The following is a 57,082-nucleotide window of genomic DNA, read 5'->3' as shown; positions in this document are numbered from 1 at the left end:
CTGTAACCCGCTTCGTTTAAACGCTGGAGGAGCGATCGCACAGCTTGGGAATTTCCGGTACTGTCTTGGATTGCAATGCGCACATCCCCAGGGGAGAGAAAGTCTAAATTGCTGGCGTAATCGGTCTGGATGTCAAAATGCTGGGCCATCACCCGACTAATGCGGCTGCGATGGGGTAACCAATAGCTTGTGCTGCCGTTTCTGCCGTCGCCGCTAAATTCCCCTGGGAGCATCACCATCTGAATATTACTGCGCTCGATCTGAGAACCAAAGCCAGCGAGGGCAATCAGTTCTTGCACGCTCATGTTCGTATCAATATGGGATTGAATAATCGACATGACCTGGGGAAATTTCACCAAGTTACTGGGAGTTAAACCTTGCTCTAGAACAGCACGGATTAGGGTCTGTTGGCGCTGAACACGGCCAATATCGCCATATTCGTCATAGCGGAACCGCAAAAATTGGAGGGCTTCGTCGCCATTGAGGTGCTGTTCTCCTTCCTTGAGGTTGATGTAGAGACGCTGGCTATCGTCCTGGTATTTCATGTCCTTCGGGACGTAGACTGTGACCCCACCGAGGGCATCAATGAGTTTGCCAATGCCCTGGACGTTGACGCGGATGTAGCGGTCAATTTCGACGCCACCCAGAAGATCCCCAACGGTTTTGGCGGAAAGGACTGCACCACCGTAGGCATTGGCATGGTTAATTTTCGAGAGACCATAGCCTTCGATGTTGGCCTGGGTGTCCCGGGGAATGGAGAGAATTGATATTTGTTTGTCGGCGGGGTCAAAGCGCAATAGCAACATCGTATCGGCCAGCCCTTCAAAGGAATTCACGAGGGCGTGGTAACCGAGGTCTTCATTGGTGCCATCATCCACTTCGGAGGTGAGCACTTTTGTCCCCAACAGCAGAATATTTACGGGGCGCGTCAGTTCTGGTAAACGGAGAGATTGTTTGGCGATCGCCTCATCCTGGGAGAAGACGCTGAGTTCTTCCGGGGCGAGGGGCGTTTGGCGCAGGGGGGTTGAGGAGAGGGACACTGCCAATAAAGCACCCGCCGTAGCAGACACAATCGAAACGCCCGTCAAACCACACCAAATCATTAACCAGTGCCAAGTCGAAAGGGGCCGCCGTTTTTTCGACGACGACTTCTGAAAAGGGTTAGCTTTAGCGTTTTTTTGTTTTTGGGTTGCTTTGGCCGATAGACGTTGATTTGCTAGGGACGATTTTGTTGCAGGCACAGGTTTCCTCACACCGGAAAGACCACACTAAAAATTGCGGGACGAAATACTTTGATAGCTATGCTAAACCAGAGGTTCCACTTTTGGTGAGTTTTACTTCAGAAAATATTCCTCGAAATTGTCGGCCATCTGATCAGTGCTTGTCGGGGTCGTTTTAGCGGATTTTTGCCAAATACGTACCATCAAAACAAAGCAACCGAGAAAATATCCAGACGTCAGCAGGGCATTGAGATACATCATCCGAAACCCGCCAATTCCTGCCAGATGGTCACTCCCCCAGCCTAACCCCAGGTAGAGGCTTAGCCAGCTCAGCATTAGCATAATCGCCTGGCGACTAATCTGTTGTTCACGGCGATCGCCTTTGGATCCATAGAGCTGCCATAATGCCGGAAAAAAACCCAGAATCGGCACCAAATAGAGGTAAAGACGTAATTGTCGTAGACGATTCTCACCAAGGCGATCGCCAGATTCAGCCATAGATCTCGACTCCGCAGGGACTACATTTATCCTAGCTTAAGTTCTTAATGCTCCAGCTTTCCCTAGCGGGACAACACCGGATTTAACAACGCCGTTGGCCATCGGGCATAATTGCCCCCTGCAAATTGACCCGTCCCAAAGCAACCCCTTCTAGGTCAGCATTTTCTAAGTTGCAACCCTGGAGATTTGCCCCCTGGAGCAGACAACCCCGCAGATTTGCCCCCACCAAAGACGCCCCGGTCAGATCACTATGACTGAGATCTGCCCCCCGGAGATTGACCCCTTCTAGATCCGCCCCCACCAGATTGCTATAGGCCAGATTGCTCCAGCGTACATCGGTTTTACGGAGGGTCGCCCCCTGGAGATTTGCCCCAAACAGGTAACTGTGGTGGAGGTGGGCCTGGGTCAAATCCGCGCCCACAAGTTTGACTTTATAAAGCTGTCCCTTGCCGACTTCTGCCTCGAATAAATTGGCTTGGCTGAGATCCGCTTCATTGAAACTTACTTCATTCAGGTTCGTTTCGCTTAAATTAGCGCGATGCAGTTGGGCTTGGCTGAGGTTGGCCCCTAGAAGGCTGCTGTAGCGGAGATTAGCCCCAATGAGGTTTGTGTGGTAGAAATTAACCCCCTGCAAACAGCATTGGCGTAAGTCCGCCCCGATCAAGTTGGCAAAACTAAGGTCGGCCCCCGAAAAATTACTATTGGCAAAGTGGCCATTACTGGCGTTGGCAGACTGCAAATTGGCATCCAAAAGTTGCAGAGATTCCCCCTGGGCACCACTCAAGTCGGCTTGTTGGAGATTAGCAGCAATTAAGCGACTGTGGTCAAGGAGACACTGGGACAAATTACAGCGACTGAGATCGATTCCCCGCAAGTTGAGGCGACTGAGATTGGCGTGGCTCAAGTCAGGAATCACGGTGGGGTGGGCTTGCCGCCATTGGAGCCATGCCAGGGTGCCTTGTTTGAGGATATTGAGCGGTTGAGATGCCATGGTTCGTTTCAGAATTATTCTTGACGCTGGGTTGATTGGGGGCGGCCAGGGGCATAGGCGATCGCCGCAAGGGCGGCCTGGGAACCGGCAATAATGTCCCGTTCTTCACCCCCAAGATAGACCCGGCCAAAACTCCCCACCGCTGTCACCTGCAAAATATTAATCTGGGCATATTTTTCCGCCTCATTAGCCGCAAGGGCCGCATAGGCTGCGGGTTGTACTTCTAGCACATAGAGGGTTTGGCCCGCCAGTAACATTTGCCCCCGTCGATTCCGGTTTACCAATTGGGCCTGGTGGGCATCAATATTACGAATAATTTGGCTAGAGACCACCTCCGGTTTGAGGCAATCCTTGGCCGTTACCCCAAGGGAATCGAGGATTGCTTGGCCCGCAGCCTTGGTTTCCCCTTGGCGGGGCGAGTGAATTTCGAGTAACCCATACAAACGTTCGACAAACTGTACCCCTGGGCGCACGGAGGTAGATTTGAGGGCCACATCGGTGATGCGGTTGATTTCAATGCCTGGGGACACTTCAATCCAGAGGGATGAGTCTCCTGGTAAAGGTAGAAATCCAAGGGCGACTGTACCAATGTAGGATGCGTGTTGCGGTTGCAGGCTATCGAGATAAACATAGCTGCGCAGTTCAATGCCCAAGATTGTCTCCCTGTATTGTCTGGGTTTACTGGGTTAAAAGTTTACCCCACTTCCGGATCCTACTGGGATGTCTTGGGCTAGGTTTTTTGGGCAAATTTAGGCTGCTAGGATTAAGCTTTTGTCGTTTTGAAATAGACGCTCGAAGGCATTAACCATGAAGGGCGATCGCTCAAATTCAGCAGCTTGGATCGGGCGACTAAAAACAAAACCTTGGATCTCGTCACAGTTAAACTGCCGGAGGAACTCGAGCTCTTCTTGGCTTTCGACCCCTTCAGCGATGACTTTAAGGTTTAGTTTGTGGGCCATGCCGATGATTGCCTTGATGATGATGGCATTGGCGGGATTACTTTGCACTTGGCGGATAAAAGAACGATCAATCTTTACGGTATCAAAGCAGGCATGTTGCAGGTAACTCAACCCAGAGTAGCCGGTACCAAAGTCATCGAGAGAGATTTGGACCCCCAGGGTTTTGAGGGCCTTAAGGCGACGAATGGAGGCATCCCCTTGGCTGACGAGGGTGCTTTCGGTGAGTTCGAGTTCCACATCCTGGGGCTGGAGCTGATGGTCAATGAGGATTTGACTCAGGCGCTGGTGTAGATCTAGCTGAGTGAATTGGCGGGCCGAGAGATTTATGGACATGGTGAAGTCCTGAAGTCCGGCTGCTTTCCATTGACGGAGCTGTCGGCAGGCTTTGTGAAAGACGAGATCCCCAATGGGAATAATCAAACCCGTTTCTTCGGCCAGGGGAATGAATTGTTTAGGAGAAATCAAACCATGGTCGGGGTGAAACCAGCGCAATAGGGCTTCCGCACCGGTGAGTTGCCCGGTTTGGATGTTGATCTTGGGTTGATAAATGACTTCGAGTTGATTCCGGGCGATCGCCTTCCGCAGTTCCGTTTCTAAAGATGTAAAATTCGACCGGCCCACATTAAAGGCCATGGAGTAGAACAGGGACTGGTTGCCCCCCTGCTGACTCACCCGGAGCATCGCGATATGGGCGTTTTTGAGGAGGGTATCGAGGTCAAAGCCATCCCTCGCATAGACCGCCATGCCGATACTGGCGTTGATAAAGGTTTCCTGGTCATTGGCTAGGGGGAAAGTCTGGGAAAAAATTTGGAGAATTGCCTGGGCAACGTCGGCGATCGCCTGCTTATTCGGTAGCGGATTGAGGACGATGCAAAATTCAAAACTATTGAGGTGAAATAATCTGCCATAACGGCTGACCAACTCATTTAAACGTTCAGTCGCTTGGGCGAAAAGATGATTCGCGACTTCATGGCCGAAATTAGCATTTACCCGTTGGAACCGATCAAAAACAAGACAAAATACACCGATTAAGGATTCGCCATCATGCTCTCGACTGACGGATTGAAAAAACGTTTTTAGATTATTAGTTTGACTAGATAAATGGGTGGCAGCAGGCTTGATTTTTGTCATTTTTTTAGTCCACTGGCTAGTTGAAACAGGCTTTAAGAGACAGTTATTATTGAAACGAATGGAGCGAGGACTGAAAGTAGTATGGCAAAGATAATGTGGATGTAATTTCCTCTATTGAACCATCTTTTTTGAGTAAAAAACGTATTGAAAACAACAATAACACTATCTGGATGCAAAAAAAGAATCGAAGTGATTGCTTTGCAGAACCTAGAAGCTAGAAGTAGCATCTATTTATGATGAAGGGTCAAGATTGATTTTTTACTAAGAAAGTCTAAATTTCATACCAAATAATTACTTTATTACCGCTTTCTGCAACATCCATTCCAAAAGAATATTGACCAATCTTGGAAGATATTTAGTTCAAAGACAAATTGTATTGGAGGGATTGCCATCACCATATAATCACTTAATGCCGATGAAATAAACTGAATGGAAATTTGATTAGGAAAGTTAATTTCGCTCCTCTGTTTAGGGAATATTTTGTTTAAATTTTGATTGTATTGCTATGTAGCTCTATAGCAGAGCACAGTAGGCGATCGCCCACGCGTCATCATCAATGGCTTAACTTTCAATGGGCTGCCACTGGGGGGAACGACCGAATAGGAGAAAAATGGCGGTATCGGCGAGAGAGGAGCTTGGGTAAACTCGCTTGGTCATCAAAAAAATGAAGCTTAAATAAATGGCGATCGCCCCACAGAATAGACAAAATAATGGCAAACTGAGGAGCCCAGCCTGGAGCAAGCAGGCAAAAATCCCCACCCGCATCAACAGATCCCAGAGGGTGCTGGCACACCAAATCCGGTCTTTCCCAGCAATGAGCAGGGTGCCGGAACGGGACAACATTAACAAATTCCCCACCACAAACAGCACTTGGGTTGTGAGGGAGAGGGCCGCCAGATCATCGGGATAGATTAAGCAATTCACAAACTGGGCCAGGGAGTTAAACATAAACAACAGATTTGCCGTCCAGCCCGCCAAACCGCGCCAGCCCCGCCGCAGCCAGCTTTTTAGCCAGGTACTCTGGGCCATTACCCCCCGTCGCCAACGGTTTTGGTCTTGGAAAAAGTTGGGTAGGCTTACGGTTTGTCGCTGGATCAGTTGCACCATTAGTCCGCTTAAGAGGAACGCTGCCCCAAGGCCTCCCGGCCATTCTGGGAGATTCGGCAAAAAAGCATCGTGGAGTTGGAGCACAACCAATGCGGGGAGTAGAGCAATGCCGAGCCACTGTAAAATGCGTCGCCATTGGGGCCAAAATTGCGCCTGCCAACTGGGGCGATCGCCAACGAGAAAATGACCATAGTTCAACACCATCCCCACCAGCAAAAACAGGGTCGCCGGCCAAAATAACCAGCCTGGAATGAAGCCCACTTGGAACAGTTGAAAGATCACAATGTCGGCGGTGACGATGCCTACGGCCTGGACGGTAGTGCCCCAAAATTCCCGTTGTCCAGCGAGGAAATTCATCAATAGCAAATTGCCTAAAATTCCGGCCGCATAACCACCCACGGGAATCACCCCCAGGGTGGCGATCGCCGCTGGATTTCCTGTACCAATGACCGCTGCATTGCTGATCACCTGGGGAAACTGTAGGGGTAAAAAAGCCAGAATCGAGAGACTCACGAGGAATTGATTCCAGCGGTCCCAACTGGTCAGTTGCTTCAAAAACAAAAACATAGGCGATGCTGTGGCGATGTCCGGGAATAGCCTAACAAATGGTTGGCGATCGCCTAATCAGAAAAAATGATGATTTTTTGCTGAATTGTTGAAGAACCCAAGTCGCGCTAGTCAAACGAAATATCAAGTTGAGCGGTTACGGCTCTGGCCCATCCTTTTGCACCGGGTTCCGGAGCGACGAGCCAGCCTTTTGTTTCAATCTGGGACACCAGTTTGGGATTAACCCCTTGAGGCCCCGGCACGGCGATCGCCACATCCACAGCTTCTAGTAAAGACAAATCATTGGGACTATCCCCCAGGCCGAGGGTTTTGATCGGTGCTTGATCGGGATGAGCTTGTTGCCACGCCTGCTGGAGGAGTTGCACAGCCCGCCCTTTGCCAGCGCCTGCGCCTAGGAGATGACAGAAACGATTGCCCACCAGGATTTGTAGGCTAGCTTTTGTCGCTAAAGATTCCAACTGTGCTAAATCCGTCTGGGGTCGCAAAAACGGTTCACTAAATTGGCGATCGCCCGCCTGTTTTAACGCCGCCAAGGGCAATTGCGTAAGATCCTGCAAGGCTGCCAGACTTAAATCCCCAAACCCTGTTAACGGTTCCCCGATCTGTTGGGCCAAATCCCGGAGGGATTGTCGCGCTTGGGCGTAGGCAATGCCGAGGGTAATGGTGGTGAGGGTTGCCTCGGTTGTAATCCCCACATCCAATGCCGAAAAATCAAAGCGTGGATCGTCAGATTCTAGGAAAATGCCGCTGCCATTCTCCACAATGAACGGATCTTTTAACCCAAGGGCTTCCCGCAGTTCCAGCACTTCAGCTTTTGTTTTGCTGGTGGTGGGAATAACCGGAATTCCTAATTTTTTCAAGGTTTGGATCGTCGGTATCGCCGCATCGTAGCGATAGTCATCATGGTTGAGGAGGGTGCCGTCGAGATCAGTGAAGCAGAGGAACATTGGTAATCCACACAGTTTGATAGGGGGCTAGGGAAATGTCCGTTGTGCCTTCTTCTAACACAACTTCATCTAATAAATCCTGCCAGTCATCGGTGCAAATCAGGTTTAGGCTGGCCACCGGGATGGTTGTCGGGCGATCGCCTAGGTTAAATAAACAGAAAATACTCTGGCGGCGATCGCGGCTCTGACGCCAAAACCCAAAGACTGCCGGACTCTGGAAATCAAGGGTGTATTGGGTTGCGTTGGGATGAAATGCCGGCTGCTGGCGACGGATCCGGATGAGTTTTGTCAGTTCTTGCAACACCCAGGCTTGGTCAGAATCAGGGTCAGCGAGCTTTTGCTGGAGTCGGTCATAGTCCCATTGGTGACGGTTAATGCTGCGGTTATGGTTTGTCATCGCCACCTTGGCGTTATCATTGGGAGTCGCCAAAAAACTATGGATATAGAAAGCGGGCACTCCCTCTAAGGACATCATGATCGCCTGGGAACAGAGAAATCGTTGCCGTTGCCAAGGGTCGGGGCCTGTAACTGTGCCTTTGAGGGCATCGAACAAAGAAATATTTAATTCATAGGGTTTTTCGGTGCCATTGGGCAAACTACGGTAGCTAATTCTGGCCCCAAAATCGGCCATGGTTTGGATCAATTGATCGAATTCTTTGCCTTCTAGCAGACCTTCGGTGGGGCGGAGGCCAATGCCATCGTGGGAGGCGGTGAAATTAAAGTAGGCACAACCATCCTGGGCCGAGGGCATACTTTTCATCCAGGTTTTGAGGTGCCGGGCTTCGCCCCGAATCAGCGCATTGAGGAGTAGGGGCGGCAGGCTGAAATTGTAGATCATGTGGGCCTCGTTGCCCTTGCCGAAATAGCTGAGGTTTTCCCGGTTGGGGACGTTGGTTTCGGTAATCACCACGGTGCGTGGGTAGGTGACAGCAAGGATTTCCCGGATCAATTGGATTACCAGATGGGTTTCCCGCAGGTGAATGCAGGCGGTTTGTAATTTTTTCCAGAGAAAGCCCACCGCATCGAGACGAATAAAGCGGATGCCGTGCTGACAGTAACCCAAGAGGATATCGATAAATTCAAAGAGGACGTCGGGGTTAGCGAAGTTGACATCTACTTGGTCGCGGCTAAAGGTGGTCCACACGTGGCGATCGCCTTTTGTCGTGGCAAATTGACTCAGGAGCGGGCTACTGCGGGGGCGCACCACTAACTGGGTATCGGTATCTGGGGGCACCTCAATGAAGTAATCACAACCGGGTTTTTCCTGGGCGAGGAATTGCCGAAACCAGGCTGATTCGCTGGAGACATGGTTGATCACCAGATCGGCCATCACTTCAAATTCTTTGGCGATCGCCTCGATATCTTGCCAACTGCCCAACTGTGGATTGACCTGGCGGTAGTCAATTACGGCAAAACCATCATCGGAACTGTAGGGGAAAAATGGCAAAATATGCACACCGCTAATCACTCCCTGAAGCCGTTCCCGCAGAAAAGTCAAAAGTACCTGGAGGGGGTTGGGGCCATTGTCAGTATTGGCTTGGTACAGGCTATCCCCGTAGGTAATCATCAGGGCCGTGCTTTGATCCCATAACTCTTCATTTTTCGTCGTCGCCATCACATGGGGCGCAAGTACCTGCTCCAAACGCGCAACTAATGCTGCAGGCGGATGATCAGGATATAGGGTCGCAAAAAATTCATCAAGGCGATCGCCAAGACCTGCAATCTGGGGAATGGTCATAGGAGTAACAGGACAAACACGCTAATTTCACTCATCGGGGACAAGCCCACGTCGCTTTTTTAAACCCCAGAGCCTCGTGATTACAGGATCAACAGACATCATTTTTAAAAACTCGCTTGATCTGTTTTTTCAGTATTTTCTTGGGGGCGAAAAAACGGCCGACTCATCCTTTATTCAAGTTAAATCTCAGCCTATCAACAAATGCGGATGACATTGTAGTGATTTTTACGTCGCTTTAGATACGGCCAACCCCCAAAAATTGGGTTACTTTAAAGGCAAATTTTAAGATTTTCTTTTTATTTAGGTGACTAGCAATGGACTTTTGCCAAGAATTCATCACCACCATCCATGATCTTGATGCCGATCTGGACTACCTCGAAAAACGCCTGATGAATCTTCGTGAAATTTGCCCCATGGCGTTACTCATTCCCTCACTTTATGAAGAACTTCAACGGCCTGCCCTCACTCGGATCAAAGAGCATTTAAAAGGCTGTGCCTACATCCAGACCATCAATGTTTGTCTCCACGCCGAAACCGTCGAACAGTATCACCATGCCGTGACGTTTTTTCGTGAATTGCCCCAAAAGGTCAACGTCATTTGGACGAATGGAGCCCGGATTCGCGGCATCTTAGAAAAGCTCGCCCAGCAAAATCTCAATCTCCTTGACTACATGGGCAAGGGCTGGGCGGTGTGGCTGGGCCTTGGTCTGGCGTCCCTAGATGCCCGGGCGATCGCCCTCCATGATGCTGACATTGTCACCTTTGACCGTTCCCTGGTGGCCAAATTGTTTTATCCCATCGTGGAGCCAGAATTTGGCATTGCCTACAACAAAGCCTATTACACCCGTCTCGGCCTCGAAAACCGAGCGATGAATGGCCGGGTTGTGCGCCTCTTCGTTGCTCCCCTGTTAGCAACCCTCGAAGACGTCCTGGGGCGCAATGCCTATCTCCACTACCTCAAATCCTACCGCTATCCCCTTGCTGGCGAATTTGCCATGACCGCTGATTTGGCCTTAAATCTGCGCGTTCCCTGTGACTGGGGTATTGAGGTGGGGCTATTGGCAGAGGTTTATCGCAATGTAGCGCCGAAACGAGTGGCCCAGGTGGATCTGGGGTTCTTTGACCACAAACACAAAGCCGTGGGCAACAATCCCCAGGAAGGGCTACAGAAAATGTGTACCGAAATTTTGTCCTCTATTCTGCGCACCCTGACAGAAACAGAGTCAATTGTTTTCTCTGAAGGGCACCAAATCGCGCTCCAGGTGAAATTCCGCCGCGTCGCCCAGGATATGATCCGTCAATATTTTGTCGATGCGACCTGTAACGGTATTCCCTACGATCGCCACCGGGAGGAAATGACTGTCGAAAGCTTTGAACAGATCATTCCTTTAGCCTTTGATAAATATATGCACGAGCCGGCTGTGTACCGCATTCCAGACTGGACAAGGGCCTTGGCGGTGATGCCTGACCTCCGGGAGCAACTGATGGCAGCGGTGGAAGCGGATATGGCAGAGGTGCAGTTAGAGGCGACGATGCAGCGCTCAGAAATTCCCCCTTTGGAGATGGTTTAACTCCCTAAGGCGATCGCCATTGCCGCAACAGATGATGGGGGGAGGATGCCGAAGGCCACCACAATCGATACAATCTTTAAACACAGTTGTCGCCCTTACTCCCCCTATGTTGCGTGAATTTTTTCCCTTTATTATTCCCATCGAAGCCAGCACGATCGCCGGCGCTTGCCTCTGGGCCTTTGCCCTCTACATTGGCATTGCTCCGTTGCGGGAAGGGATCTTGAATGGTCTGGAACGCTGGATGAACTGGGCCGAGCGATCGCTCTATTTTTCCGAAGAAGAATTTGAGAAGGACAAAGAAATTCGTGAATCCAAGAGTGCTTTTTCGGCCTCGCTCTTGAGCATTGTGCCTTTTTTATTATTTGGCGCAGGGTGTAATTTTGGGGTGGAGTGGAGCCTCGGTCACAGTTGGGCAATCAGTTTGGGGGTGATGGCCTGTGCTGGCTGTGGGGTGTATGAACTAGGGCGTTTAGATGGGGCGCAGCGCAATGAAGAAGAATAAAGTCTTGAAATTTTCTAAATTATTTCGGTTACAGCGGTTTTGGGCATTTGTGGCGGCGATCGCCTTTACCTTGACCTTACCCTCTGTCCTCACCGCCTGTAATCCCCAAGCCAGTAACGCCACCGGGGCAGGGGACAACCAAATTGTGATCAGCGTCCTCAGCGACCCGAAAACCTTTAACCCGGCCCTCTCGGCAGAGTCCCCCAGTATTTTTGGCCTTACCTATGAAGGCTTAGTTTCAGAAAACCCCGTCACGGGTGAAACGGAGCCACGGCTTGCCGAATCCTGGGAATTTTCCGAAGACCAACTCAGCTTGACCTTTACCCTGCGGGACAATTTGCAATGGTCTGATGGGGAACCGCTCACCGTTGATGATGTGGTCTTTAGCTACAACCAGATTTATCTCAACGAAAAAATCCCCACCAATTCCCGTGATGGCCTCCGGGTGGGCGTTGCCGGAACCTTGCCGACGGTGGAAAAAGTAGGCGATCGCCAGGTGAAATTCACGATTACCGAGCCCTTTGCGCCTTTCCTCAACAATACGGCCCTGGAAATTTTGCCAGAACACGTCCTCCGCGAAAGCGTTGAGCAGACCGACAGCGAAGGCAATCCGCTCTTTTTGGGCACCTGGGGCGTCAGCACGCCTCCCCAAGATTTAGTTTCCAGCGGCCCCTACCAGTTAATTAACTATGCCGTGGGTCAGCGCTTAATCTTCCAGCCCAACCCCTACTACTGGCAAACCCCCAAACCCTACGTGGAGCAAATCGTCTGGCAAATCGTCCCCAATACCGACACCACTTTGCTGCAATTTCGGTCTGGTGACTTGGATGTTACAGGGGTTAGTCCAGATTATTTTTCGCTCCTGAAACGGGAAGAAGACCGGGGTAAATTTACCATCTACAATGGCGGCGAAGCCTACGGCACCAGTTTCATTTCCTTTAACCTCAATACCGGGAAGCGGGACGGCAAACCCCTCGTCGATCCCATCAAGTCGAAATGGTTCAACAATCTGAAGTTCCGCCAGGCTGTGGCCTACGGCATTGATCGCCAGCGCATGGTGAACAATATTTACCGGGGTTTGGGGGAAGTGCAACATTCGCCGATTTCGGTGCAATCTCCTTTCTATAATGATCAAATAAAAACCTACGATTACGACCCAGACAGGGCCAAGGCACTCCTCGAAGAAGCGGGTTTTTCCTACAACGCCCAGGGACAATTAATCGATGCCGACAATAATCTTGTGCGTTTTTCCTTGATTACCAATGCGGGCAACAAAATTCGCGAAGCAATGGCGACTCAAATTGAGCAGGATCTCGAAGCTCTGGGAATGCAGGTGGACTACAGCCCGATTGGTTTTAATATCCTCGTCGATAAGTTGAGCAACTCCCTCGATTGGGATTGTTTCTTGTTGGGCTTAACGGGGGGCAATGAACCCAATGGGGGCGCGAATGTGTGGTTTCCGGAGGGGAATTTGCATATGTTTAACCAAGCGGCGCGGCCAGGCACCACCCCCCTGACGGATCGGGTGATCAATGACTGGGAACAGGAAATTGCGGATCTCTACATCCAAGGGGCTCAGGAGCTGGATCTCGACAAACGCAAGGAGATTTATGCTAAAACCCAAGAACTTGCAGCGGAATATTTACCGTTTATCCATCTGGTAAACAATTATTCCCTCGCAGCGGTGCGTGACAAAATTGAAGGGGTACAACATTCGGCCCTGGGTGGCCCCCTCTGGAACCTAGAAGATTTAACGATTGCGGCTGAAATTAAGGAGTAAAGATCGATGACGACCCTCACCATGCAACAAATTACCGATGCCCTCAAGGGGGCGATCGCCACCCATCAAGATGCTGTGGATTACTTAGAAATTCGGGTGCAGCAGAGTGAATCTACCAGTCTGGCCTTCCGGGGGGCGCAGTTCGACGGCAGTAACCGTAGTTTTGCCCTCGCGGGTGGGATTCGGGCCTGTCACCAGGGGGGTTGGAGTTTTGTCACGTTCAATGGCCTTGCCGAATTAGGCGATCGCGTCGCCGAAGCGGTTTCCCAGGCGAAGTTGGTGGGCAAAGAATCAACCCAACTCGCTCCCAGTGGGGCCATCGAGGACTATGTACCAGTAGAGATTAAAACTGACCCCCGCACCATTTCCCTCAAGGAAAAACGGGATCTACTGGCGAAATACAACCAAATTTTGCTGGCTTATGACCCCCGGATTCAAACGACGATGGCCAGCATTAGCGATAGTTTCGTCACCACCTACTTCGTCAATTCCAATGGCAGTTGCATCATCCAAGAACGCCTCGATGTCAACGGTAGATTTGGGGCGATCGCCAGGGGAGAAAATGGTGTCGTGCGCCAGGGCTTTGAATCGATTAATTCCCGCTGTGATTTCGATGCGCTCATTGGAATTGAAGATCGTGTTAAAGGTGCCGCAGAACGAGCGATTCGCCAACTAGAAGCCAAGCCCGTCAAAGGCGGACAATATACCGTCGTCCTCGATCCTTATCTTGCAGGGGTCTTTATCCACGAAGCCTTTGGCCACCTATCCGAAGCCGATTTTGTCTACGAAAATCCCCGGATGCAGGAACTTTTAACCATCGGCAAACCCCTCGGCATTTCCCAACTAAATGTGATCGATGATGCCACCCTCCCTGATCTGCCCGGCACGATGAAATACGATGATGAAGGGGTGCCCGGCCAACGCAAATATTTAATCAAAGACGGTGTGCTCACCCAGCGACTCCACTCCCGGGAAACCGCAGGGAAAATGAGTGAAGCGCCCACAGGGAATGCCCGCGCCATTCAAGCTGGTTATCCGCCCCTGGTGCGCATGACGAATACGGCAATTGAACCGGGCGATACGCCCTTTGCAGAAATGATCCAAGATATCCAAGAAGGAGTCTATGCGGTGCGGATGATCGGTGGTCAAACCAATGGTGAAATGTTTACCTTTGCGGCGGCGGAAGGCTACATGATCCGTGATGGCAAAATCGCCGAACCTGTTAGTGATGTCACCCTCTCTGGGAACGTCTTCCAAACCTTAAAGGACATTGAGGCGATCGGTAACGACACCCTCTATACCAACGGCGGCTGTGGTAAAGGTGGCCAAGGAGGTTTACCTGTCAGCGTTGGCGGCCCGCACTTGCGCATTAAAAATGTTGTCGTCGGTGGCCGTTAAATAGAATTTAAAATCTCAAGCTATCTGCAATCTGCGATGCCCTGCTTAAACATAGAGAAAATTAGCAGGGTTTTTTGTTGGTTTTATTTTGAAAGCTCAGGCAAGAGTGTCAATAGTTTTGATGATGAAGCTCGTGAGCTGTGTTTAAACTTTTGCAGCGAGCATGACGATTGTAGAAGCTACATAAAGAGTCCGTTATTCACACTGGAGTAGAGCATCTAAATCCGCTGCGACAATTTTTTCTAAATTGCGGGTAATTTTCTCGATCTCCCAATCCCACCAAGCCACTGATAGTAAGGTTTTAATCACTTCATCAGTAAAGCGTTGTCGAATACATTTAGCAGGGTTACCACCCACAATGGTGTAGGGAGGGACATCGTTAACCACGACTGATTTGGCGGCAATAATTGCACCATCTCCCACGTGCACACCGGGCATAATCACGGCTTCGTAGCCAATCCAAACATCATTGCCGATGACCGTATCGCCTTTGTAGGGGAAGTCACTAGGTTGCAGAGCAAGTTTGTCCCAACCATTGCCAAAAATCTGAAATGGATAGGTAGAAAAACCATCGATTTTGTGGTTGCCCCCGTTCATGATGAACTTAACTCCCCTGGCCAGAGCGCAAAACTTGCCAATAATTAGGCGATCGCCAATAAAGGGAAAGTGATACAAAACATTGCGTTCAAAGTTTTCTGAATCCTCCGGATCGTCGTAGTAGGTGTAATCGCCGATGATGATATTCGGATTTGTCACCGTGTTGCGGATAAAACAAATCTGTGGGAATCCTGCCATGGGATGCGGATCATTGGGGTCGGCTCCATACACAGCCAGGTGCTCCTATTGCTAAAAAAATTCGTAGTTCCTTGAATTTTAGCGAGGAATTGAAAACGAAATTACAGCAAATTCGCAAAATCTGTCCAAACTTAATCGCTTTGCCAAAATTCTTTAGCGGCTAAACTGCCAACCGGCGATCGCCAAACAGATCCAGCCAACGATGAAAGCCGCCCCACCGAGCGGTGTAATGGCCCCCAAGATTTTCACTCCACTTAAACTCAAGGCATAGAGGCTACCGGAAAAGAGCACAATCCCGACAATAAAGGCAATGCCAGCCCCATTGAGCCAACTTTGAGGGAACGATCCCTGGACGGAAAATAGGCCCACCAGCAGTAAGGCGATCGCCTGGTACATTTGGTATTTAGCGGCAGTTTCCCAAATATCAAGGGCATTGGCGTCGAGGGTTCCTTTAAGGCCATGGCTGGCAAAGGCACCAGCAGCAACGGCGAGACCAGCAAGGATGGGGGCAATAACTAAGAAAAAACGGGTCATAGTCTTTGTTTAATTGAGTTGTAGAGTCGCTTTAACCACTTCAAAGTTTTGGCGCTTAAGGGTAAAACCAGCTTTTTCTGAAACCCGCTGCATCCCTTTATTTTCTGAGAGAATGTCGGCGGTAATGGCAGTCAGCCCTTCATTGCGACCAATTTCCACCAGACGCCGGAGCAATTCGGTACCGAGTCCTTGGCGTTGGATCGGGTCGCTGACAATCATCGCAAATTCTCCCTCCGTGGTGCCGTGGAGTTGACTCAAACGGGCCACAGCATAGACTTCTTTTTCTTGTGTATCAGGGTCGGTGTATTCAGCAACCAGCGCCATTTCCCGGTCGTAATCAATGAAACAAAGCCGCGTTAACCGTTCGTGGGCGATGCGACTTTGCAGGGTGACGAGGTGAAAATAACGGAAATAAACGCTTTGTTCAGATAGAGTTTGGTGAAATTTAACCAGCATCGGTTCATCTTCGGGGCGGATCGGGCGAATCATAAACTCCCGTCCATCGGCGCTTGTCCAGGGTTTTTCGTATTGCAAGGGGTAGGGGCGAATGGCGGGTTTGGGTAAATCTTTTTCGGCTAAGTCGAGGGGATGCAACACAATCCGTGCGTCAAGGGCAACAAGGCGATCGCCGGAGGCAAAGAGGGGATTAATATCCATTTCTTTGATCCAAGGTTGCTCGACGATTAAACGGCTAAAACGGATTAAAATTTGCTCTAGTTCGTCTAAATTGACGGCTTTTCGACCCCTTACTCCCTTGAGGGCTTTATAAATTTTGGTTTGCTCCATCGTGCGGCGGGCGAGGGTACTATTGAGCGGCGGTAGGGCGATCGCCCGGTCTTGAAATACTTCCACGAGTTGTCCCCCCGTGCCAAAGACCATCACTGGCCCAAACTGCCCATCGATACTGCTGCCGAGGATTAGCTCATAACCGTCCTTGAGGTTGAGCATCGGTTGCACTGTCACCCCGTGGAAATGCTCTGCACCGACTTTTTCGGTGACGCTCTGGCAAATCCGCTCAAAGGCACGCTCGACACTCGCCGCACTGTTTAAATTGAGTTCCACGCCCCCCACATCGGTTTTATGGGTGATCGTGGTGGACAGTAATTTTAAAACCACCGGATAGCCAATTTCATCGGCAAGGGCGATCGCCATTTCTGGGGTGCTGGCATTGCCCGTCGCGACAATGGGAATGCCGTAGGCGGCTAACACTTTCTTCGACTCGGATTCCGTGAGGAGTGTCCGACCTTCGGCGCGAATCGAATCAAGGATCACTTTGACATTATGGCGATCAATAATCCCATCGGTGTCGGGGGCGAGGGTCGGTGTTTCGTAGATGCCTTCGAGGGTGTATTTATAGCGCCACAGTAATTGGAATAAATAGGCGGCGGAATCGGGATAACGGTAGGTGGGCACTTGGGAGCGATTTAAAAACAGTTCCCCCTCGGTCACTTCGTTGCCCCCCATCCAACTGGCAAGGACGGGTTTATCGGTTTTTTCGACACATTTTTGGAGGGCGATCGCCGTGGCGGTGGGGTCGGTCATCGCTTGGGGGGTCAGGATCACCAAAAATCCGGCACTGTTCGGGTCAGCGATCGCCACATCAAGGGTTTTGGCATAGCGTTCTGGTTCCGCATCTCCCAAAATATCAATCGGATTACTGTGGCTCCAGTGGCTCGGCAAAAATTCATCCAAGGCGGCGATCGTTTCCGGAGCCAGTTCCGACAGTTCTCCGCCCCGTTGAATAATTGCATCCGTCGCTAAAACCCCAGGCCCCCCCGCATTAGTGATAATTGTTAACTTTGGTTGCTTCGGCAAACGGGGTTGTTTCGCCAGAATTTCCGCCAAATTAAACAATTCCGAAATGCGATCCACCCGCAACACCCCACAGCGTCGAAAAGCCGCATCCAGTACCGCATCACTCCCCGCCAAGGAACCCGTATGGGAAGCCGAAGCCTTTGCTGCCGCCTCCGTCCGTCCCGCCTTAATCACAATAATCGGTTTCGTAATGGCCACCTCCCGTGCCGCCGAAAGGAACGACCGGGCATTGCCCACCGACTCCATATAAATCACAATGCTTTTGGTGTTCGGGTCATCGCCGAGGTAGGTGATCAAATCACCCCAGTTCACGTCCAGCATCGACCCCAGCGAGATAAAGGCACTAAAGCCCACATTCTCCGGAAAACTCCAGTCCAACACCGCCGTACAAAACGCCCCACTCTGGCTGATAAACCCCACATGACCCGGTTGCGCCATCGCGTGGGCAAAGGTGGCATTTAACCCACTATGGGGATTCATTAACCCCAAACAGTTCGGCCCAATAATCCGCAACTTCCCAGCGGCGATCGCCATAATTTCTTGTTCCAGCGCCTTCCCTGCCTCACCAATTTCCTTAAAGCCCGCCGAGATAATAATTGCGGCTTTTACCCCCACATCAACACATTCTTGAACCACTTGGGGCACAAACTGCGCTGGAATTGCAATCACTACTAACTCCACCGTTTCGGGGACTGCGGAAATATTGTCGTAGGCTTTAATCCCCAACACACTATTGCGCTTCGGGTTCACCGGATAGACCGTCCCGCCAAAGGGATGACTAATCAAATTCCAGAGCAACGTCCGCCCCACGCTACCCTCTTTGTCCGTGGCACCAATGACAGCAACAGATTTGGGATTAAAAAAATAACTGAGGGGTTGTTTTTCCGAGCGAAGAATATCGTATGCTGGATCAATCGTGATCGTCAGGGGAGAGCTTGCCATGGGAACTCGCTAAACTGCTGTTGCCGCTATGCTACTGTGAACCATCCAAATTTTTACGATTTTTTTACAGAATATTTCTCCGGGAAAATTGAGCAATAAAAAACCCCACCGACTGGCAGGGTAATTCTAAAATTTTATGTTCTCAGTATTCAGCTTTTAAAGATTGAGGCTGAATATGGCCTAGCGGATATATTCTTTCAGGATGCTGTTGCGGTTCGGGTGACGCAGTTTACGCAGCGCTTTTGCTTCGATCTGGCGAATCCGTTCACGGGTTACGTTAAAAATTTGGCCGATTTCTTCGAGGGTTTTCATGCGGCCATCATCGAGGCCATAACGAAGACGGAGAACATCACGCTCACGGGCACTGAGGGTATCAAGCACGTTTTCTAGATCTTCCCGCAGCAAGCTCTTGGAGACTTGATCTTCTGGAGTTTCCCCATCGGCTTCGATAAAGTCACCCAAGCGAGAATCTTCTTCTTTACCAATCGGTGTTTCGAGGGAGATCGGTAACTGGGCAGACTTGGCGATGAAGCGCAGTTTCTCGATGGTCATTTCCATGCGCTCAGCAATCTCTTCCTCGGTGGGTTTGCGGCCTAATTCTTGAGAAAGAATCTTGGTGGTTTTTTTGATGCGGGAAATGGTTTCGTAGAGGTGAACAGGCAGACGAATGGTACGGGATTGATCGGCGATCGCCCGCGTAATAGCCTGACGAATCCACCAGGTCGCGTAGGTAGAGAACTTATAACCTTTTTCGTGGTCAAACTTTTCGGCGGCACGGATCAGACCCAAAGAACCCTCTTGGATCAAGTCCTGAAACGAAAGGCCGCGGTTCATATATTTTTTCGCAATGGAGACCACCAGACGGAGGTTTGATTGCACCATTTTGTCTTTGGCACGGCGACCATGGAACAAGCGACGCCGAAAATCTTTGAGGGGCATCCCAGCGGCTTCGGCCCACTCTTTGTCCGTAGGAACGCGAGACTCATGCTCGGTGAGTTGTTCCCGCATCCGCTCTAGTTCGAGCAAATCAGCAATTTTCCGGGCCAGTTCAATTTCTTCTTCAGCCCGCAGCAGACGAATCCGGCCAATTTCTTGGAGGTAAATCCGAATCGAGTCTTCAGTGTAGGGTTTTTTCTTGGTGGCAGTTTCCTTACGACGACTGGTTTTTGCTTTTCGACTTTTTTTCGTGGGGAGGGTAAGTTCTACATAGTCGGTACCTTCTTTAATTTGCGCTTCCGCAAGGGCACTGTAATCAATATCACCCTCATTCCGAGTCTGATCCAGTACGGGGTTCGTCGCTTGGGTCATGCCTATTTCCTCTTGTTCGTTTAAAAAAGCAACTAAATGGACATTCAATGGAGACTTCTAGCAAACAGAATGATTCTGTCGAAGTCGAGGTTTTCCCTACCAAAGGCTATGTTTGATAGAAAAAAACTGTGGGTTTTGATTGTACTAGTAGATGGGAACTTTCCTGCTACCTTTTGGGGGTTTTATTCCGTCTCTAAAACTAGTCAAAATCTGTAATGAGCTTCTCCGACGAGATAGCTTGGAGCAAATCCTTAGCCATTTTAGTGAATTTGTCTTTTATTGCCCACATGGTTATAGCAAAATCTGTAAACTTCGCCCACCCATAGGTTTTTGTTAAGTACAAATATTCTAGTGCCCAAGTAAAGCGACTGATGGATGGCGATCGCCTCTAGCATCGCCAGTCGCAAAAACTACTCCAGGTGGGATGCAACCTTTGTCAAGGGCTATCCAGAAACTTGATGCTAATAGGTTAACTGATCTTTTCTGAAAATGTTCACCATGGGCAAAATTTTCTGCGCTAAAGGTTTTCAAACCGAGACATCTGTGCTTTGGTAATGCGATCGCCGCAAGATTTCTATGCCAATGATTCACAGCCTCCAGCATTTTTGATCATCCACTCAAGAAAGGTATGCCGCAAAGCCCGTCTCGAAGCGATCGCCCCATGTTGGTGGGGAAAGATTCTGCTATGGTATTAAACCAGTTTAACCATCAAAACTTCTGGTTGACGGTTTTCCCAGATCCCTATTTCTAAAAACATCTCAGGCCATATGAAATCCTATCTCGCGGCAGCGATCCAAATGACCAGTAAGCCCGACTTAGACCACAACTTGGGCGAAGCAGAAGACTTGATTCAATTGGCTGTCAACCAGGGGGCGAAACTTGTGACGCTGCCGGAAAATTTTTCTTTCCTCGGCGAAGAAGCCGCTAAGCTTGCCCAAGCCGATGTCATTGCCCAAAAAAGCGAAAAATTTCTCAAGACTATGGCCCAGAGATTTCAAATCACCCTCCTCGGTGGTGGTTTTCCGGTGCCTGGCGGTGACAATAAAGTCTTTAACACGGCTCTGTTGATTTCCCCTGATGGCCAAGAATTGGCCCGCTATCACAAGGTGCATTTATTTGATGTGAATTTGCCCGACGGAAATACCTACAAAGAATCAAGCACAGTCCAGGCGGGCGATGCGCTCCCCCAAATCTTTGCTTCGCCGGAGTTGGGCAAAATTGGTTTATCCGTTTGTTATGATGTGCGCTTTCCGGAGCTATATCGTTCGTTATCAAAGCAAGGAGCCGATATTCTTTGCATTCCCGCCGCATTTACAGCCTATACCGGCAAAGATCACTGGCAAACCTTGATTCAAGCCAGAGCCATTGAAAATACCTGTTATGTAATCGCGCCAGCACAAACAGGAAATCACTACGGCATGCGTTATTCCCACGGCCACGCGATGATCGTCGATCCTTGGGGAACTGTGCTGAATGATGCGGGTGTTCACCCAGGGGTAGCGATCGCCGAAATTAATCCCAATCGCTTAGCCCAAGTGCGCCGTCAAATGCCCTCCCTCGAACACCGGGTTTTCGGTTAGGCTGCAACCAAGACAGCGGTGGGCTTTGGTAAAGTTTCTCCTGCCGCTTCGTAGTCTTCAATTAAGCTTTCTAGGCATTCAACACCATTTTGAACAGCTTCTTGATAACTCTCACCATGGGTACGCCAGGTTTGACCAATAAAATCCGGAAAGCCAACCAGATAACAACTATCAGGGTCACTCCACTGAATTACCATTTGATATTTGAGTTTATCCATCGTCTTTTGCCTCGTTAACCTGTTGAATGGCATCTAGAATAGTTTGTTCCTGATAGGGCTTTGCGTCTGTTCCATCTTTTCCGGCTAAGGTGATCCTGCCTGCATATTTTGGATGTGTCCAGTTGGTATGACTTCCTTTGCCAGGTCGCATCGTAAATCCAGCCCGACGCAAGAGTTTTTTTAACTCACGAATCTTTTTAGGCATCCTTCACTGCTTATATTTTAGGTGTCAGCATGATTAATTGTCTGGCCTGGAGCGATCGCCCTAGATCTAACCCGACTCCCAGAGCTTGGGAAATTTCACCAATCGTTTTTGTGCCGTCGCAAGCCTGCATAAACTGAAACTCAGTGTCGTTGAGGCTAACGAGTTGGTAGTCATAGTCAAAGAGAGACTGGCTAGGCCAGCCATTCAAACAAGGATGAACCTCTGCTGTTGCTTCGGTAAGAGTTTGATCGTCAGACCAATCCATTTTTGCCAGGGGCGGTTTGCAGAGGAAAAATTCATAGTGGCTAATGGTGGTATCCAACAATTCGATTAAACGATAACGGGAACGCTCATCTAAGTTTTTTGCCCGCTCGATTAACTCTGGTTCCTTGCCCACGAGTCGCTCTAGCTCCCAAAACTGGGGATTAGAAAAGCCGACGAATTCTAAGCCTGACGCATCAATGAGTTCAAATAAAGTCTTGATGTTGTAGTCCACTTCCTGGGGATGAACATACATATCTGCAAAGGATGCATCCCGGTGATTTTCTAAAGACCAGCGTTCTTTGTCGTACTGAACAAGGCGACTATTTTCTGGTAGGTTTGCGAAAATTTGGCGGCCTACTTTAACTCCGTCAATATAGTCGCCGCGCTTATCGGCCTGCAAAATGGCGATCGCCTCTTGCATCAGTTGAATTTCCCAACGGCCCAACTCCGCATAGACAAAAATATGGAAAATGCCGCCGGGGGCTAGTTTTTGCGCGAGGGCTTGAATTCCCTGAATTGGGTCGGGCATATGGTGCAAGACGCCGACGCAATTGATTAGATCAAATTCCCCTTCTAGTTCCGTTGCCTGCTCAATAGGTAAACGCTTAAAGGTGACTGGTGCGGTGTGGTGATCGCGTACCCCAGACTGTTGACAGCGTTTTTCGGCGACTTCTAAGGCCCCTTCACTGAGGTCAATGCCGACAATTTCAGCGGCTGGGTTTAAATGAATTAAATATTCCGTACCGACTCCCGTGCCGCAACCAGCATCGAGGATGCGAATTTTATCTGTGCTCGGTTTACGTCCAGTGCAAAAGTTGTAAGCGGCCTGCCAATGCCAACGCCAGTTATACCCTGGGGGTGGTTCATCCAACAGCGGCTCCGGCGGAAAAGGATAGGTATTGTAGAGATTTCGGACGGCTTGTTGGCGATCGCTAGGGTGAGTCATAGGGGGAAGGTCGCAAATAGATTAACTGGCTTGAAAACAGTACAGGTCACATTGTGCAACCTTGATCCCCAGTTTTTCTGAATTTTTGACATACTTCTTAATAAATTTCGTGTCCGGGCCGGAAACGTTCTACCCTAAAGTCTAGCTAACTGATAAACATCTCATTTAATAAAGCATTTGGGAGAAGCGATCGCCAAAGGGAACCCGAAAACTCTTGCTGACTTTCTCCCCAATTTCGCTATAAATTGAACATTTTTGATTGGAGATAGTTGAAAATCCATGACGATTAAGGCCAGCGGTGGAAGCTCTTTAGCTCGCCCCCAGTTATATCAAACCGTTCCCCTCTCCAACATTTCCCAGGCAGAGCAACAGGATCGCTACCTGGAATCTGGAGAACTAACGGCACTGAAAACGTTTTATGACTCTGGACTCAAGCGTTTGGCGATCGCCCAAGCGATTAAACTGAGTTCCCAGCTCATCGTCTCCCGTGCCGCGAACCGGATTTTTGCCGGTGGATCCCCCCTTGCTTACCTCGACCAACCGGAAACTGATACCGATGACAGCGATCTCGGCGTTTCCATGGCCGTCGGGGATGCCAGTGGCGCCACAGGGATCTTTGGTGGTGTCAAAAATTTGTTTCTCGGTTCTGGTGGCGGTAAGATTCCCGCTGGTTTCCGGCCAATCAGTGTTTCCCGTTACGGCCCCCGCAACATGACCAAGTCCCTGCGGGATATGGCTTGGTTCCTCCGCTACACTACCTATGCCATTGTGGCCGGTGATCCGAGTATCCTCGTGGTCAACACCCGTGGTCTAAAAGAAGTCATCGAGAATGCTTGCTCCATTCCGGCGACCATCGTGGCGATCCAGGAAATGAAAGCGGCTTCTTTGGATCTGTTCCGGGGCGATCGCGAAGCCCAAGAAACCGTGGTTCAGTATTTCGACGTGTTAATCACCGAAATGCAGACCCAAGTGCCCAACGATAAATTGCGCCAACGGCCTTCCATCGATGCCCAGGGTTTACAACTACCCCAGAGCTACTTCAACGCCGCCGAAAAGCGTCAGAAGTTCGTGATGAAGCCTGGCTTGTCTGCCCTAGAGAAAAACGCAGTCGTCAAAGCCGCCTATCGCCAAATCTTTGAACGAGACATTACACGGGCCTACAGCCAATCCATTTCTTACCTCGAATCCCAGGTGAAAAATGGCGACATTTCCATGAAGGAATTTGTCCGTCGCTTGGCTAAGTCTCCCCTTTATCGGAAGCAATTTTTCGAGCCCTTTATCAACAGCCGAGCCCTAGAACTTGCTTTCCGTCACATCCTCGGCCGTGGCCCCTCTTCCCGGGAAGAAGTCCAAGAATACTTTGCCATTGTCTCTAGCGGTGGTTTAGCGGCCCTGGTCGATGCTTTGGTGGACTCCCAAGAATATGCTGATTACTTCGGGGAAGAAACCGTGCCTTACCTCCGTGGTTTAGGCCAAGAAGCCCAAGAATGTCGTAACTGGGGCATGCAACAGGATCTGTTTAAATACAGCGCACCTTTCCGCAAAGTCCCTCAATTTATTACGACCTTCGCCAGCTACAATCAGCCTCTACCGGATCAGCATGTATATGGCTCTGGTAACGATGCCTTAGAAATTCAATTTGGGGCAATCTTCCCGAAAGCAACCCGGAGTCCCAGCGCCAGTCCTGCTCCCTTTAATAAAGACACCCGGCGGATTCTGATCCACCGTGGCCCTGGCATTAACAACCAACTGGGCAACCCCCGCGCCCGCGCCACGCAGCCTGGTAGCCTTGGGGCAAAGGTCTTCCGCCTCAATAACGAACTACCAGCAGGTAAGACTACCAACGTCAGCTTCTCAGAAAGTGCAACCCAAAAGGTCATTGAAGCAGCTTACCGTCAGGTCTTCGGTCGGATGGTCTATGCTGGCCAACGTCAGAAAGTAGCAGAGATCAAGCTCGAAAATGGTGAAATTACCCTGCGGGAATTTATCCGGGCCTTGGCGAAATCCGATGTTTTCCGGAATACTTACTGGTCTTCTTTGTACGTCACCAAAGCAGTAGAGTACATTCACCGTCGTCTGTTGGGTCGTCCCACCTATGGTCGCCAAGAAATCAACAGCTACTTTGATACCTGTGCGAAAAAAGGTTTCTACGCTCTAGTAGATGCGATTATTGACAGCAAAGAATACGAAGAAGCTTTCGGCGAAGATACAGTTCCCTACGAACGCTATCTGACTCCCGGTGGTTATTCGCTGCGTCAGACTCGCCCCGGTGCGCTCCGTGAAGATGTGGGGGCTAAGGTTCAGGTTGAGAAGACAGCTCGCTTTATTGAGTTGGGCACTTCTAGCACGAAGAATCTACCAGTGACGGATGTGGATGCTCGCCTCAAGCAAGGGGTTAACGTTCAACGTCAGCAGACGAAGGCCTTTAAACTCACGGATACCTTCAACAAGGTCGAACTGAAAACGGCGATCGCCGCGGCTTACCGTCAGATCTTTGAGCGGGACATCGAGCCCTATGTTGTCGATGCGCAATTTACTGCCCTCGAAAGTAAGCTGGGCAACCGCGAGATCAACATGAAGGAATTCATCGAAGGTCTGGGTTGTTCTGAGCTGTACCAGAAGGAATTCTATACTCCCTACCCCAACACGAAGGTGATTGAAATGGGAACGAAGCACTTCCTTGGTCGGGCTCCCTTAGATCAGCAGGAAATCCGTAAGTATAACCAAATCCTTGCTTCCCAAGGTCTGAAAGCCTTTATCGGCGCGATGGTTAACAGCATGGAGTACCTCGATAACTTCGGTGAGGATACGGTACCCTTCCGTCGCTTCCCGACTTTACCGGCGGCAAACTTCCCCAATACGGAACGACTCTACAACCAACTCACGAAGCAAAATCGTGATCTTGTGGTACCGAGCTTTGAGCCTGCGGTAAAACGCTAAAACACGAAAATTCGGTTAAGACCATAAAAACTGCCCCCCTTTCAAAATTAAGAGAGGAGGGCAATTTTTTAATTGATTTTCCAGAGGATTATTTTGGGGAACTGACGGTTGTTGATGCTACTGGGAAATTTGTAAAACGTAGGGAGCGCGACCTGCATTACCAGCCTGTTCAAAGTTGCCGATAAAGATTTGGTAGCGGCCTGGATTCCAAACACCACCAATTTCGGCAGGAATCCCGCTAAAAGGATCGGCGATCGCACAGAAGGGATCTGCACTGGGATCATCGGCATTTTTTATCAGAAGCGTAAAGGGTCTGGAAACGCCACCGTTAGGATCGACAACGCTGAGATTGAGAGACATCAGGCCATTGCCATTAATGCGAAAGGTGTGGTTGGGGCGATTGGCAATCCAGCCACAAAAGTTACTATTGGTTGGCCCCCCAGCCTGGCCGGTGATTGTCCCGTTAAAGACTTCATTGGAGGTAATGGCTCCGTTAGCGGCGATCGTAAAGGTTTCCGGGCCGGCGATCGCCCCTTGAATACCACCAAGACCAGCGGCAATGGTCAGGAGCGTTGTTGCCCCAATAATGGTCGGTGCATAAAATTTTGTCATGGCTGTCCCCCTCCCCAGTTGGGTTATACCGTCAGAGGCTCCCTTGATCAAGTGAGCATCTAGGCTCTATGAAAGAAAAGATTCCAGGAAAGTTCCATTACTGCTGTTTTGTGAAGGCTTGTTAAGCAAAAAGGCCCTAAAACAACGATGGCGATCGCCACCTTTAAGATCGATACCAAGCAAAAATAAACCATGGTTGAACATGGGAAGATTCGCAATTTGCCAATCGAGCGGTACCATTTTAAAGGGTTTGAGCGAAATTTCCCGTCACCTTATAATAAACAATTTGATCACCCTCCCCCAAAAGGAGCTGATTAGTAAGCATCTAAGGAGAAAGTCCATGAGTCGCGTGTATGTCTTGCTGTTTAATGCCCGGACAGAAAATGAAGGGATTCACACACTCCAAACTGGCGATCGCAACAAGATTTTAATGTTTGAAGATGAAGATGACGCCACCCGGTTTGGGCTAATGTTGGAAGCCCAGGATTTCCCGCCCGTCTCCATCGAAGCCATGGATGAAGAAGACATTATCGAGTTTTGTCGGGATGCAGATTATGATTGGCAACACGTTGCCGCTGGCGAATTGGCCACGCCCCCCGAAGCGAATGTGACAGATTTAGCTTGGGATCCAGAGGGAAAGCAACAGCCAGCAGAGCAAACCACAGCGTCAGAAAATGATTTGTCGGATACAGAATTAGACCGCATTCGACGTCAATTAGAAGGGCTTTTGTAGTGTATTCGGAATGGATTAGATCGATAGCATCTTAATGCCCAGGGCGATCAAAACTCCGCCGCCAAAAAACTCGACCTTTTCGCCTAAATGTCCGGAAATGAGTTTGGCACAAAATAGACCCCCATAGGTGGCACAAAAAGCAGCCAAGCCAATGCTGAGGGAGTAGGGCACAAGCGGTTTACCAATGAGGCCGAGGGAAACGCCCACCCCCAAAGAATCGATGCTGGTGATACTAGAAATAAACAAAATTTTCCACAGGCTATGGATTTTGACGGATTCACCATCGTCATCGCCTGGCTTGGCTCGCATTTCTTGGTAAGCGTTGTAGCACATATGTCCACCCACCAAAACCAATAGGGCAAAGGCCACCCAATGATCGTAGGCCATAATTATAGTCTGGGCAAAGCGTCCCAAAATGAAGCCGATGGCGATCGCCACCCCTTCAGAAAATCCCGAACTGAGCGCAAAAAATAAAGCCCGTTTTCCAGAAAAGTGACGAATACCAAGGGCTAAGGCGGCGGAAAAAGAGTCAATACTGAGGACAAGGGCGAAAATAATAATGTCTAATTCAAAACCCATAAATGCCGTGGCGATCGCCAACTCGAAAGGAATGCATTTATTACTATAAACGAAAAATCGTGGGTCGATTTATCATAGTTTTTTCATTGTTTCCGAGTTCCACAAAATTATTTAAAAAATTCTTCCAAAAAAAGTAATTGCCTACAAATAAATCCTAATCCTCGTGAGACTGAGCGAAATAATAATCTGCTTTTTACTTGGAAAATGACGACTCTAGACTTATAAAAATCGGGTCTAAATAATCATTATATTGAGAGCATTTTAAGGCCCATAGCAATCAGAATACCACCGCCAAAAAACTCTACCTTTTCCTTTAATTGACTAGAGATTAATTGTGCGCAAAATAAGCCCACATAAGTAGCAAAAAAGGCTGATACTCCGATCCCCAGGGAATAGGGAATTAAGGGTTTGCCCATTAAACCAAGGGAAATACCAACCCCCAAAGAATCAACACTGGAAATGCTAGAGACCAAAAGAATTTTCCAAAGGCCATGAATTTTTCTGGATTCATCATCATCGCCTGGGAGTTTTTGCATTTCTCGGTAGGCGTTGTAGCACATGTGAACACCGATAAGGATCAAGAGAATAAAAGCAATTCCTTGATCATAGAAGGTGATGTATTGGGCGAAATTACCCAGGAGAAAACCGAGGGAAATAGCGCCGCCACCGGAAAAACCTGAACTGAGCGCAAAAAATAAGGCCCGCTTGCGGGAAAAATGGCGTGCTCCTAGTGCAAGGGCGACGGAAAAACAGTCAATACTCAGCACTAGGGCAAAGAGAAGAATATCTAAGTCAAAGTCCATGAAATCCCCTATGGGTACTCCCTTAAAAAGATTATGGCGATCGCCATCAACAAAAAAACAAAAAAATTAAATTATTTGATTCTTATTTCCTACGAGTCTTAAACCTTAAAAAGCGGCTTTTAAATTCTCAGACAGATAATCTGCTGTGGCTTCAACTAAGGCGATCGCATTTTCATAGAACATCCGCGTCGGGCCAAGCACCGCAACACTGCCAACGGGCGTTTTTTCTTGGTAATAATATGTGGAAATAAGGGCGCAGGTTTTCATGGGTTCTAGGGGATTTTCGGTGCCGATGTGAATGAGCGTCGGGCGATCGCCTGGTAAACCACTAAAAACCACCGGGAGTAGCTGTTCTTGTTTCGCCTCTAGCAAGTGCAATAGGGTTTGTAACTGCTCAATTTGGGAAAACTCAGGTTGCCGCAGCACTTCCGAAATGCCCCGTACCAGAATTGGCGTCGCAATCGTATTGGGCACAATCTGAGCAATCTTACTCAAAATCGTCTCCAATAACAGCTGACAATGGTGAAAGTCTTCGTCTAAAGCCTGGGGATCAAGGCTGGCAATTTCTTGGAGCGATCGCCCCTGGAGATGGTGATTCAAAAAATTCGATAGAATCTCTAGCTCATCGGGGTCACAGTCCAGGATCAAGGACAACGATTGGGGTTGATAGCTATCCGTCACCACAATCATCATCACCTTCTGATCCCCTAGGGGGAGTAACTGTAGATAGCGTAGGCGAGCATGGTTTTGATGGGGCACCGTGATTAGAGCAATATAACCACTTAACGTCGCCAGGATTTGCGTTGCCCGCTGGAGGGTCGCTTCTAGTCCCCAATACTCTGCAGCGGTCTGTTCCTGTAACGTTTGGCTCGCTCGTTTGCGGGTCTGGGAATTGGGGGTGACGAGCTCGTCCACATAAAAGCGATAGCCGGAATCAGAGGGGACTCGTCCCGCCGAGATGTGGGGTTGATACAAGAAACCTGCCTTTTCCAACTTGCCCATCACATTACGAATGGTGGCAGAACTGACCTGAAAGTCATATTCCTCCACAAGGGTTTTGGAGCCTACGGGTTCCGCTGTGGAAATGTAATGGTTGACCGTTGCTCGAAAAATATTTTGGTGACGGGGATTAAGAATTTTCTGAGCAACCATACGCCGACAGTAGTGCTTTCAATAACTAAGAAATATAAAAAAATAGCAAAAAAACTTTGCTTAACTTAAGAAAGATTTAAGGTCTAAGTTTGGGTTAGTATAGCTCATTCTTCCCTAGTAGCGCGGTAGGCTTTGATCCACAGAGAGGGTGTAAAGGTGAATCCCACCTTCAATATTGATCACTTGGGTAAAACCTTGTTGTTGCAGCCAGTAACACATTTGTGCCGAACGCACACCATGGTGACAAAGCACATAGGTTTCTGCCTGGGGGTCAAAGTCCACAGCAATACGGGCAGCCCATTGTTCAAATTGACTCAGGGGTAAATTGGTAAAGCCTGGGAGAGCGACAATCTCTAGCTCATCGGGTTCACGCACATCAATGAGTTGCAAAGATTCGGTCATGGCGACGCGCTGGGCAAAAACCGTGGGACTGACGGCCTGGAGTTGTGGGTTAGAACTAGGGTTGGTCATGGTCAAGCTACTGATAAAAAATTAAGAGGTGAGCATTTTTAGCATTTTCTGGCTGCGTTTGGGAATGCCAAGGCTGAATTGCTAGGGGATCTTCACCTTAGGGGGGGCCAAAGTTAAGGAGTATTGCAGTTCCCCCGGAGAGTCGGTCAAGAAAATTTGGGAATGGTACAAGTAACGTTAGAGGCGTTAGATCTTCTGTCCCACTTTTTGAAGATGGTACAGGGTAAAGCATTCTGCTTGGCGATCGCCTTTATTCTGCGTTAACGATTTATAAATATTGCATTTTTTAAGAAACAGCCATTAATTTTTTTGAGTTTGTATGAACTTTGCAAATTTTCCGTGGTTATCCACGATTATTTTATTTCCCATTATTGCGGCATTATTTTTGCCCCTCATCCCCGACAAAGATGGGAAAACAGTGCGCTGGTATGCCTTGACCATTGGCTTAATTGACTTTGTGATCATCGTGACGGCCTTTTACACGGGCTACGATTTTGGCAACCCGAATCTGCAACTGGTAGAAAGCTACACCTGGGTCGAAGCAATCGATCTGCGGTGGTCAGTGGGGGCCGATGGCCTTTCCATGCCCTTGATTCTTCTCACGGGTTTTATCACAACTTTGGCGATCTTGGCAGCCTGGCCCGTAAGCTTTAAGCCAAAGCTATTTTATTTCCTGATGCTGCTGATGTATGGCGGTCAAATCGCTGTCTTCGCCGTGCAGGATATGCTGCTGTTTTTCTTTACCTGGGAATTAGAACTGGTTCCGGTTTATCTGATTCTGTCCATCTGGGGTGGCAAAAAACGGCTCTATGCCGCAACGAAATTCATCCTCTACACCGCTGGTGGTTCATTATTTATTCTGATTGCCGCCCTGACCATGGCCTTTTATGGGGATACGGTCACCTTTGATATGACGGCGATCGCCCAGAAAGACTTTGGCATTAACCTCCAACTGCTGCTTTATGGTGGCCTGCTTATCGCCTATGGGGTGAAGTTACCGATTTTTCCTCTGCATACCTGGCTCCCCGATGCCCATGGTGAAGCCACCGCCCCGGCCCACATGCTCCTCGCCGGAATTCTCCTAAAAATGGGCGGCTATGCCCTACTGCGGATGAATGCCGGGATGCTGCCCGATGCCCATGCCCTGTTTGGCCCGGTGCTTGTGATCCTCGGAGTCGTCAATATCGTTTATGCGGCCCTCACTTCCTTTGCCCAACGTAATCTCAAACGAAAAATCGCCTATTCCTCCATTTCCCACATGGGCTTTGTGCTAATTGGGATGGCTTCGTTTACCGATTTGGGGACGAGTGGTGCCATGTTGCAGATGATTTCCCATGGGCTCATTGGGGCGAGTCTCTTCTTTATGGTTGGTGCCACCTATGACCGTACCCACACCCTGATGCTCGATGAAATGGGTGGGGTCGGCAAAAAAATGAAGAAAATCTTTGCGATGTGGACAACCTGCTCGATGGCATCTTTGGCGCTGCCGGGGATGAGTGGTTTTGTTGCTGAATTAATGGTATTCGTCGGTTTTGCCACCAGTGATGCCTATAGCCCTACTTTCCGGGTGATCATTGTTTTCCTCGCGGCAGTGGGCGTCATTTTAACGCCAATCTACCTGCTTTCGATGTTGCGGGAAATCCTCTACGGCCCAGAAAACAAAGAGCTTGTGGCGCATGAAAAACTGATCGATGCCGAGCCTCGCGAAGTCTTTGTGATTGCGTGCTTGTTGATTCCGATTATTGGGATTGGTCTGTATCCGAAGGCCGTGACCCAGATCTATGCTTCTACGACGGAAAATCTAACGGCGATCCTGCGCCAATCGGTGCCGAGTCTTCAGCAAACGGCACAGGCACCTAGTTTAGATGTTGCGGTTCTGCGTGCCCCAGAGATTCGCTAATCGTTCAAACTTGAGTCCATAATTTTTGCAAGGCGGTGTGTTAATGGTCACCGTCTTTTTTATTAGCTGGAGTTCGGCGATCGCCTTTATCAAAGGACTTGATACACTAGAAATCATCAAGGATTTCACAAATATGAAAAGAAGCCAGGCATTTTTCGAGAGACGATTGGCAAAAAAATTAACAGAGTGAATTTAACTTAACTGAAGGCAACTGAAATGACTGTAGCTTTGAATATTGATGATGCTCTTTTGGAAGAAGCTCTCGCCCTCGGCAATCAAACACCGCCCGATGCCCTTGTTGAAATTGCCCTCAAAGAATATATTCAGCGGCGTAAGCGCCTCAAATTAATCGAGCTTTTTGGAACGATTGAATACGATCCCAACTATAACTACAAAACACAACGACGATAGAGATGCAAACGATCGTTGATACTTCAGTTTGGTCCCTGGCTTTACGTCGAAAAGAACCGCCTGAGCTGTTGCCTCAAGTTTCAGAACTACAACGACTGATTATCGCGGATGAAGTTGTTATGCTTGGGTTGATTCGTCAAGAAATCTTGTCTGGGATCCGCAATCTTGATCAATTTGCCCGTCTCAAAAGCTATCTTCAAGGATTTTTGGATTTAGAGCTAGATACCACTGACTATGAAACCGCTGCTGAGTTTTTTAACCAATGTCGGCGCAACGGTGTGCAAGGATCAAATACAGATTTTTTGATTTGTGCTGTTGCCCATCGCCGAAACTACAAAATTTTGACAGAAGACCGAGATTTTAAAAACTTTCAGGCCTATATTCCCATCAAACTCGCTTAATATTGGCGATCGCCCCTAGGATCAAAAAAAATTTGTATGGCAGCCTAACCACTCACAGAGAAGGTATCAGTTTCGCCGTACCAACCCGCTAAACTCTGGCCAGAAGCGACGGTGTAGGGAAGTGGGCAACCTTCTAGGGCTTCACGCTCCGTTAAGGGGGTTTCGTCGATGAGGCTATAGTCTGGCTTCACGTAGGCGTGTTTTGTTTCGTCGTAGGCTAACACTTCGCCATTTTCGATGTTGTAGATCCAGCCATAGATTTTCAGCTTGCCCTGGTGGAGCCGCGATCGCACTACGGGATAGGTTTTGAGATTATCAATCTGGACAAGAACATTTTCCGCAACGAGGGTTTCAACCAGTTCTTCCCCTTCGCAGTGGGGGTAAGTATCCCGGACGAGGCGACGGGTGGCTTCGGCGTGCTTGAGCCAGTCGTAAACCAAAGGCATATCGGCTTGGAGTTTATTTAATTTAAGCAGCCCTTTCATCGCACCACAGTGGGAATGGCCACAGACAATAATTTGCCGAATATCGAGGCCTTGGAGAGCATATTCTAGGGTGCCCCCTTCGCCACCATTGGCCGCACCATAGGGAGGAATAATATTTCCGGCATTGCGGATGACGAAGATTTCACCAATATCCGTTTGGGTAATCAGCGCCGGGTCAACACGGGAGTCGGAGCAACAAATGAACAGAACGCGGGGCTTTTGGCCGTGGGAAAGTTGTTCAAAAAGATCCTGGTGGCTCGCAACATAGCTTTGCTTAAATTTGTCCAGGCCGCGAATAAGTTTTTTCACTGTTCGATCGTCCGATGTCAAAACGAGGTGACTACTGAGGGATCATAGTAAACCAAAACAATCCATTTAGATAAATGAGGATGGCACATATTTTTCATAAGGTAGACCAATCATCTGGGGAGATTTTTGGCGATCGCCGACTCAATAATCCCGTTAATTTCCCCCCTAGATGCCGCTAAAATAAGCTTGATTTAATCGGTCGAGCCTATGCCGGATTTAGCCATCCCCATCCTCAACGTCCAACATTTGACCCGGCGCTTCGGAGGCCTGGTGGCGGTGCATGATGTGTCTTTTCAGGTGGCCCCAGGGGAAATTTTCGGCTTGATTGGGCCAAATGGGGCGGGCAAAACAACTTTTTTTAATCTGTTGACCGGGATGATTCCCCCTTCCCAAGGAAACATTCTGTACCAAGGCCGCAAGATTCACGGTCTGGCTCCCCACCAAATTGCCGCCTCTGGTATTGCGCGGACGTTTCAGAATCTGCGCTTGTTTGGAAATTTGTCGGCCCTCGAAAATGTGGCGATCGCCCGCCATCTGCACCAAAAAAACAATATTTTTGAAGGAATTTTAGGTTTACCCAAAGCGAAAAAAGCTGAGCAAGAAACCTACGACCGGGCGAAGGAATTGCTAGATTTGGTGGGCTTAACCGGAAAATACCGTCAACAGGCAAAAAATTTTTCCTATGGTGATCAACGGCGTTTAGAAATTGCCCGCGCCTTGGCCCTAGAACCCCAGCTTTTACTCCTCGATGAACCCGCTGCCGGGATGAACCCCAACGAAAAAGGCGCTTTGAGTGATTTAATTCGACAAATTCGGGCGCAATTTGACCTGACGATTCTGTTGATTGAGCATCATATTCCCCTGGTGATGGGACTGTGCGATCGCCTGGCGGTGTTGGATTTTGGCGAACTGATTGCCCTCGGTTTGCCAGAGGATGTAAAGGCAGATCCAGCGGTGATTGAAGCGTATTTGGGAGATGAGTAAATGTTGGAACTCATTGATGTCTCAGTCAATTATGGTGGTATCGAAGCCCTGAAAAATATCCACTTAACGGTCAATGCCGGGGAAATTGTCACCCTGATCGGCGCGAATGGGGCAGGAAAAACCACCACTCTCAAGGCCATTTCGCGGCTGGTCAATCTCCGCCAAGGCCGAATTCTGTATCATGGCACTGAGATCACCAAAAGTGCCCCCCATGCCGTTGTCAGGGCTGGCATTGCCCATAGTCCAGAGGGAAGACGAATTTTAGCGCGGCAAACAGTTTTAACGAATTTGGAATTGGGGGCCTACACGCGCCAGGATCGGTTAGGGATTAAGGCGGATCTCGAAAAACAATTTGCCATTTTCCCGCGCCTCGCAGAACGAAAAAATCAAATTGCGGGCACCCTCAGCGGTGGGGAACAACAAATGTTGGCGATCGCCAGGGCGGTGATGGGGCGGCCAAAACTTTTACTCCTTGATGAACCGAGTCTTGGTTTAGCGCCCCAAATTGTGAAAGAAATTTTTCAGGTAATTCAACAACTCCACGCCGATGGCACCACGATTCTTTTAGTCGAACAAAATGCGAGTCTGGCCCTCGAATGTAGCGATCGCGCCTATGTTTTAGAAGCGGGTTACCTTAAAATTAGCGGCAATGCCCGGGATCTACTCAGCGATGAACGGGTTAAAGCGGCCTATCTGGGCTAGGTGCTCACTTCTTCCCTGCGGTACCCATTGTGAAAGCTGTTCGTTTTGTTCCCCTGCGCCCTAAGGTTTGGCAGAAGGTCATTCGTCTCTTTTTGGCCACGGCGATCGCCTTGATCTTGATGCGAAATGCGTTGCCTTTGATCAGACAGATTAGCTTTTTTGGCCTGTACCAAGTCGCCACCCCAGAGAAAGTTGTTGCTTTGACCTATGATGACGGCCCGGCACCGCCCTATACCGAAGCGATTTTAGAGATTCTCGACGACTACCAAGCGAAAGCCACCTTCTATGTGGTGGGACAAAATATCGAAATTTATCCAGACACCGTCCGCAAAACCATCGCCGCTGGCCATGAACTGAGTAACCATTCCTACGAACACAAATACATGGCCTTCCGTTCCTGGGACTACATCACCAACGAAGTGGACAAAACGGATCAACTGCTGCGGAATTTGGGGGTCACGGGCCAGATCGATTTTCGGCCGCCCTGGGGCCGTCGTTGTTTCCTGCTTCCCCTTTATCTCCATCAGCAACAGAAACGCCTCGTGATTTGGGATGTGGATTCTTTTGATTGGGAAATTGAGGCTAGTCCTGTGGACATTGCGGCACGGGTCATTGGGGCTGTACAACCCGGATCGATTGTTTTGATGCACGATGGCGGCGGCGATCGCCAACGCACCGTAGAAGCGACAGATTTGATTTTGAGTCAGTTGACCGAAGCCGGCTATCGCTTTGTGACCGTGGCCGAACTCTTTGAATTGTCCTAAAAAATTAAGCCGATTGCACCGAATCTATTTCCCCCTGCAAAGGACAAACGCAAGTCTCTTGTTCCAACCATTGGGAGCCAACTTGGTGGAGGGCGGTCATTACAGGCTGAATTTCCCGCCCCTTTGCTGTTAACGAATATTCCACCCGGGGGGGAATCTCTGCGTAAATGCGCCGTTCCACCAGGCCATGGGTTTCTAGTTCTCGCAGGCGCACCATTAACGTTTTGGTACTGATTCCCGGTAAAGCCTTGAGCAGTTCATTGGTGCGGCGATCGCCTGTAAAAAGCTCCCGCAACACTAAAATTGACCATTTATTTCCCAACAAATCCACTACAAATTGGATCGGACATTGGAAATTAACATCATTACAAGGGTTGGGGTCAGTCATTGGCCAAACATACTTCATTGCTAAAACTTTAACATTTCTTCAATGTCCCCGGAATCCTAACAAAGGCAACATTTTTTTACCCCAGGTAACTATAGGCTAGCCGGAGAAACCCTCTTGAAACTTCAGGATAATTCCGAAAAGATGAATCCCAGAAAGATTTAAAAAACACCTTTTAATCAGCCTATGGTTACGCTCACTGACCAGCCGAGTCCAGAACTTCTCAGACCAGGGGTTAAAAAACCAGTTCAAGAAACCCTCCTAACACCCCGCTTTTACACTACAGATTTTGACAAAATTGCCAACATGGTGCTCTCTTCCCACGAAGAAGAAATTTTGGCTGCCCTCGAAGAATTGCGGGCCGATTATAACCGCAACCATTTCATCCGTGACGAAAGTTTTGAGCAATCTTGGGATCATTTCGACGAGAAAACCCGCAGTATTTTCATTGACTTTTTAGAACGTTCTTGTACTTCTGAGTTTTCTGGCTTTCTTTTATTTAAAGAACTGTCCCGTCGCCTCCGCGATCGCAGTCCGATTTTGGCCGAAGCGTTTCACCTGCTGGCCCGGGACGAGGCACGCCATGCGGGCTTTATCAACAAATCAATGGTGGATTTTGGTCTCTGTTTAGACCTGAAATATCTCACCCAAAAACGAACCTATACCTTCTTTCCGCCGGAGTGGGTGATTTATACCGTTTACTTATCGGAAAAGATTGGCTATTGGCGCTATATCCTCGTGTATCGTCACCTGGAGAAACACCCAGAGCACAATATTTATCCGCTGTTTAAGTATTTTGAAAGCTGGTGCCAAGATGAAAACCGCCATGGAGACTTTTTTAAAGCCCTATTGCGATCGCAAAAATCCCTCTGGAAAACTTGGCAATCTCGCTTGTGGTCGCGCTTTTTCCTCCTGACGGTATTTGTCACCCATTCCCTGACAACCCTGGAACGGTCTGATTTTTACGAGATGATTGGCCTTGATGCCCACCAATACAATCGGGACGTGATTCGCAACACCAACGAAACGTCTCTACGGGCTTTCCCGGAAGTGCTCGACACAAACCATCCCCAGTTTTTCACCCGCCTAGAAGCCTGCGCCGCCGCCAATGAACACCTAAAGGCGATCGCCACCAACGGGAAACCGAAAGTAATTCAGTTTTTCCAAAAAATCCCCTGGATCACCAACATCGTTTGGAATATGGCTTTGATCTTCTTCACCAAGCCTGTGGATGCCGAAGCCCTACGGGCCGAGGTTCACTAAAAATTCCCCTCAGCATTTTTCCGCTTATTTACCCCATGGAGTAGCCATGACGACCCTATCCCAACGCCTCCGCTTTGGTACCCAAACCTCCCATACCCTCTCAGAAAATACGGCCTTTATGAAGTGCTTTTTGAAGGGCATTGTGGAGCGGCAACCCCTCCGGAAATTGATGGCCAATTTGTATGCGGTCTATTACACCCTGGAGACGGCTTTTGAACAGTACAAAGACCACGAAATTCTAGGGGAAATCTATTTCCCGGAGTTGAACCGAGTGCCCCATCTGGAAGAGGATCTGGCCTTTTATTACGGTGAGCATTGGCACAGGCAACTGGAACTACTCCCGGCGGGTAAAGTCTACCAAGCGCGCTTACAAGAACTGGCCGCCACTGATCCGCTGCTCCTGATTGCCCATGCCTATGTGCGCTATATGGGGGATCTGTCTGGGGGTCAGAGTTTAAAGAATATTATCCGCTCAGCCTTAGCGTTACCCGATGGCCAGGGCACCAGATTTTATGAATTTGACTCTTGGCCGACCCCAGGCGATCGCCGCAATTTCAAGTTGCAATATCGAGACGCGCTGGATCGGTTGAATTTAGACGAAGTAACGATCCAAAAGATTATCAACGAAGCCAATTATGCCTTTGCCCTCAACCGGGATGTGATGCACGAGTTGGAGCCGGACGTAAAGGCGGCCATCGGCGAACATACCTTTGATTTGTTAACTCGCCAAGACCGCCCGGGCAGTACCGAAAACCGCGATCGCCAGCCCGATGATCCGGCCCTTATCGCGTCTTCCTAGAACCAGTTTTAATCCTCTATTCCTACGAGTTTCCCTGAGCACTTTTAAGTGTCGTTTGAAAGCATTATTTCTCACTGAGATTAGGAGTGCTAGGGGATTTTTTTTGAAAAATCAACTTTAATTAATCTCTTTTTCCGATGAATTTAGCCAGTCAAAATGTCCGCTTTAATGGGCCGCTCCTCCAAAAATACAATCAAGCGGTTCCCCGCTATACCAGTTACCCCCCCGCAACGGAATTAACCCCTGATTTTGAGGGGGCTCTTTTCCGCCAGGCGATCGCCATGGGGAACTATAAAAAAACGCCCCTTTCTCTCTATTGCCACATTCCTTTTTGTGAAAAGCCCTGCTATTTCTGTGGCTGCAATACAATCATTACCCAGTACAAACCGGCGGCGGCTACCTATCTGGACTACCTGATTCGTCACATTCAACAGGTGGCCCCTCTCGTCCAAGGCGATCGCCTGGTGCAACAACTCCACTGGGGTGGCGGCACGCCCAATTATTTAAACTTGGAGCAAGTGACGCGCCTGTGGCAAACTCTCCAGGACAATTTTCAATTTGCGCCCGATGCGGAGATTTCCATCGAGATCAACCCCTGCGAGGTGAGTCGCGAGTATATTTTTGCCCTGCGTCAACTGGGTTTTAAGCGGATCAGCTTCGGCATCCAGGATTTTAATCCCCAGGTGCAAGCGGCGGTAAATCGCATCCAACCGGAGGAAAAACTCTTTGAGGTGATGGCTTGGATTCGGGAAGCAGGTTTTGAAAGCGTCAATGTGGATTTGATCTACGGCCTGCCCTACCAAACCCTGGCGACGTTTACGGAAACTGTCCAGAAAACGATCCAACTGAACCCCGACCGCATCGCCGTCTTTAGCTTTGCCTATGTGCCCTGGCTAAAACCTCTGCAAAAACGGATGCCCGAAGCAGCGATGCCCCCCACCGCCGAAAAACTGGAAATCCTCAAGATGACCATCGCCAACCTCACCTACCACGGTTATGTATTCATTGGGATGGATCACTTTGCGAAGCCCAACGATGAATTGGCGATCGCCCAACAGGCCGGGGAACTGCACCGGAATTTCCAAGGCTACACCACGAAGCCGGAATCCGACCTTTTAGGGTTTGGCATGACTTCGATCAGTATGCTCCAGGATGTGTATGTCCAAAATCACAAACGCTTGAAAGATTTTTACGCAGCCATTGATCAACGGGTTCTCCCTATCGAAAAGGGTGTCCAGCTCACCCAGGATGATCTAATTCGTCGCACTGTGATCATGGAATTAATGTGCCAGTTTCGCCTGTCGGCCCCGGCGCTGGAGAACAAATATCACCTGGGCTTTGATTTGGACTTTAACGACTATTTCCAAGCCGAATTGGGTGCTTTAAATGATTTGGAAGCCGACGGGTTGATTCACCGTTCCGGGGATGGCTTCCAGGTGACGCCCAGCGGTCGCTTGTTGATTCGCAATATTGCGGCGGTGTTTGATACCTACCTACAACACAAAACCGAGAAAACTTTCTCCAAGGCGATTTAGCGATCGCCACCGTTTCCCCTGGGGCGGATCATCAACCGGGTTCGCCCCATTGTCTTGTTCTATTGTTTGAGAATTCATGACCCAATCTGTGCAACAACTCCCCCAAAAACCAACCCTAGACTGGGTTGCCGTGTTCTTTTTTGGCGCGGTTCATCTCCTGGCCCTTGGTTTGGCCCCCTTCTTTTTTTCTTGGTCGGCGATCGCCGTTTGTCTGTTTCTCCACTGGCTCTTTGGCAGCATTGGCATTTGTTTGGGCTACCATCGCCTCTTGAGCCACCGCAGTTTCAAAGTCCCGCAATGGCTGGAATATACCTTGGCGTTTATCGGTGCCCTGGCTCTCCAGGGTGGCCCTATTTTTTGGGTGGCGGGCCACCGGCTGCACCATGCCCACACGGAAGATGAAGTTAAAGACCCCTATTCCGCAAAACGGGGTTTTTGGTGGAGCCATATGCTCTGGATTTTCTACCCCGATCAACAATTTTTTGATGCTGACCAATACAGCCGCTATGCCCAGGATCTCGCGAAACAGCCCTTTTACCGTTGGCTAAACCGCAATTTCCTACTGCTACAAATTCCCTTGGCGATCGCCCTTTATCTCCTCGGCGGTTGGTCTTGGGTCGTGTATGGCATGCTAGTGCGGGCGGTGTTGCTATGGCATAGCACCTGGTTTATCAACTCTGTCACCCATGTGTGGGGCTACCGCAGTCACGCAAGCGACGACAATTCCCGTAATCTCTGGTGGGCGGCAATTCTCACCTATGGCGAAGGCTGGCATAACAACCACCATGCCTATCCTAATGTGGCGAAAGCCGGTTGGCGCTGGTGGGAAGTCGATGTTACCTGGTGGGCCATCTGGCTCCTACAACGGCTTGGTCTCGCCACGAAAGTTATTTTGCCGCCAGCCGCCGTCACAGAATAAATTTGCGTTTGATCATTACCGCCAATTCAAAAAAATAACCCCCCATTTTCCGTTTGGCATGGGGGATTTTTGTAGCAATATCAATGGTGGTTAGCCTAGCGAATCCCAAGCAATTCCACATCAAAGATCAAAGTGGCATTGGGGGGGATCACACCACCAGCACCACGGGAACCATAGCCCAGTTCCGCGGGAATAATCAGCGTGCGCTTACCACCAGGCTTCATGGTAATGACACCTTCGTCCCAACCTTTAATCACTTGCCCAACACCGATCACAAAAGAAAAGGGTTCATTGCGCTTGACGGAGCTGTCAAACACGTCGCCGTTTGTCAGTTTGCCAGTGTAATGAACCGTCACCATTTCCCCTTCCATGGGGGATGCCCCTTCACCGACAACTTCATCGATGTACTGGAGGCCGGATTCGGTTGTGACTGCTTTTGATAAATCAATATCCATATCTTTGAGTTCCTCGGTGGGATTGGCGGCAATTTGTACCACTGGACTGGTCGAGTCGAGTTCAGCGGCGATCGCCGTTTGACTGGCCCCATTAAAGACCGCAGACAAGATTAACATAACCCCACAGATAACGATGACTCCAAAACTAAGCCAAATTTCTCGCATGGATGTTCATTCACTCCCAGATTTACAAACAGTGTGCATTGCTTTCCTATCTTACCGGGCCTATCGCCACTGCTTATTTTCCAGTTCGCGCACCTGTCGCTCTAAACGATCAATGCGACCGCGCAGTTCATCCATTTCTGACTGACGAGGCACCCCAAGATCCCGCAAAATATTCCGCACCTGCCGCTCGAAATAAGCCTCTGCATTGCCCTGTTCGAGTTTGAGTTGGTTCATCATGTCATCGAGCATTGTTTTGGCCTGCTCTGGGTTGATCGTCCCTTCTTTTACCCACTGGTCACTGGCTTCTTTGACTTTTTCGGCGACGATCGAGGTGGTCCCAATCCCAATCATCAGCATTTGTTGCAGGAAGTTGTTGTTGTCCATGGTGTAGTCTGTCTCGTCTTCAGTATGGGTTTCCCTAAATGGTTTCAACCTTAAGCTAGAATAGCTTAGCGAATTTGAACCTAGTTATATTCTAATGATGCCTGCTTCTTCTGAGTCCCCCCGGATTGCCACCGTTGCCCGGGTGACGGGTGAAACCAATGTGAAAGTAACGGTCAATCTGGATGGAACTGGCAAGTGTGAGGTGAATACTGGGGTGCCATTCCTCGATCACATGCTGCATCAGCTTTGTTCCCATGGTCTATTGGATCTGCACATCCAGGCCCAAGGGGATTACGAGATTGACGACCACCACACCAACGAGGATGTGGGCATTACCCTGGGGATGGCGATCGCCAAAGCCATTGGTGAGCGCAAAGGGATTCAGCGGTTTGGTCATTTTGTCGCGCCCCTCGATGAAGCCCTAGTACAGGTCGCCTTAGATTTTTCTGGTCGGCCCCACCTCAGCTATGGTTTAGAAATCCCCACGGAACGGGTCGGCACCTACGATACCCAATTGGTACGGGAATTTTTTGTGGCGATCGTCAACCATGCCCAAATGACGATCCACGTGCGCCAACTAGACGGTATTAATTCCCACCACATCATTGAAGCGACCTTTAAAGCCTTTGCCCGGGCGATGCGTATGGCCCTAGAAATTGACCCCCGTCGGGCGGCAACGATCCCTAGTTCTAAAGGGGTTCTTTAGGGTCTTTCTAAAAATTTTTATGCCCAACATTTGCAAGCAAATTTTCACAGCTAAAGTGTATTGGGGCATTGCTTCGCTCCTCCCCCCTTGCGGAAAGGTTAAGGTACACTTTTCTGAAGAATTGGCTCATTTAATCACTAATGCTCACGGAAAACCCACCCACCTCTAGTCCGAAAGCTACCCGTCGTCTTTGGCTTGCGGCGATTAAACCCCCCATTTATACGGTGGCGGTGACCCCTGTGATCGTGACAACGGCAGCGGCCTATGGGGAATTTGGGGTGTTTAACCCGGTGCGGTTTGGGCTTTTCCTGGGGGCGGCAATTTGCTTAATTGCTTGGATGAACCTGAGTAATGATGTGTTCGACGCGGACACGGGCATTGATGTCAATAAAGCGACTTCGGTGGTCAATCTCACGGGCGATCGCCCATTGGTTTTTGGCATTGCCCTCGGTTTTTTGGGTCTGGGAATCACCGGAATTGTCCTAATCAGCTACCTCCAGCAGGATTGGATGGTGTTTAATTTGTTGCTCCTGGCAACGGCGATCGCCTATACCTACCAGGGGCCACCGTTTCGGTTGGGTTATCTCGGCATTGGCGAGTTTGTCTGTTTTCTCGCCTATTGGATTACGGGGCTGGGAGTCTTTTATAGCCAAGCCCAAACCCTCACGCTCAATGCGGTCTGGGCCTCGGCTTGGGTTGCTTTGACGACGAGTATTATTTTGTTTTGCTCCCATTTTCATCAGGCCGAAGATGACCTAGCCGCCGGGAAAAAATCACCCATTGTCCGCCTCGGCACCTACCAAGGGGCGCAGGTATTGACCTACAGTTTGGGAACCGTTTTAGTTTTGACCTGCCTATTAGTGGCTGTCGGCACCTGGTCACCCTGGATGCTCCTCACATTTGCCAGTGCCCCCTTTGCCCTGAGTCTGATCAACCATGTCCGCCTGAACCATGACCAACCTGACAAGGTGAGTAACTGCAAATTTTTTGCGGTCAAGTTTCACTTTGCCAGCGGTCTATTGTTGGCGATCGCCTATGTTTTGTCCTATTACAACCTCGAATTTCTCAGCGTTACAGGCTTGGGTTATTAGCGATAGTTCGTAAACTGAATCGGCATCGGGAAATCTAAATCCCGCACCGCCTGCATTACTGCCTGGAGGTCATCCTTTGACTTGCTCGAAATGCGGACAGCATCCCCTTGGATCGAAGCCTGCACCTTTTTAAAATCTGTTTTGACCATCTTGGTGATTTTCTTCGCATCATCCTTAGAAATGCCCTGGCGCAGGGTGATCACTTGGCGCACACGGCCACCACTGGCGGATTCTGCCTCACCATAATCAAAAAGTTTCGGTGACAGATTCCGTTTAACGGCCTTGGTGACCAGGATAGTTTGCACTGCATCGAGGGTAAAATCGCTGGCAGTATTGATCGTGATGGTGTTTTCTCCCAGCTCAATGGTGGTCTTGGTATCCTTGAGGTCATAGCGCGTGTTGATGTCCCGGAGAGCTTGATCAATGGTATTGACCACTTCCTGACGATCAAAATCACTCACCACATCAAAGGAATTTGTAGAAGCCATAGAGATACTTAGCTGAATTCAACAGATGAAAATTTCAAGGTTCACATTGGCCTGTAAACGTTGTGCGAGGCCCTGGGGATTTTCCTAGAGGCTTTGGACGGCGATCGCACTCAAGGCAAAAAGCGTAATGTTGGCGATATTCCCCACGGCAAACATCATCGAACGCAATACTGGAATGTTGAGGATATAAAACAACGGGTAGAGGGTTCTCGCCACCAAAAAGGCGATCGCCGCAATCTTTGCCCAGGGAGAATCCACCCCCGTTACCAACGCAGACAAACAAGCAACGCCATAAACCGCCAACGCTTCAAAAGCATTCTGGTGCGCCCAATTGGCCCGCTGCGCATAATCTGGCAATAGATCTACCGTTGCCCTAGGCCGCCGAAACATCTCCAGGCGATCGCTCATTTGACCAGCCAGTTTAACCCGCGCATAGCCCACCACCCCATAGGGCAGATAAACCAGAAATACCGCGCCGATCAACGAATAAATAAGGACAGCAGAAACAGACAGATTCATGGATTAATCCTAAACAACTGGGCAAATGGGTAGCACAAAAAAATTAATCGAAATAGAAGAGGGTGACAAGTTTTCGCTGTTCTTCTGCTTCTTGGCAGGTTTGCAGGAGCGTATCGCTGTCATGGAACGCAAAACAAATAAGCTGTTGGCAGCGGGAGATAATTTCACTGTTACACAGGCTGCTGGCTTCTCCCAGAGAAAGTTCATCATTCTCAGGATGCTCTACCAGATGCACGACCTTTTCGAGTTCCACACGGGATTCACGGGGTTGTTTTTCGAGGCTCTGGGGCAGAATTACAGTTAAAAGGCTCGAATCAGCCCGCATTACACCCTTAATCGCCGCTGAGTTTGTCCCCGTTGCGCCGGAGGTGATAATTCGATTTCCCCCTAGGGCTAGGGCATAGCTCATCATTTCGATCAGGTGCTGGTGGGTAATCGGGACATGCCGAGAACCGAGAAGAGCAATGCGCTTAGAGCCAGTTTGTTGAATGGCAGCTAGCTCCTGTGCCAGGGTGTCAAGGGTCGGAATATCTAAAGATTGACTCAAAGATCGTAAGGGGACTCGATAGCCTGAATAATCGATGCCATTTTAATCAAACATCCCTGATAAAGCAATCCTTCTGTTTTTCTTTGCCGAGATGCTTGCATATTCTTAAATGCTAGTGCTACATTTATATACTGTTTGCAACCCGGACGTATAGCTCAGTTGGTTAGAGTACATCGTTGACATCGATGGGGTCACTGGTTCGAATCCAGTTACGTCCATACACAAGAAATAACCCCTAGCCGTTTCCCGGCTGGATGATGGCGAGTTCGGGTCGGGAAATGCCCTGTCTCGTTTTTCTAGCCCATTAGCGCTATGATTTTACGGCACCTAGGGGGCGATCGCCGATCGCCTATGGTCTTTCCCGGTGATTGAGCCGCTGTCTGGCCGATACTGATTCAACCGGAGGAGCTGTGCCCATTGACCTGAGGTTGTGAAAATGGGACTGGTAATTCTCATTCTCAATGCTCTAAATACTGGGGCAGAAATACCGGGATTGACAACATTAGGCTATATTTCTGCATAACAAAATTAGAAAACTCCTTTATTATTCCTTAAGGTCAGGCTCCACAAACTGTTGCGTCCCCTTAGCTTTTGATTTACTGCTTTATGACGTTTCTCCAGCATTCTATCCAGGCACAAGCATCGTTGCTCGATATCCTCAATGAGCGGGCACGCAGCCAACCCAATGCCCAAGCCTATGTTTTTTTAGAAAATGGAGAAACTGAATCTGGTCACCTTACTTACCAAGAATTAGCAACTCAGGCAAAGGCGATCGCCTCCCATCTGACCCCCTGGCGTGGGGAACGGGCATTGTTGCTGTATCCGTCTGGATTGGCGTTTATCACAGCATTTTTGGGGTGTCTTTATGCCGGGGTGATTGCGGTGCCTGTCTATCCGCCGAAGCGCAACCAAAAGTTATCGCGCCTGTTGGCGATCGCCGATAATGCCCAGGCCAAACTTGCCCTGACCACCGAGGCCTTGTTAGGAGATATTCAACAAAGATTTGCCCAAGCAGAGCCGTTTCAGGATCTAACCTTTTTGGCGACGGATATTTTAAAACAAGCTCCCCAAGGCTTCAAGCCCCAGGCAATTCAGGGGAATGATCTAGCATTTCTGCAATACACTTCTGGCTCCACGGGGACACCCAAGGGCGTGATGGTTTCCCACCGGAACATCCTCCACAACCAGCGACTGATTCAAACTGCCTTTGGTCATAGTGAAAAGAGTATCGGGGTCGGTTGGCTGCCCCTTTTCCATGATATGGGTCTCATTGGCCATGTGCTCCAGCCGCTTTACGTGGGCTTTCCCAGTATTTTGATGCCTCCGGTGGCGTTTTTGACTAATCCTCGTCGCTGGCTCCAGGCGATCGCCAAGTATCAGGCTACGACCAGCGGTGGGCCAAATTTTGCCTATGATCTATGTGTTGATCGCCTGACGGACAGTGATCTAGCCGATCTGGATTTAAGCAGTTGGAATCTTGCTTACAGCGGTGCGGAACCAGTGCGGGCAGCGACCCTCGAAAAATTCAATCAAAAATTTGCCCCCTGTGGTTTCCGGCCAGAGGCCTTTTACCCCTGCTATGGCATGGCGGAGGCGACCCTATTCATTACGGGGGGTGATAAGCAACAAGCCCCGATCACCACCAGTTCGTCCGAAGAGTCAGACAATTTATTTGTTAGCTGTGGCCAACCCTACCATGACACCCAGGTGGCGATCGTTGATCCGGAATCTTTTGCCCCTTGTCCTGAAGGGACGACTGGGGAAGTGTGGGTGCGGGGGGACAGTGTCGCCCAGGGCTATTGGAATGCCCCCATTGCCACCCAAGAAACCTTTACGGCAACTCTCAATCACCATCAAAAATCTTTCCTGCGCACTGGTGATCTTGGTTTTATCGCCGCAGGAGAACTGTTCATTACCGGTCGCCTCAAGGATTTAATTATCGTCCGGGGAAAAAATCACTATCCCCACGACATCGAGCTTACGGCCCAACAGTCCCATCCAGCTCTCCGGGAAAATTGCGGGGCAGCCTTCACGGTAGAAATTGACGGTACAGAACGCCTAATGCTGGTGCAAGAGGTAAAACGAACCTTTCTCCGAAATCTGGATGTCGAGGCGATCGCCCAAAAAATCCGTCAGGCGATCGCCGCAAACCATGAACTACAAACCTATGGCATCATCCTGATTAAAACCGGTAGCATCCCAAAAACGTCCAGCGGTAAAATCCAACGACACCGTTGCCGTCAGGCGTTTCTGGCCGATGAGTTGATGGTTGTGGGCCGCAGCGTCCTGGGTGAAGTAGATCATGCTTCCGCCCAAAGTTTTAATCCTCCCCAGAAACAACCACCCTCCCAGCCGACCACTGACTTAATTAAACCCCTCCGCGAACAATTGGCCCAAGCCCTCTCGCTGCCCCTTGATACTATCCAAGACGATCAGCCCATCGCCGCTTTGGGCCTAGATTCCGTGCAAGTTATTGAAATCAAGCATTACATCGAGCAAAAATTCGATTTAATAGTGCCCCTTGAAAAATTTTTTGAGGATCTTACCGTTGCCCAACTCGCCCAAGATATCCTAGCCCTAGCTAATCTTCCCCAAGAATCCCAACATCACCAAAACGGACATCTCCCCCAAGCGACTCAGCTAGAAGCAGAGGGCATCGATCTCGACCAACGGTTGCGCCTCGCTTATAAACCAAGCCGCAATGTCCTCGATAAAGCCAGGGAGTTTAACCTGCCGGATCAATTGCGAGCCAATGATCTACTGCCCTATTTCCGAGCCCTTGAACGCAATGAAGGGGCCACCTGTATTTTTGAAGGGCGACAACTAATTATGTTGGGCTCCAATAATTATCTGGGGCTGACTGCCGATGTCCGAGTACGAGAAGCCACTGCCAAGGCCGCTCTAGAAGAAGGGCCGAGTTTAACGGGATCACGATTGCTCAATGGTTCGACCCGCCAACACCGAGAATTTGAGCGAAAACTTGCCGCCTTCGTCGGTCATGAGGATGCTTTAGTCTTTACCACGGGATATCAGGCGAATTTAGGCTTTATTTCCGCCTTGATGAACGAAAATACAACGATGATCCTCGACAGTGAGGCCCATGCTTGCATTTACGATGGGGCGTTTATGAGTCGCTGCCGGGTAGTTCAATACCAGCACAATGACCTACAAGATTTAGAACAAAAATTGATCCAGGTGACAACGGACTCGGCAACAATGGTCACGATTGATGGTCTGTATTCAATGACGGGGGATATTGCTCCCCTACCAGAAATTCGGCAATTATGCGATCGCCATGGGGCTACCCTCGCAGTAGATGATGCCCATGCTCTGGGTGTTTTGGGAAAAACGGGCCGGGGGACGGAGGAGCATTTCGGGATGATCGGCAGCAGTGATATTCTCTGTGGGACTTTTTCCAAGAGTTTAGCTTCCATTGGCGGTTGGGTCGCCGCCGAAGCAAAGGTGATTGATTGGATTCGTTTTAACGGGCGGTCAATGTTATTTTCTGCTTCTATTCCGCCTACTTCCCTGGCTGCGGCTGCCACGGCCTTGGATATTTTGATTGCCGAGCCCTGGCGGGTGCAAAAGCTCCATGAAAATGCCCAATATTGGCAACGAGGGTTACAGTCCCTTGGCTTTACTGTGGGTACCGCCCAAACGCCGATTATTACGGTATACATTGGCGATGATTTTAAATGTATGCAATTCTGTAAGGCGCTGCTAGAAGCGGGAGTTTATGTGAATGCAGCGGTGTATCCGGCGGTGCCTCGTAATAAAGCCGCCCTCCGCACCAGTGTGATGGCGACCCACACCCAGGAACATTTAGACAAAGCCCTCGCAATTTTTGCGGAAGTCGGTCAGCAATTTCTGGCTGAAATCGAGGCTGAATAGATGCGACACGCAATTATTACGGGGGGATCGAGTGGGATTGGTTTGGCGATCGCCTGTCAGTTAGCTCAACAGGGGAATGTCAATCTTTCAATCATTGCCCGCAGTCCCACTAAACTCCAGGTAGCGCAAACTCGGATTCAAGAAGCTTTTACCGATGTCCAGCAGCAATGTTTAACCCTCAAGGCAGATGTGGCCCAACGTAGCAATATTGAACAGGTGATCGCCACAGCCATTGAAAAATTTGGAGCGCCGGATTTATTAATCACCTCAGCGGGCATGGCTCACCCCGGTTATTTTCAGGAACTGCCCCTGGAGATTTTTGAACAAACCATGACGGTAAATTATTTCGGCACGTTGTATGCGATTCGCGCTGCTCTCCCAGCAATGCAGACCCAAAACCAGGGCCAAATTGTGATGATTTCTTCTGGAGCGGGTCTAGTGGGTTTGTTTGGCTATACCCCCTACAGTCCGAGTAAATTTGCCCTGCGGGGTCTGGCGGAATCTCTCCGGGGAGAATTAAAGCCCCAGGGGATTCAGGTGGCGATCGCCTATCCGCCCGATACCGATACCCCCCAACTGGCCGCCGAAAATTTGACAAAACCGCCGGAAACCAAGTTAATTACAGAGACCGCCCAAATGTGGACAGCAGAACGGGTTGCCGCCACCATTCTCCGGGGTCTTCAGCGACAAAAATTCGTTATTACCCCTGGCTTGGAAATGCAACTACTTTATCGCCTCCATAGCCTGCTGGCCCCCGTCCTGCAATGGTATTTTGATCGACTGGTGGCCCGCGCCCGCCAACACTAAATCTTTATCCCTTTCCTTTACCCTGACCCCATGGGATCGCCCACCATGACCCATTCTGCGAAAACCATTGTTGATCTGCTTCGTCACCGCGCTGACAGCACCCCCGACCGCACCGCCTATCACTTTATTTCAGGCGAAGATAACCTCACAACCCTGACCTATGCCCAACTAGAGCACCAGGTAAAGGCGATCGCCGCCCATTTGCAAACCTTTATCGAACCGGGCAATCGCATTTTGTTAGTGTTCCCCTACTCGGCGGGCCTCGAATTTGTTGCTAGTTTTTACGCTTGTCTCTACGCCGGGGCGATCGCCGTCACCATTAACCCCAGTCGCAGTGATGATGCCCTCGAAAAGCTCATGGAACGGGTAGAAGATTGTCAGGCCAAGGGAATCCTCACAACCCGCGCCCTCATTGACTATTTCCAAAAGAAACTCACTAAAGCCCCCCGCCAGGCCGCTGGTCTTGTGCGCAAATTTAGCCAAGTCAAAGTAATTGCGATGGATGAAATTCCCGCAGATCTCGCAGCAGACTGGCAAGCCCCCAACATTACCGACGACACCCTCGCCTTTTTGCAATACACCTCCGGCTCCACAGGGAAACCCAAAGGCGTGATGGTCACCCATGGTAATGTGCTCCATAACTCCGCCGTGATCTACAAATCCTTTAGCCACAGTCCCGAAACCCGGATGGCCAGTTGGCTCCCCATGTTTCACGATATGGGCTTGATCGGCGGTGTTCTCCAGCCCTTCTACGGCAACTTTGAGGCCTTTCTGATGTCTCCCATCGAGCTAGTACAAAAGCCTGTCCGGTGGCTAGAGATCATCTCCCAGCACCGCATCACCACCAGCGGTGGCCCGAACTTTGCCTATGATTTGGTTGCTCGCCAAGTCACCCCAGAACAACTCAAAACCCTCGATCTCAACTCTTGGGATGTGGCCTATAGTGGCGCTGAAACTGTCCGGGCCAGTACCCTCGAAAAGTTTGCCCAGACCTTCGCCCCTTGCGGGTTTCGTCGCGAAGCCTTTTATCCTTGCTATGGCATGGCCGAAGCGACTCTGTTCATCAGTGGCGGCTCCAAGGAAAAAGCGCCAGTGGTGCAATATATGGCCCCCGAAGCCCTCGAACAAAACCAAGCGATCATCAGTACCGATGGCAGTCGGGGCATTGTCAGTTGTGGCTGGACATGGCTTGACGACGAGGTGATTATCGTTGACCCGGAAACCAAAACCAAACTTCCCGAAGGCCAAGTGGGCGAAATTTGGGCCGCAGGTAAAGGGATTGGTAAAGGCTACTGGGAACGGCCAGAAATCACAAAAGAAACCTTCCAAGCCTATGTGGATAACCAAGGCCCCTATCTCCGTACGGGGGATCTCGGCTTTTTAAAAGATGGCGAACTCTTTATTACCGGACGTACGAAGGACGTAATGATTCTTTGGGGCCGTTACCGTTATCCCCAGGATATTGAGCTGACTGTGGAGCAATGTCACCCAGCTCTGCGTCCCTGTGCGGGGGCGGCTTTTTCCGTGGAGGCCGCCGATGAAGAACGACTGGTGGTGGTTCAAGAATTGGAACGGAGCTATGTCCGTAACTTTGATCTAGAGGAAATTGTTGGGGCAGTTCGCCAGGCTGTTTACGAGGAACACACAGTGGAAGTTTACGGTATTGTCCTCTTGCGAACGGGCAGTATCCCCAAGACCTCCAGCGGCAAGATTCAACGGCAAGCCTGTCGTCAGCAATATCTGGCAGGTACCCTCAACGGTTTGGGGGAATGGCAGTTGGCGATCGCTGATAGTGATGTCACGGCCCTGGCCAATAGCCTCTAAAGGGTGGCGATGAAAATTGCGATTATTTCGAGCACCTTTTTGCCTTCCCACGATGGGGTGAGCATCACGCTATTTGAACGTTTAAAAGTCCTATCTGCCCAGGGACATCAGGTGCTCTGTTTTGTTTCCAGTTACCAGGAAGTCGCCGCTATTTATCCCCGTTGGGCTGATTATGTGGGCGATTTGTTTGCAAATGTCGCAATTGTGCCGTTGCCCAGTGTGGCCTGGTTGGGGATTCCCCAGGAACGCAATCCCAAGCGGAGCAGTTTAAGACACATTGAAACCGCATTAGAGGAATTCCAGCCAGATTTGATTCAAGTCGAAGAACCAGAACGGCTTTGGACGACGCTTTTCGCCTTACCGGGGTGGGATTATGCCCAAGCGCGAAATATTCCCTATATCGGCTGTTACCGGACGAATTTTGTCGATTATCTCCAGGACTATGCCCCGGCTTGGTTAATTGGGCCAGCGAAATGGGCCGCTTTAGCCCTAACCCGTCGGCTCTATGGCAAATGTTCTGTCACTCTGGTAGGCAGTCATTTTATTGAACAGCGCCTAAAGCAATGGCAACTAGAAAATGTGGTTTATATGCCCGTGATTGGCCCGCCGAAAATTGCGAATCCCCAAGCCCTAAAACAGACCAATTTTTTTCAGCAGCATTATGGCTTACCAGACCTGGATCAGCGGGTCAAAATTCTTTTTTTGGGGCGACTGTCTCCCGATAAAAATTGGGCTTTTATTCTGAAGCATTTACCGGAACTTGGTCGAGCAAACATTACTGAAAATTTCACACTACTGGTAGCAGGCCGGGGAGAATTAGCAGAGGCGATCGCCGAAAGTGAATTTGCCCAAAGCTTACCGACGGCGATCCTGGGGGAGGTGCCCCACGAGCAGGTGCCAGCCCTCTTAGCGAATGTGGATCTGCATGTGACTGCTTCCCTTAAAGAAACCTTTGGCCGGACGGTGCAAGAATCCCTCTATGTGGGGACGCCCGTTTTAGCCCCGGACTGTGACTGGGCGCGGAATCTGATTAAGCCTGGGGTCAATGGTTGTTTGTTTCAACCTGAAGACGGAGAAGATTTTATTCAGCAATTAGCTCAGTTGATCGACTCTAAAGGCGATCGCCAACGGCTGCAAAACAATATCCAAAAGCAAAACCAAAATCGAGAGGTGCAACTTGATCCCAGTGAACAATGGGTTCGTTATTTAGAAACCCAAATCCGATCAACGGGTTAAATATTCCGGCGTTGGTGTCGAACGTCGTTGCACTTCCCGCCACGTACAGAATAAATTCAGTGAAAACCCAACACCATTGGCAATGAGAGTCGCCATGCCCGCCCCCAAAGCTCCGTAATAGTAAGCCAAAACCACCAGTAACGGCAGATAGAAAAGAAGAATGGCGGTGGCATTATTTCGCAGTGAGATATGGGGCATTTCCATCGCAAACAGGGCTGGTTCAAGCAGATAGTTCCCCATCATCAAAATACCGCCGATAATCAACAAAACTAAGGTGCCATAGGCCGCCGTAAACTCTTCTCCCATCGCGTAGTAGAGTAACCCTTTGCCCCCCAACAAAATGGCAATCAGCAAAATAAAACCAATCCCCTGGAGCACCCGTCCTAGTTTCCACAGCAGCTTTTGAAATTTGCGCCAGCGTCCTTGGGCACTCAAATGGGCCAATTCAGGATAAACCGACTGGGTAAAAATTAAAGCGAGTTCTCGAAACGGCGTCGAAAATTCATAGCCAGCCCGAAATAACGCCACAGCACTGGGGGTCGCCACCGCGCCGACAATCAACGGACTCAGGGTGATCGCCAGCGGTAAAGAAGAGTTCAGATTAGAAACAAAGCAAAATTTTAGAACACGGCGATCGCCAAACAAAAAATCCGGCAAAGACCAATCCAAACGACGCAAAATTTGCTTTTTATGGGCTTGCCACAAACCCAAAGCCAACAGCGAAAGACCATTAAGTGCCTCCCCACACAACCAAGCCAGAAGATAGCCCATCAAAGGAGCATCGAGCCAGAGGGCAATGAGAGTGCCCACAAGACGCGTAAGCGGTGGCACCAATTGTTGGGCCGCGAGTAGATCAAAGCGATCATCGAGTCGCAGTAAACCAATAGGGGTTGAGCCAAGGGTACAAAGCATTAGAATACTGGCCTGCTGCACAGCATGAATCGTCTGCGGCTCCCATCCCACGATTGGCCCGACCCACGGCGCCGCCGCAACAGCAACTAGATACCCCCCCAAAGAACCCAGAAGATCCAGGCCAGTGGTTAATTTAAATAACTCGCATAAACCCTTAGAATCCTTGTTTTTTACATAATCAGCGCCATAACGAATTAACGCTTGCCATGACTGAAAAGTCGTCAAGCCGATCAAAAGCTCAATGTAGGCCCGGAGTAAAATTAACCTCCCAAAAGTCTCAACCCCAAGGGCATGGGCCGTGAGACTGAGATAACAGAAGTTGATGATCGCCGTCAGGATTTGGCCACAGAGCAACCAACTGAAATTTTTTAAGATTTTGCGGAGAATGCGGTCTGCCCAAAAAAATTTAGCCATTGATTCGTGACGGAAAAAAAATTACGGCCTTCACTGTTGAGACCCAAAGGTTTGCCGGGACAACTATAATACAAAAATTCACAAATGTTCCCTGGCCCAATCATGGCGAACCGCAAGGGTTGTAGCCAACATAGCCTGTTTACTCTATTGAAGTTTTGCGTGAACTGCAAGTGTGACCTATGGAAATTTTGTTGCCTTTACTTATCTTCAGCCTTGCCTTTATCTTCGGTAGTTTTCTGGAATATTGGATTCACCGAATTTTCCATGCTTCCCCCAAGCATCCCCTGAAGCGCATTTTTCCTAAACTGGGCCAAGGCCATGCCCAACATCATGTTGGCGGTACTGGTCAGGGTTTTCTTTGGGAGTTTCGCAACTATGTTTTCGGGATTAATGTTGTGATGTTGCCTTTTTTTCTCCATTCTCTGACCCTAGGAATCAGTTGGTTTCTGGGCTGTTTTTTCTACGCGGCCTTTGCTGCCTTCGCCCACCAATTGCAACATGACAACCCGATTAAATGTTTTTGGCTACCGATGCCCGTCCATTACGTTCACCATAAATACAATCAGTGGCACCATAATTTTGGGATCGGTGTTGATTGGTGGGATCGGCTTTTTGGCACCTATCGTCCGATGCCCGCTTGGCTCACAGAAAAGGAACAGCGCACGGCAGACCAGAAATTTTGGCAGATTAAATGGCTCTAGAGAATATGTAGTCTGAGCAGCATTTATTCGGACAAAAAAATGGGCTACTTAGAGCCCATCCATTTCAGATTATTTTCCTAAATTTATGGTGCTAACCCAAGGAGCTTATCAATGGAAAGCATCCAATGATTGCTAAAAACGAGGAGCAATCAGGGCCGGCATTTGCGAGCTTAAACCCATTTGCGCTTGGCGATCGCCATTTTGGGGAAGTTGCTCTGCATACAACGGTAAAGCGGCCCGTACCTTCGAGGCGACCTCAACGGTTTTGAGATCATAGGTAGTCGTTGCCAGTTTTGGATAAAGGCCGATGGCAATAATCGGGGCCAGCAAACAAACTGCCACAAAGATTTCCCGCGGTTTGGCATCTTCCCCCGCCGCAAGGCTGAGTGTAGCCTGGGAGCCTTTGCCGTAGAATACTTCCCGCAGCATTGAAAGCAAGTAAATGGGCGTTAAAATCACCCCAACCGCCGTTAAGAAAATGGCGATCGCCTTAAAGCCATAGCTATAGGCATCACTATTGCTTAAACCGAGGAAGACAGTCAGTTCACTGACGAAACCACTCATCCCTGGCAGTGCCAAAGACGCCATCGCCGCCGCCGTAAACATCGCAAAGGTTTTGGGCATCAACCGCGCAATACCGCTCATTTCGTCCATCATCAAAGTATGGGTGCGTTCATAGGTGACCCCAGACAGGAAGAACAGGGCCGCCGCAATGAAACCATGGGACAACATCTGTAACACGGCACCATTCATTCCCAAATCGGTGAATGAAGCAATCCCAACGAGCACAAAACCCATGTGGGAGATAGAAGACGAAGCCAAACGCCGCTTTAAGTTGGTCTGTCCAAAGGCGGTCAGCGCCCCATAGACAATGTTGACAATCCCTAGAACAATCAGCAGGGGAGCAAAACGAATATGGGCATCCGGCAACATTTCCATGTTTAACCGAATCAAACCATAGCCACCCATTTTTAAGAGCACACCAGCAAGGATCATGGAGACCGGCGCAGACGCTTCACTATGGGCATCCGGTAGCCAAGTGTGGAGCGGGAAAATAGGCAATTTAACGCCAAAGCCAATGAGAAATCCAGCATAGGCCAGTAATTCTAACGCCAGCGGATAATCTTTTAATCCCAGGGCTTGCATATCAAAGGTCACGTCACCGCCATAGAAAGCAAGGGCTAAGGTAGACGCAAGGATGAAAACAGAACCCAGGGCTGTGTAGAGAATAAACTTAGTGGCCGCATAGAGGCGTTTTTTTCCGCCCCAAATGGAAATGAGGAGATACACAGGAACTAGCTCTAATTCCCACATAATAAAGAACAGCAGCAAATCCTGGACGGCAAAAACACCGATTTGCGCACTCAGCATCACGAGGATTAGGCCCGCAAAGAGTTTCGGCTTCTTGGTGACGTTCCAGGCCGCGAGGGTCGCCAAGGTGGTGATCAGGGTCGCCAAAATAATTAAAGGCATTGACAAACCGTCAACGCCTAGGGACCAGTTCAACCCCAATTGGGGAATCCATGCAAAATTTTCAGTGAGTTGAAATTCTGTGCGACCGAGATCGTAGTTTTGCCAAAAAGCAGTGACTAAAAGGGCAAAATCGGTGAGGGCAACGCCTAGGGTATACCAGCGGATGGTTTTACCTTCTTTGTCGGGGATGAGGGGAATGACAAGGGCGGCCAAAAGCGGAAAGGCGATCGCCGTAGTGAGCCACGGGATTTGCAAGCTATCCATAGGACTAGGAAAAAATACTTATTATTGCGTTCGCCTCCGATT

Annotated in this window: 54 protein-coding genes and 1 tRNA gene (1 of these 55 cut by a window edge); 25 read left to right on the top strand and 30 right to left on the bottom strand. The window is 49.6% G+C overall.

The window, feature by feature from the left end:
- The 8 genes from AWQ23_RS10165 to AWQ23_RS10130 all read right to left on the bottom strand — a co-directional run.
- On the bottom strand, positions 1–1,241 hold the 5' portion of the coding sequence (locus tag AWQ23_RS10165; RefSeq protein ID WP_062435075.1) for an LCP family protein. It extends 223 nt beyond the left edge of the window; only the first 1,241 of its 1,464 coding nucleotides appear in the window; the start codon lies at positions 1,239–1,241; the stop codon falls past the left edge of the window.
- Between the two features lie 93 nt (positions 1,242–1,334).
- Positions 1,335–1,718 carry a hypothetical protein gene (locus AWQ23_RS10160; protein WP_062435072.1) on the bottom strand — a complete coding sequence of 128 codons (384 nt, stop codon included), beginning with the start codon at positions 1,716–1,718 and terminating at the stop codon, positions 1,335–1,337.
- A gap of 82 nt (positions 1,719–1,800) precedes the next feature.
- Positions 1,801–2,709, bottom strand: coding sequence for a pentapeptide repeat-containing protein (locus AWQ23_RS10155; protein WP_062435058.1), 909 nt, complete (start codon positions 2,707–2,709; stop codon positions 1,801–1,803).
- A gap of 14 nt (positions 2,710–2,723) precedes the next feature.
- On the bottom strand, positions 2,724–3,362 hold the full coding sequence (locus tag AWQ23_RS10150; protein WP_012307634.1) for a hypothetical protein: 639 nt from the start codon (positions 3,360–3,362) through the stop codon (positions 2,724–2,726).
- Positions 3,363–3,458: 96 nt separating this feature from the next.
- Positions 3,459–4,799 (bottom strand): bifunctional diguanylate cyclase/phosphodiesterase, encoded by a 1,341-nt coding sequence (locus tag AWQ23_RS10145; RefSeq protein WP_062435055.1) that lies wholly within the window; start codon positions 4,797–4,799, stop codon positions 3,459–3,461.
- Between the two features lie 561 nt (positions 4,800–5,360).
- A complete protein-coding gene (locus AWQ23_RS10140) occupies positions 5,361–6,473 on the bottom strand; it encodes a hypothetical protein (RefSeq protein WP_062435054.1) in 1,113 nt (370 codons plus the stop codon).
- Between the two features lie 107 nt (positions 6,474–6,580).
- On the bottom strand, positions 6,581–7,420 hold the full coding sequence (locus tag AWQ23_RS10135) for a mannosyl-3-phosphoglycerate phosphatase (RefSeq protein WP_062435050.1): 840 nt from the start codon (positions 7,418–7,420) through the stop codon (positions 6,581–6,583).
- Positions 7,401–9,158 (bottom strand): sugar phosphorylase, encoded by a 1,758-nt coding sequence (locus tag AWQ23_RS10130; protein WP_062435047.1) that lies wholly within the window; start codon positions 9,156–9,158, stop codon positions 7,401–7,403. Before AWQ23_RS10130 ends, AWQ23_RS10135 begins: the two co-directional genes overlap by 20 nt.
- A gap of 314 nt (positions 9,159–9,472) precedes the next feature.
- Between AWQ23_RS10130 and AWQ23_RS10125 the strand changes: the two genes are divergently transcribed.
- The 4 genes from AWQ23_RS10125 to AWQ23_RS10110 all read left to right on the top strand — a co-directional run bounded on the left by AWQ23_RS10125 (position 9,473) and on the right by AWQ23_RS10110 (position 14,409).
- Positions 9,473–10,729, top strand: coding sequence for a hypothetical protein (locus AWQ23_RS10125; RefSeq protein WP_062435044.1), 1,257 nt, complete (start codon positions 9,473–9,475; stop codon positions 10,727–10,729).
- Between the two features lie 106 nt (positions 10,730–10,835).
- A complete protein-coding gene (locus AWQ23_RS10120) occupies positions 10,836–11,231 on the top strand; it encodes a hypothetical protein (RefSeq protein WP_012307629.1) in 396 nt (131 codons plus the stop codon).
- The gene (locus AWQ23_RS10115) at positions 11,218–13,011 is read left to right on the top strand and encodes an ABC transporter substrate-binding protein (RefSeq protein WP_071884921.1); all 1,794 of its coding nucleotides are present in this window, start codon (positions 11,218–11,220) and stop codon (positions 13,009–13,011) included. Before AWQ23_RS10120 ends, AWQ23_RS10115 begins: the two co-directional genes overlap by 14 nt.
- Positions 13,012–13,017: 6 nt before the next feature.
- A complete protein-coding gene (locus AWQ23_RS10110; RefSeq protein WP_157072216.1) occupies positions 13,018–14,409 on the top strand; it encodes a TldD/PmbA family protein in 1,392 nt (463 codons plus the stop codon).
- Between the two features lie 195 nt (positions 14,410–14,604).
- On the opposite strand, the gene AWQ23_RS10105 is transcribed toward AWQ23_RS10110, so the two are convergent.
- From AWQ23_RS10105 to rpoD, 4 genes are all read right to left on the bottom strand, one after another.
- Positions 14,605–15,237, bottom strand: coding sequence for a Vat family streptogramin A O-acetyltransferase (locus AWQ23_RS10105; RefSeq protein ID WP_012307626.1), 633 nt, complete (start codon positions 15,235–15,237; stop codon positions 14,605–14,607).
- Between the two features lie 120 nt (positions 15,238–15,357).
- Positions 15,358–15,738 (bottom strand): DUF423 domain-containing protein, encoded by a 381-nt coding sequence (locus AWQ23_RS10100; protein WP_062435037.1) that lies wholly within the window; start codon positions 15,736–15,738, stop codon positions 15,358–15,360.
- 9 nt (positions 15,739–15,747) lie between these two features.
- Positions 15,748–18,495: a bifunctional acetate--CoA ligase family protein/GNAT family N-acetyltransferase gene (locus AWQ23_RS10095; protein WP_062435034.1), complete on the bottom strand. Its 2,748-nt coding sequence runs from the start codon at positions 18,493–18,495 to the stop codon at positions 15,748–15,750.
- Between the two features lie 180 nt (positions 18,496–18,675).
- Entirely contained in the window at positions 18,676–19,803 is a 1,128-nt protein-coding gene (gene rpoD / locus AWQ23_RS10090) for an RNA polymerase sigma factor RpoD (protein ID WP_012307623.1), read from the bottom strand.
- Positions 19,804–20,570: 767 nt separating this feature from the next.
- On the opposite strand from rpoD, the gene AWQ23_RS10085 reads away from it, so the two are divergent.
- Positions 20,571–21,383 carry a carbon-nitrogen hydrolase family protein gene (locus AWQ23_RS10085; RefSeq protein ID WP_062435031.1) on the top strand — a complete coding sequence of 271 codons (813 nt, stop codon included), beginning with the start codon at positions 20,571–20,573 and terminating at the stop codon, positions 21,381–21,383.
- Here the strand turns inward: AWQ23_RS10085 and AWQ23_RS10080 are convergent.
- Genes AWQ23_RS10080 through AWQ23_RS10070 form a run of 3 tightly spaced genes read right to left on the bottom strand, consistent with a single transcriptional unit; the run spans position 21,380 to position 23,016 of the window.
- Positions 21,380–21,601 (bottom strand): type II toxin-antitoxin system HicB family antitoxin, encoded by a 222-nt coding sequence (locus tag AWQ23_RS10080; protein WP_062435029.1) that lies wholly within the window; start codon positions 21,599–21,601, stop codon positions 21,380–21,382. The genes AWQ23_RS10085 and AWQ23_RS10080 overlap by 4 nt on opposite strands.
- The gene (locus AWQ23_RS10075; RefSeq protein ID WP_030007873.1) at positions 21,594–21,806 is read right to left on the bottom strand and encodes a type II toxin-antitoxin system HicA family toxin; all 213 of its coding nucleotides are present in this window, start codon (positions 21,804–21,806) and stop codon (positions 21,594–21,596) included. The genes AWQ23_RS10080 and AWQ23_RS10075 overlap by 8 nt, the downstream gene beginning before the upstream one ends.
- A gap of 10 nt (positions 21,807–21,816) precedes the next feature.
- A complete protein-coding gene (locus AWQ23_RS10070; RefSeq protein WP_062435027.1) occupies positions 21,817–23,016 on the bottom strand; it encodes a class I SAM-dependent methyltransferase in 1,200 nt (399 codons plus the stop codon).
- 279 nt (positions 23,017–23,295) lie between these two features.
- On the opposite strand from AWQ23_RS10070, the gene AWQ23_RS10065 reads away from it, so the two are divergent.
- Entirely contained in the window at positions 23,296–25,956 is a 2,661-nt protein-coding gene (locus AWQ23_RS10065; RefSeq protein ID WP_062435024.1) for a phycobilisome rod-core linker polypeptide, read from the top strand.
- 117 nt (positions 25,957–26,073) lie between these two features.
- On the opposite strand, the gene AWQ23_RS10060 is transcribed toward AWQ23_RS10065, so the two are convergent.
- Complete coding sequence (locus tag AWQ23_RS10060; protein ID WP_062435022.1) at positions 26,074–26,568, bottom strand: hypothetical protein; 495 nt, start codon at positions 26,566–26,568, stop codon at positions 26,074–26,076.
- Positions 26,569–26,908: 340 nt separating this feature from the next.
- Here AWQ23_RS10060 and AWQ23_RS10055 point away from each other — a divergent pair, with 340 nt between their 5' ends.
- Positions 26,909–27,301, top strand: a complete 393-nt coding sequence (locus AWQ23_RS10055) for a DUF3110 domain-containing protein (RefSeq protein ID WP_012307615.1) — start codon at positions 26,909–26,911, stop codon at positions 27,299–27,301.
- Positions 27,302–27,316: 15 nt separating this feature from the next.
- On the opposite strand, the gene AWQ23_RS10050 is transcribed toward AWQ23_RS10055, so the two are convergent.
- The 4 genes from AWQ23_RS10050 to AWQ23_RS10035 form a co-directional block, all read right to left on the bottom strand.
- The gene (locus AWQ23_RS10050) at positions 27,317–27,901 is read right to left on the bottom strand and encodes a manganese efflux pump (protein WP_083500708.1); all 585 of its coding nucleotides are present in this window, start codon (positions 27,899–27,901) and stop codon (positions 27,317–27,319) included.
- Positions 27,902–28,125: 224 nt separating this feature from the next.
- Positions 28,126–28,683 carry a manganese efflux pump gene (locus tag AWQ23_RS10045; protein ID WP_062435016.1) on the bottom strand — a complete coding sequence of 186 codons (558 nt, stop codon included), beginning with the start codon at positions 28,681–28,683 and terminating at the stop codon, positions 28,126–28,128.
- A gap of 105 nt (positions 28,684–28,788) precedes the next feature.
- Positions 28,789–29,835, bottom strand: a complete 1,047-nt coding sequence (hrcA, locus tag AWQ23_RS10040; RefSeq protein WP_062435014.1) for a heat-inducible transcriptional repressor HrcA — start codon at positions 29,833–29,835, stop codon at positions 28,789–28,791.
- 114 nt (positions 29,836–29,949) lie between these two features.
- Positions 29,950–30,237, bottom strand: coding sequence for a rhodanese-like domain-containing protein (locus AWQ23_RS10035; protein ID WP_397428319.1), 288 nt, complete (start codon positions 30,235–30,237; stop codon positions 29,950–29,952).
- A 388-nt stretch (positions 30,238–30,625) separates the two neighbouring features.
- Here AWQ23_RS10035 and AWQ23_RS10030 point away from each other — a divergent pair, with 388 nt between their 5' ends.
- The 3 genes from AWQ23_RS10030 to AWQ23_RS10020 all read left to right on the top strand — a co-directional run bounded on the left by AWQ23_RS10030 (position 30,626) and on the right by AWQ23_RS10020 (position 33,018).
- Positions 30,626–32,206: an NAD(P)H-quinone oxidoreductase subunit 4 gene (locus AWQ23_RS10030; protein ID WP_012307609.1), complete on the top strand. Its 1,581-nt coding sequence runs from the start codon at positions 30,626–30,628 to the stop codon at positions 32,204–32,206.
- 216 nt (positions 32,207–32,422) lie between these two features.
- A complete protein-coding gene (locus AWQ23_RS10025) occupies positions 32,423–32,617 on the top strand; it encodes a type II toxin-antitoxin system VapB family antitoxin (protein ID WP_012307608.1) in 195 nt (64 codons plus the stop codon).
- A 2-nt stretch (positions 32,618–32,619) separates the two neighbouring features.
- Complete coding sequence (locus AWQ23_RS10020; RefSeq protein WP_062435008.1) at positions 32,620–33,018, top strand: PIN domain-containing protein; 399 nt, start codon at positions 32,620–32,622, stop codon at positions 33,016–33,018.
- 44 nt (positions 33,019–33,062) lie between these two features.
- Here the strand turns inward: AWQ23_RS10020 and AWQ23_RS10015 are convergent, their stop codons facing one another.
- Positions 33,063–33,812, bottom strand: a complete 750-nt coding sequence (locus AWQ23_RS10015; protein ID WP_012307606.1) for a carbonic anhydrase — start codon at positions 33,810–33,812, stop codon at positions 33,063–33,065.
- Between the two features lie 207 nt (positions 33,813–34,019).
- Between AWQ23_RS10015 and AWQ23_RS10010 the strand changes: the two genes are divergently transcribed.
- The 3 genes from AWQ23_RS10010 to AWQ23_RS10000 are packed head-to-tail and all read left to right on the top strand — an operon-like array spanning position 34,020 to position 36,262.
- A complete protein-coding gene (locus AWQ23_RS10010) occupies positions 34,020–34,796 on the top strand; it encodes an ABC transporter ATP-binding protein (RefSeq protein WP_030007864.1) in 777 nt (258 codons plus the stop codon).
- Entirely contained in the window at positions 34,797–35,498 is a 702-nt protein-coding gene (locus tag AWQ23_RS10005; protein ID WP_062435005.1) for an ABC transporter ATP-binding protein, read from the top strand.
- A 29-nt stretch (positions 35,499–35,527) separates the two neighbouring features.
- Positions 35,528–36,262, top strand: coding sequence for a polysaccharide deacetylase family protein (locus AWQ23_RS10000; protein WP_062435002.1), 735 nt, complete (start codon positions 35,528–35,530; stop codon positions 36,260–36,262).
- Positions 36,263–36,266: 4 nt separating this feature from the next.
- Here AWQ23_RS10000 and AWQ23_RS09995 read toward each other — a convergent pair whose 3' ends face one another.
- Complete coding sequence (locus tag AWQ23_RS09995; protein WP_062434987.1) at positions 36,267–36,668, bottom strand: helix-turn-helix domain-containing protein; 402 nt, start codon at positions 36,666–36,668, stop codon at positions 36,267–36,269.
- A gap of 165 nt (positions 36,669–36,833) precedes the next feature.
- On the opposite strand from AWQ23_RS09995, the gene acsF reads away from it, so the two are divergent.
- The 4 genes from acsF to AWQ23_RS09975 all read left to right on the top strand — a co-directional run bounded on the left by acsF (position 36,834) and on the right by AWQ23_RS09975 (position 41,163).
- On the top strand, positions 36,834–37,910 hold the full coding sequence (gene acsF / locus AWQ23_RS09990) for a magnesium-protoporphyrin IX monomethyl ester (oxidative) cyclase (protein WP_030007860.1): 1,077 nt from the start codon (positions 36,834–36,836) through the stop codon (positions 37,908–37,910).
- A gap of 46 nt (positions 37,911–37,956) precedes the next feature.
- Positions 37,957–38,709, top strand: a complete 753-nt coding sequence (locus tag AWQ23_RS09985) for a heme oxygenase (biliverdin-producing) (protein WP_062434984.1) — start codon at positions 37,957–37,959, stop codon at positions 38,707–38,709.
- A gap of 137 nt (positions 38,710–38,846) precedes the next feature.
- Complete coding sequence (gene hemN, locus AWQ23_RS09980) at positions 38,847–40,244, top strand: oxygen-independent coproporphyrinogen III oxidase (protein ID WP_062434981.1); 1,398 nt, start codon at positions 38,847–38,849, stop codon at positions 40,242–40,244.
- A gap of 76 nt (positions 40,245–40,320) precedes the next feature.
- Positions 40,321–41,163, top strand: a complete 843-nt coding sequence (locus AWQ23_RS09975) for a fatty acid desaturase (RefSeq protein WP_062434962.1) — start codon at positions 40,321–40,323, stop codon at positions 41,161–41,163.
- A 95-nt stretch (positions 41,164–41,258) separates the two neighbouring features.
- On the opposite strand, the gene AWQ23_RS09970 is transcribed toward AWQ23_RS09975, so the two are convergent.
- On the bottom strand, positions 41,259–41,783 hold the full coding sequence (locus AWQ23_RS09970; protein WP_030007856.1) for an FKBP-type peptidyl-prolyl cis-trans isomerase: 525 nt from the start codon (positions 41,781–41,783) through the stop codon (positions 41,259–41,261).
- 60 nt (positions 41,784–41,843) lie between these two features.
- Complete coding sequence (locus AWQ23_RS09965) at positions 41,844–42,167, bottom strand: phasin family protein (RefSeq protein ID WP_012307595.1); 324 nt, start codon at positions 42,165–42,167, stop codon at positions 41,844–41,846.
- A 94-nt stretch (positions 42,168–42,261) separates the two neighbouring features.
- Between AWQ23_RS09965 and hisB the strand changes: the two genes are divergently transcribed.
- Together hisB and menA are read left to right on the top strand one after the other, a co-directional pair.
- Complete coding sequence (gene hisB / locus AWQ23_RS09960) at positions 42,262–42,873, top strand: imidazoleglycerol-phosphate dehydratase HisB (protein ID WP_062434959.1); 612 nt, start codon at positions 42,262–42,264, stop codon at positions 42,871–42,873.
- Between the two features lie 140 nt (positions 42,874–43,013).
- A complete protein-coding gene (menA, locus tag AWQ23_RS09955; RefSeq protein WP_062434955.1) occupies positions 43,014–43,964 on the top strand; it encodes a 2-carboxy-1,4-naphthoquinone phytyltransferase in 951 nt (316 codons plus the stop codon).
- On the opposite strand, the gene AWQ23_RS09950 is transcribed toward menA, so the two are convergent.
- The 3 genes from AWQ23_RS09950 to AWQ23_RS09940 form a co-directional block, all read right to left on the bottom strand.
- A complete protein-coding gene (locus AWQ23_RS09950) occupies positions 43,961–44,452 on the bottom strand; it encodes a YajQ family cyclic di-GMP-binding protein (protein WP_012307592.1) in 492 nt (163 codons plus the stop codon). The two genes, menA and AWQ23_RS09950, sit on opposite strands and share 4 nt — an antisense overlap.
- A gap of 84 nt (positions 44,453–44,536) precedes the next feature.
- On the bottom strand, positions 44,537–44,971 hold the full coding sequence (locus AWQ23_RS09945; RefSeq protein WP_012307591.1) for an MAPEG family protein: 435 nt from the start codon (positions 44,969–44,971) through the stop codon (positions 44,537–44,539).
- A gap of 43 nt (positions 44,972–45,014) precedes the next feature.
- Positions 45,015–45,518 carry a hypothetical protein gene (locus AWQ23_RS09940; RefSeq protein WP_012307590.1) on the bottom strand — a complete coding sequence of 168 codons (504 nt, stop codon included), beginning with the start codon at positions 45,516–45,518 and terminating at the stop codon, positions 45,015–45,017.
- Positions 45,519–45,662: 144 nt separating this feature from the next.
- On the opposite strand from AWQ23_RS09940, the gene AWQ23_RS09935 reads away from it, so the two are divergent.
- Positions 45,663–45,736, top strand: a tRNA-Val gene (locus tag AWQ23_RS09935).
- Between the two features lie 109 nt (positions 45,737–45,845).
- Here the strand turns inward: AWQ23_RS09935 and AWQ23_RS16450 are convergent.
- A complete protein-coding gene (locus tag AWQ23_RS16450; protein ID WP_255355990.1) occupies positions 45,846–45,974 on the bottom strand; it encodes a hypothetical protein in 129 nt (42 codons plus the stop codon).
- Between the two features lie 150 nt (positions 45,975–46,124).
- On the opposite strand from AWQ23_RS16450, the gene AWQ23_RS09930 reads away from it, so the two are divergent.
- Genes AWQ23_RS09930 through AWQ23_RS09915 form a run of 4 tightly spaced genes read left to right on the top strand, consistent with a single transcriptional unit; the run spans position 46,125 to position 53,276 of the window.
- Positions 46,125–49,409, top strand: coding sequence for an aminotransferase class I/II-fold pyridoxal phosphate-dependent enzyme (locus AWQ23_RS09930; RefSeq protein WP_062434953.1), 3,285 nt, complete (start codon positions 46,125–46,127; stop codon positions 49,407–49,409).
- A complete protein-coding gene (locus AWQ23_RS09925; RefSeq protein WP_062434950.1) occupies positions 49,410–50,216 on the top strand; it encodes an SDR family oxidoreductase in 807 nt (268 codons plus the stop codon). It abuts the gene before it with no gap.
- Between the two features lie 45 nt (positions 50,217–50,261).
- Positions 50,262–52,040 (top strand): fatty acyl-AMP ligase, encoded by a 1,779-nt coding sequence (locus tag AWQ23_RS09920; protein ID WP_083500706.1) that lies wholly within the window; start codon positions 50,262–50,264, stop codon positions 52,038–52,040.
- A 9-nt stretch (positions 52,041–52,049) separates the two neighbouring features.
- Positions 52,050–53,276, top strand: a complete 1,227-nt coding sequence (locus AWQ23_RS09915; protein ID WP_062434944.1) for a glycosyltransferase — start codon at positions 52,050–52,052, stop codon at positions 53,274–53,276.
- Here AWQ23_RS09915 and AWQ23_RS09910 read toward each other — a convergent pair.
- Positions 53,265–54,602 carry a lipopolysaccharide biosynthesis protein gene (locus tag AWQ23_RS09910; RefSeq protein ID WP_012307585.1) on the bottom strand — a complete coding sequence of 446 codons (1,338 nt, stop codon included), beginning with the start codon at positions 54,600–54,602 and terminating at the stop codon, positions 53,265–53,267. The genes AWQ23_RS09915 and AWQ23_RS09910 overlap by 12 nt on opposite strands.
- Positions 54,603–54,781: 179 nt before the next feature.
- Here AWQ23_RS09910 and AWQ23_RS09905 point away from each other — a divergent pair, with 179 nt between their 5' ends.
- Positions 54,782–55,303: a sterol desaturase family protein gene (locus AWQ23_RS09905; protein ID WP_062434941.1), complete on the top strand. Its 522-nt coding sequence runs from the start codon at positions 54,782–54,784 to the stop codon at positions 55,301–55,303.
- A gap of 132 nt (positions 55,304–55,435) precedes the next feature.
- On the opposite strand, the gene AWQ23_RS09900 is transcribed toward AWQ23_RS09905, so the two are convergent.
- A complete protein-coding gene (locus AWQ23_RS09900; RefSeq protein ID WP_062434938.1) occupies positions 55,436–57,040 on the bottom strand; it encodes an NAD(P)H-quinone oxidoreductase subunit 4 in 1,605 nt (534 codons plus the stop codon).
- Positions 57,041–57,082: the final 42 nt, after the last annotated feature.

Origin of the sequence: Picosynechococcus sp. PCC 73109, assembly GCF_001521855.1 — a bacterium.
Lineage (GTDB): Bacteria > Cyanobacteriota > Cyanobacteriia > Cyanobacteriales > MRBY01 > MRBY01.
This window is presented reverse-complemented; position numbering and strand designations above follow the sequence as displayed.

Coding starts and splice junctions, on each gene's coding strand:
- AWQ23_RS10160 (WP_062435072.1), bottom strand. CDS start 1,718: ATGGCTGAATCTGGCGATCGCCTTGGTGAGAATCGTCTACGACAATTA.
- AWQ23_RS10155 (WP_062435058.1), bottom strand. CDS start 2,709: ATGGCATCTCAACCGCTCAATATCCTCAAACAAGGCACCCTGGCATGG.
- AWQ23_RS10145 (WP_062435055.1), bottom strand. CDS start 4,799: ATGACAAAAATCAAGCCTGCTGCCACCCATTTATCTAGTCAAACTAAT.
- AWQ23_RS10140 (WP_062435054.1), bottom strand. CDS start 6,473: ATGTTTTTGTTTTTGAAGCAACTGACCAGTTGGGACCGCTGGAATCAA.
- AWQ23_RS10135 (WP_062435050.1), bottom strand. CDS start 7,420: ATGTTCCTCTGCTTCACTGATCTCGACGGCACCCTCCTCAACCATGAT.
- AWQ23_RS10130 (WP_062435047.1), bottom strand. CDS start 9,158: ATGACCATTCCCCAGATTGCAGGTCTTGGCGATCGCCTTGATGAATTT.
- AWQ23_RS10125 (WP_062435044.1), top strand. CDS start 9,473: ATGGACTTTTGCCAAGAATTCATCACCACCATCCATGATCTTGATGCC.
- AWQ23_RS10120 (WP_012307629.1), top strand. CDS start 10,836: ATGTTGCGTGAATTTTTTCCCTTTATTATTCCCATCGAAGCCAGCACG.
- AWQ23_RS10115 (WP_071884921.1), top strand. CDS start 11,218: ATGAAGAAGAATAAAGTCTTGAAATTTTCTAAATTATTTCGGTTACAG.
- AWQ23_RS10110 (WP_157072216.1), top strand. CDS start 13,018: ATGACGACCCTCACCATGCAACAAATTACCGATGCCCTCAAGGGGGCG.
- AWQ23_RS10100 (WP_062435037.1), bottom strand. CDS start 15,738: ATGACCCGTTTTTTCTTAGTTATTGCCCCCATCCTTGCTGGTCTCGCC.
- AWQ23_RS10095 (WP_062435034.1), bottom strand. CDS start 18,495: ATGGCAAGCTCTCCCCTGACGATCACGATTGATCCAGCATACGATATT.
- rpoD (WP_012307623.1), bottom strand. CDS start 19,803: ATGACCCAAGCGACGAACCCCGTACTGGATCAGACTCGGAATGAGGGT.
- AWQ23_RS10085 (WP_062435031.1), top strand. CDS start 20,571: ATGAAATCCTATCTCGCGGCAGCGATCCAAATGACCAGTAAGCCCGAC.
- AWQ23_RS10080 (WP_062435029.1), bottom strand. CDS start 21,601: ATGGATAAACTCAAATATCAAATGGTAATTCAGTGGAGTGACCCTGAT.
- AWQ23_RS10075 (WP_030007873.1), bottom strand. CDS start 21,806: ATGCCTAAAAAGATTCGTGAGTTAAAAAAACTCTTGCGTCGGGCTGGA.
- AWQ23_RS10070 (WP_062435027.1), bottom strand. CDS start 23,016: ATGACTCACCCTAGCGATCGCCAACAAGCCGTCCGAAATCTCTACAAT.
- AWQ23_RS10065 (WP_062435024.1), top strand. CDS start 23,296: ATGACGATTAAGGCCAGCGGTGGAAGCTCTTTAGCTCGCCCCCAGTTA.
- AWQ23_RS10060 (WP_062435022.1), bottom strand. CDS start 26,568: ATGACAAAATTTTATGCACCGACCATTATTGGGGCAACAACGCTCCTG.
- AWQ23_RS10055 (WP_012307615.1), top strand. CDS start 26,909: ATGAGTCGCGTGTATGTCTTGCTGTTTAATGCCCGGACAGAAAATGAA.
- AWQ23_RS10045 (WP_062435016.1), bottom strand. CDS start 28,683: ATGGACTTTGACTTAGATATTCTTCTCTTTGCCCTAGTGCTGAGTATT.
- hrcA (WP_062435014.1), bottom strand. CDS start 29,835: ATGGTTGCTCAGAAAATTCTTAATCCCCGTCACCAAAATATTTTTCGA.
- AWQ23_RS10035 (WP_397428319.1), bottom strand. CDS start 30,237: ATGACCGAATCTTTGCAACTCATTGATGTGCGTGAACCCGATGAGCTA.
- AWQ23_RS10030 (WP_012307609.1), top strand. CDS start 30,626: ATGAACTTTGCAAATTTTCCGTGGTTATCCACGATTATTTTATTTCCC.
- AWQ23_RS10025 (WP_012307608.1), top strand. CDS start 32,423: ATGACTGTAGCTTTGAATATTGATGATGCTCTTTTGGAAGAAGCTCTC.
- AWQ23_RS10020 (WP_062435008.1), top strand. CDS start 32,620: ATGCAAACGATCGTTGATACTTCAGTTTGGTCCCTGGCTTTACGTCGA.
- AWQ23_RS10010 (WP_030007864.1), top strand. CDS start 34,020: ATGCCGGATTTAGCCATCCCCATCCTCAACGTCCAACATTTGACCCGG.
- AWQ23_RS10005 (WP_062435005.1), top strand. CDS start 34,797: ATGTTGGAACTCATTGATGTCTCAGTCAATTATGGTGGTATCGAAGCC.
- AWQ23_RS09995 (WP_062434987.1), bottom strand. CDS start 36,668: ATGAAGTATGTTTGGCCAATGACTGACCCCAACCCTTGTAATGATGTT.
- acsF (WP_030007860.1), top strand. CDS start 36,834: ATGGTTACGCTCACTGACCAGCCGAGTCCAGAACTTCTCAGACCAGGG.
- AWQ23_RS09985 (WP_062434984.1), top strand. CDS start 37,957: ATGACGACCCTATCCCAACGCCTCCGCTTTGGTACCCAAACCTCCCAT.
- hemN (WP_062434981.1), top strand. CDS start 38,847: ATGAATTTAGCCAGTCAAAATGTCCGCTTTAATGGGCCGCTCCTCCAA.
- AWQ23_RS09975 (WP_062434962.1), top strand. CDS start 40,321: ATGACCCAATCTGTGCAACAACTCCCCCAAAAACCAACCCTAGACTGG.
- AWQ23_RS09970 (WP_030007856.1), bottom strand. CDS start 41,783: ATGCGAGAAATTTGGCTTAGTTTTGGAGTCATCGTTATCTGTGGGGTT.
- AWQ23_RS09965 (WP_012307595.1), bottom strand. CDS start 42,167: ATGGACAACAACAACTTCCTGCAACAAATGCTGATGATTGGGATTGGG.
- hisB (WP_062434959.1), top strand. CDS start 42,262: ATGATGCCTGCTTCTTCTGAGTCCCCCCGGATTGCCACCGTTGCCCGG.
- menA (WP_062434955.1), top strand. CDS start 43,014: ATGCTCACGGAAAACCCACCCACCTCTAGTCCGAAAGCTACCCGTCGT.
- AWQ23_RS09950 (WP_012307592.1), bottom strand. CDS start 44,452: ATGGCTTCTACAAATTCCTTTGATGTGGTGAGTGATTTTGATCGTCAG.
- AWQ23_RS09945 (WP_012307591.1), bottom strand. CDS start 44,971: ATGAATCTGTCTGTTTCTGCTGTCCTTATTTATTCGTTGATCGGCGCG.
- AWQ23_RS16450 (WP_255355990.1), bottom strand. CDS start 45,974: ATGAGAATTACCAGTCCCATTTTCACAACCTCAGGTCAATGGGCACAG.
- AWQ23_RS09930 (WP_062434953.1), top strand. CDS start 46,125: ATGACGTTTCTCCAGCATTCTATCCAGGCACAAGCATCGTTGCTCGAT.
- AWQ23_RS09925 (WP_062434950.1), top strand. CDS start 49,410: ATGCGACACGCAATTATTACGGGGGGATCGAGTGGGATTGGTTTGGCG.
- AWQ23_RS09920 (WP_083500706.1), top strand. CDS start 50,262: ATGACCCATTCTGCGAAAACCATTGTTGATCTGCTTCGTCACCGCGCT.
- AWQ23_RS09915 (WP_062434944.1), top strand. CDS start 52,050: ATGAAAATTGCGATTATTTCGAGCACCTTTTTGCCTTCCCACGATGGG.
- AWQ23_RS09910 (WP_012307585.1), bottom strand. CDS start 54,602: ATGGCTAAATTTTTTTGGGCAGACCGCATTCTCCGCAAAATCTTAAAA.
- AWQ23_RS09905 (WP_062434941.1), top strand. CDS start 54,782: ATGGAAATTTTGTTGCCTTTACTTATCTTCAGCCTTGCCTTTATCTTC.
- AWQ23_RS09900 (WP_062434938.1), bottom strand. CDS start 57,040: ATGGATAGCTTGCAAATCCCGTGGCTCACTACGGCGATCGCCTTTCCG.